Source organism: Ruegeria sp. F5 (assembly GCF_056533845.1).
Window position 1 is genome coordinate 112,023 of record NZ_JBQFOU010000009.1, and the last position, 56,306, is coordinate 168,328.

Sequence of the window (56,306 nt, forward strand, 5' to 3'; positions counted from 1 at the left end):
GTGGCTGGACAACGGTCGATGGCGAACGCATCAAGGATGACGGAGTGCTCGAGCCTTTCGGCGTGACGCTGGAAGAGGCTCAGGATCTGGTCATGACCGCACGGATCATGCTGGGCTGGGTTGATCCGGCCGAACTGGAACAGGCCGAAGACGAAGACGGCGAAACCGTGGAAGAGGAGGCCGAGGCCTGATCTCAGGCCTCGGGTGGCGCGTATGGGTCGCGGCGGCGTCCATAAGGATCGGTCCGAAGGACCAGAGCGGAAGTGCATCGCCACGGGCGAGGTGCAGCCGAAGTATGGTCTGATCCGTTTTGTCACGGGTCCGGATGGTCAGGTCTATCCGGATGTCGCGGCGAAACTGCCCGGGCGCGGGGTCTATGTGGCGGCGGACAAGGCGGCGCTGGACAAGGCGGTTGGAAAGAAGCTGTTTGCGCGCGGTTTCAAGGCGCAGGTGGCGGTGCCAAACGGTCTGGCCGAAGAGGTCGAACGCCAGGTATCGCGCCGTGTGGTCGAACTGCTCAGCCTGGCGCGCAAGTCCGGTGACGCGGTTGCGGGCTATGAAAAGGTCAAAACGTGGCTGGACCGGGAAGAGGCGCAGGTGCTGCTTCAGGCCAGCGACGGCTCGGGGCGCGGCAAGTCGAAACTCAGCACGCCGCATTTCGGAAAATATATCGGCTGGCTGACCGCGGACGAGCTGGGACAGGCATTTGGACGCCAAACGGTGATTCATGCGGCGCTGGCCTCTGGCGGACTCGCCAAACGTGTTGTAGAGGAAGCGCAGCGCCTGCGTGGCTTGCGCGAAACGGATGACGGCGGCAGGGGCCGCGCGGAAGGGTAAGAAGCTTTATGAGCGAGAATGACGGCAAAAAGACATTGGGTCTTCGTGGCGGGGCACGCCCCGGAAATGTGAAACAGAGTTTCAGCCACGGACGCACCAAGAATGTCGTGGTGGAAACCAAACGCAAACGCGTTGTGGTTCCCAAGCCGGGTGCGGCCAAGCCAAGTGGCGGGGCTGCGCCTTCGGGTGATCCGTCGCGTCGTCCTGCGGGGATCTCTGACGCGGAAATGGCGCGCCGGATGAAGGCGTTGCAGGCTGCCAAAGCGCGCGAAGCCGAAGAGGCCGCCGCGCGCGAGGCACAGGAAAAGGCGCGGGAAGAAGAACGCGCCCGCCGCCGCGCCGAGCAGGAAGCCAAGGAACGCGAGCAGCGCGAAGCCGAAGAGCGCGCCCGCGCCAAGGCCGAGGAAGAAGAACGCAAGCGTCAGGAGGCCGAAGAGGCCGCCAAGCGCGCTGCCGCCGCGCCGCCGCCGGAAGAACCCAAAGCCGCCCGTGCCCCGGCCAGCAAACCTGCGCCCGCCGCAGCGCCGCGCAAGCAGGACCGCGAACGCGAACAGCGCGGCCGTGGCAAGGGTCGTGAGGATAACCGCCGGTCCGGTAAGCTGACTCTGGGTCAGGCCACCGGTGGCGAGGGCAACCGCCAACGCTCGATGGCCGCAATGAAGCGCAAGCAGGAGCGTGCGCGCCAGAAAGCCATGGGTGCCCCGGTTGAACGGGAAAAGGTGATCCGCGACGTGCAGCTGCCCGAGGCGATCATGGTCTCGGAACTGGCCAACCGTATGGCCGAGCGCGTGGCTGACGTTGTCAAATCGCTGATGCAGATGGGCATGATGGTCACACAGAACCAGACCATCGACGCCGACACCGCCGAACTGATTATCGAAGAGTTCGGCCACAAGGTCACCCGGGTGTCCGATTCGGATGTTGAAGACGTCATCAAAGAGGTCGAAGACAGCGAAGACGAATTGCAGCCGCGTCCGCCGGTCATCACCATCATGGGTCACGTTGACCACGGCAAGACCTCGCTGCTGGATGCGATCCGCGACGCGCGCGTTGTGGCCGGTGAGGCCGGGGGCATCACCCAGCATATCGGTGCCTATCAGGTGAAAACCGATGGCGGCACCACGCTGACCTTCCTGGATACGCCGGGCCACGCGGCCTTTACCTCGATGCGCTCGCGCGGGGCTCAGGTCACGGATATCGTGGTTCTGGTGGTTGCTGCGGACGATGCGGTGATGCCGCAGACGATCGAGGCGATCAACCACGCGAAAGCGGCCGAAGTGCCGATGATCGTGGCGATCAACAAGATCGACAAGCCCGAGGCCAACCCGGACAAGGTGCGCACCGATCTGCTGCAGCATGAGGTGATCGTCGAGAAAATGTCCGGTGAGGTTCAGGATGTTGAAGTGTCCGCCGTCACCGGTCAGGGTCTGGACGAACTGCTGGAAGCCATCGCGCTGCAGGCCGAGATTCTGGAACTGAAAGCCAACCCCGACCGCGCTGCCCAGGGTGCCGTGATCGAGGCGCAGCTGGATGTAGGCCGCGGCCCCGTGGCCACCGTTCTGGTTCAGAACGGCACGCTGCGTCAGGGCGATATCTTCGTTGTGGGTGAGCAATACGGTAAGGTCCGTGCGCTGATCAACGACAAGGGCGACCGCGTCAAGGAAGCTGGCCCCTCGGTTCCGGTCGAGGTTCTGGGTCTGAACGGCACGCCCGAAGCGGGCGACGTTCTGAACGTGACCGAGACCGAAGCGCAGGCCCGCGAGATTGCCGCTTACCGTGAGCAGGCCGCCAAGGACAAACGCGCCGCCGCCGGTGCCGCGACCACCCTTGAGCAGCTGATGCAGAAGGCCAAGGAAGACGAGAACGTGGCCGAGCTGCCGATCCTCGTCAAAGCCGATGTGCAGGGCTCTGCCGAGGCCATCGTTCAGGCGATGGAAAAGATCGGCAACGACGAGGTGCGCGTGCGCGTGCTGCATTCGGGCGTGGGTGCGATCACCGAGACAGATATCGGCCTTGCCGAAGCCTCGGGCGCGCCGGTCATGGGCTTCAACGTCCGTGCCAACGCCTCGGCCCGGAACACGGCGAACCAGAAGGGTGTCGAGATCCGCTATTACTCGGTGATCTACGATCTGGTGGACGACGTGAAAGCCGCCGCCTCGGGCCTGCTGAGCGCCGAGATTCGCGAGAAGTTCATCGGGTATGCCGAGATCCGCGAAGTCTTCAAGGTCACCGGTGTCGGCAAGGTTGCCGGTTGTCTGGTCACCGAAGGCGTGGCGCGGCGTTCCGCGGGCGTCCGCCTGCTGCGCGACAACGTGGTGATCCACGAAGGCACGCTGAAGACGCTCAAACGCTTCAAGGACGAAGTGGCCGAGGTCCAGTCTGGTCAGGAATGCGGTATGGCGTTCGAAAACTACGACGATATCCGCCAGGGCGACGTGATCGAAATCTTCGAACGCGAAGAGGTCACCCGCACGCTGGACTGATCCGGTTCTGCATAGAGATTGAAAACAGCGGTTCTTCGGGGCCGCTGTTTTTTTGTGCGTTGTCGGGTGCCACATTGTCCCGGGTCCACTTGTAAGCCGGGGTGCCAGCATGCATTGCCCGACCGGCAAGGGGCGAAAAAAGCTAGGAAATATGGTAGGCTTGCACATCGTCCAGAAAGGAAAGCGGATGACGGAAGCAGACAGTTTCGCGGCGCTTGAAAAGCGCGAGTGGTCGGATGCGGATGTGGCGCACTCCTATGCGCATGTCTTTGCCGAGGCGGCCAACATGGTGGTTCCCCATCTTGTCGCGGCGGTCGCGTCCGCGCCGGGCATCAAAGCGCTGGACCTGTGCTGCGGACATGGAAATGTGACCACCGGGTTGGTCAATACCGGGGCAAACGTGACCGGCGTCGACTTCTCGCCCGCCATGCTCGAAATGGCGCGGGCAGCGGTGCCGCAGGCGTGTTTTGTCGCGGGCGACGCGGTGCAGCTGGAGTTTGCGGATGGGGAATTCGACGCCGTGACCATCGGCTTCGGAATCCCGCATGTCCCCGATCCACCGGCGGTGTTGCATGAGGCGCGTCGCGTGTTGCGCCCCGGTGGGAGACTGGCTTTTTCTGTCTGGTGCGGACCCGAGGTGGATACGGCGCTTGGGTACGTCTTCGACGCGATTGCGATGCATGGGCACCCTGAAATCACGTTGCCTCCGGGACCCGGGGCCAATGACTATGCCGATCCGGGGCTGTCCTTTCCGGTATTGGACGCCGCCGGGTTTCAGGACTGCTCTTGCACAACCGTCGCGTCGATGTGGCGTGTCGAGGATCCCGGTGCGCCGTTTGACTACTTCCGCGACGGCACAGCACGCGGTGGCGCGCTGTTGCGTCCGCAACCGGAAGAAAACGCCACGGCAATCCGCAACGCCGTTGTGGCCCGGGTGCTGGAAAAGCACGGCGCCGGGCCTGTCTGGGATGTGCCGATCCCGGCTGTGGTGACCAGCGCCGTAGCGGCTTAGGACGTCAAAGCACCTCGAAACGTTGGCGCTTCATCGGGTGCTCAACTCCTACGATACAGGCAAAAATGTCCCCGGATGCATGATGATATCGAAATGCTGCATCCCCTTTTGCAGATCGAAACTGACCGAATGCCCGCCCTTGCGCAGCCGTTCCGCATAATCCCGGCTCTGGCGGACGAACTCGGGCGTGTCGCGCTCGGCCACGGTCACGCGGTAGCGCGGGCCGGGGGCGGGCAGGTGCAGGTTGGGGGACAGGTCGTGCACCTCGACCGGGGTCAGTTGCAGCGGATCGTTGACCGGAGTCAGGCTGATCGGTTCCAGATCGTAGATCCCGCTGATCAGAATGACATCGCGCACCCGCAACCCGGCCCGCGCCAGCGCATCGGCCGAGGTTGCCATGACCATGGCCGAAAGATGCGCACCCGCGCTGTGCCCCGACAGGGTGATCCGCGAGGGGTCGAACCCCAGCGCACCGGCCTGCGAGGCCAGCCACAGCAGCGCATCGCGGCATTCTTCGACCATGTCCCCAATGCGCGCATCGGGGGCGAGCGTGTAGTTCAGCGTGGCAAAAGAGTGTTCAGCCTCAATCAGCGCCGGGGCCATCATGGCCGACTCGCGCTGGCTGAGGGCCTGCCAGTACCCGCCGTGGATAAAGACATGCAGCGGAGCGCCCGCGCCTTTTGCCGGAAAGAAATCCAGCACCTGCGCGGGGCTGTCGCCATAGGCCAGATTCTCGTGGCAGGTCATCTGCGCCCGGTGCTGCGCGCTCAGCGCGGCGTAGCTGTCGATATAGGGCGTCAGGTCGCCGCCGATCATAGACCGGGGGGAATATTCCTGATCCAGTTCGTCCTGTGAAAATCCGCGATACAGCATGGAACGCCCCCTTTTTGCGATAGGGTATTCCTTGTGCAGCCTGTGCGCGAAATCAACCGCTTTCAGGTCCAGTCCAGCACAACCTTGCCGGATTGGCCGGATTTCATCGCGGCAAAACCTTCGGCGAAGTCATCCACCTTCATCTGATGGGTGATCACCCGGCTGACATCCAGACCGTTCTGCAACATGGCGATCATCTTGTACCAGGTCTCGAACATCTCGCGCCCATAGACGCCTTTGATGGTGATGGCCTTGAACACGATGCGCGACCAGTCCACGGGAGATTTGCCGGGCGGAATCCCCAGCAAGGCGATCTTGCCGCCCATCACCAACGCCTCGACCATCTGGTCCAGCGCGATTTGCGAGCCCGACATTTCAAGCCCCACGTCAAAGCCTTGGGTCATGCCCAATTCGGTGATGACGTCCTGCAGATCCTCTTTCGAAACATCCACTGTGCGCACCGTCGGCACCACATGTTCGGCCAGTTTCAGACGGTCGGGGTTGATATCGGTGATCACCACATGCCGCGCGCCTGCGTGGCGGGCGACGGCGGCGGCCATGATGCCGATGGGGCCCGCGCCGGTGATCAGCACGTCCTCACCCAGCAGATCGAAGCTGAGCGCGGTGTGGACGGCATTGCCCAGCGGATCAAGAATAGCTCCGATCTCATCCGGAACATCATCGGGCAGGGGCACCACGTTGAAGGCGGGCAGCTTGAGGTATTGCGCAAATGCACCCTGCTCGTTCACCCCGATCCCGCGCGTGCCCGGGTCCAGATGAAATTTGCCCGCGCGGCTCTGGCGGCTATCGGTGGTGATCAGGTGCCCCTCGCCCGAGCAACGCTGCCCGATTTCGAGGCCGGTCACATTTCGCCCGATCTCGACAATCTCACCGGCAAACTCGTGTCCGGTGATCATCGGAACCGGAACCGTGGACGCGGCCCACTCATCCCAGTTCCAGATATGGATATCTGTGCCGCAGATGCCGGTCTTGTTGACGCGGATCAGAACCTCGTCCGGGCCGATCTCGGGCACCGGGGCCTGCACCATCCACAGGCCTTCCTCGGGTTTGGATTTCTCCAGCGCTTTCATGGTGTTGGGTCGCATCAGATCACCCCCAAATCCTTGCCGACCTTGCCAAAGGCCGCCAATGCGCGGTCCAGTTCATCGCGGGTCAGCGCCGCATTCATCTGCGTTCTGATCCGGGCCTGCCCGCGCGGGACCACGGGAAAGAAAAAGCCCGAGACATAGACGCCTTCGTCGAACAGCTTTGCGGCCATGTCCTGTGCCAGCGTAGCCTCGCCCAGCATGACCGGGATGATCGGATGCTCGCCCGGCAGCAGGTCAAAGCCCAGCTTTTCCAGCCCGGCGCGCCAGTATTTGGCATTGCCGAACAGTTGCGCGCGCAGCATGTCGCCTTCTTCGACCAGCCGGATCGCCTCGAGCCCGGCAGCGACGATGGAGGGTGGCAGCGAGTTTGAGAACAGATAGGGCCGCGCCCGCTGCCGCAGCAGGTCGATCACTGGCTGCGGCCCGGCGATATAACCGCCGATTGCCCCCCCAAGTGCCTTGCCCAAGGTTCCCGTCAGAATGTCCACATCGACACCGAAATGATCCGGCGTTCCGGCCCCGTTCGGTCCCATGAAGCCGGTGGCGTGGCAGTCATCGACCATGACGATGGCATCATACTTGTCGGCCAGCTCGCGGATTTTCGGCAGGTTGGCCAGATAGCCATCCATCGAGAACACGCCATCGGTGGCGATCATGATATGCCGCGCCCCATCCTCGCGCGCCTGTTTCAGCCAGGCTTCGAGGTCGTTCATGTCGTTGTTCAGATAGCGATAGCGCTTGGCTTTGCACAGCCGCACCCCGTCGATGATCGAGGCGTGGTTCAGACTGTCTGAAATGATGGCGTCCTCGGGGCCCAGAAGGGGCTCGAACAGGCCGCCATTGGCATCGAAACAGGCGGCGAACAGGATCGCATCGTCCTTGTTCAGAAACTGCGCCAGCTTCTGTTCCAGCTCGCGGTGAATGTCCTGCGTGCCGCAGATGAACCGGACCGAGGCCATGCCGAACCCCTTGGGCTCCATCGCGCCTTTGGCGGCGTCGATCAGCGCCGGGTGGTCGGCCAGACCCAGATAGTTGTTGGCGCACAGGTTGATGACCTGTTTGTCGCCCACCGTGATCTCACCGCCCTGGGGCGAGGTGATCATTCGCTCGCGCTTGTACAGACCTTCAGCTTCGATCTGGGCGAGTGTGTCCGTGATGTGGGACAGGAATGCATCGGCCATGGCGGTCTCCTTTATCTGAGTCGCATATCTAACATAACGGATGTAATTCCCAAATAGGGGAATGACAAGATTACGGAGAAATTTCCGTGAAGGCGGAAATCTGCCGAGCTCAGGCGTTTTTGACGATCAGAAACACGCGGGCCGGCCCCCCTGTGGAGCTGATCGAATGCAGGACGTCCGCCGCATACCGGGCGGTGTCGCCCTTGTTCAAATCTGTCGTGGCAGAACCCGAGGTCACGCGTACCGACCCGTCCAGCACCGTCAGCTGTTCCTGCGCCCCGCGCGCGTGGGGCTGGCTGTTCAGCGCGCCGTCCGTGTCGAAGCGGATGTCATAGACTTCGTGGCCCCCGGCCTCTTCCGGCGGGGACAGGATCTGGATGCGGCAATGCTTGCCCATATTGTCGATGCTGGGCACTTCGGATTTCCGCAACACCTCGATCTGGTCCGCCGTGTCGGTGTCTTCCAGTAATCCGGCAAAATCGACCTGCAAGGCGCGGGTCAGGTTCCACAGGGTCGAGATCGTGGGGCTGCTTTCGCCCCGCTCGATCTGGCTGACCATCGAACGGGACACGCCGCTCAGGTTGGCCACAGCTTCAAGCGACAGGCCGCGCGCGCGGCGGGCTTCTTTCAGGCGGGCGGGCAGGCGTGTCAGAATATCGTCAGTGTTTTCCGTCATGACGGAATTTCATGCGCGCTGAGCGGGCGGATGTCAATTCCGGGCGTGACAGTGAGTCCTCTGGGCAGATCATGCTGCAGGTGCATAATGCGCGCATATTCTGGAGGAGAAACAGATGACTGACGTGGTGATTCTGGACGGTGCGCGCACCGCCATCGGGACTTTTGGCGGCGCGCTGGCCTCGACCGCTCCGATTGATCTGGCGACCGTTGCCACCGAAGCGGCGCTGGAGCGGTCCGGGGTCGAAGGCGGGCAGATCGGGCATGTCGTGTTCGGCCATGTCATCAATACCGAGCCGCGCGACATGTACCTGTCGCGCGCCGCGGCCAAACAGGCCGGTATTCCGGATGAGACACCGGCGATGAACGTGAACCGGCTGTGCGGATCGGGCGCGCAGGCGATTGTGTCGGCGGCGCAGTCCCTGATGCTGGGCGACGCGGAATTTGCCGTCGCGGGCGGGGCCGAGAGCATGTCGCGCAGTCCCTATGTCGTGCCACAGGCGCGGTGGGGGGCGAAGATGGGCGACGTGACCGCGCTGGACATGATGCTTGGGGCGCTGAACTGCCCGTTCGGCACCGGGCATATGGGTGTGACCGCTGAAAACGTCGCCGACGAGCATCGGATCACCCGCGAGCAGATGGACGCCTTTGCCGTCACCAGCCAGACCCGCGCTGCCGCAGCGATTGAGGCCGGGTATTTCGACAGCCAGATCGCGCCGGTTCAGGTGAAGGTCAAGCGCGACATGGTCGATTTCAAGGTCGATGAGCATCCCAAGGCCACCACCGCCGAGGTTTTGGCCGGTCTGCGCCCGGTCTTCAAGAAAGAGGGCCGCGTGACGGCGGGCAATGCCTCGGGCATCAACGATGGCGCGGCGGCGATGGTTCTGGCGACGGCGGATGCGGCCGAGAAAGCAGGGCTCAAGCCCAAGGCGCGGATTTTGGGTTATGCGCATGCTGGCGTGCGGCCCGAGGTGATGGGAATCGGTCCGGTTCCGGCGGTGCAGAACCTGCTGGCCAAGACAGGTCTTTCGATTGCTGATTTCGACGTGATCGAAAGCAACGAGGCCTTTGCGGCGCAGGCGCTGGCCGTGAACAAGGAACTGGGTCTGGATGCGGGCAAGGTGAACCCCAATGGCGGTGCGATTGCTCTGGGTCACCCGGTTGGGGCAACCGGTGCGATCATCACGCTGAAGGCGCTTTATGAGCTGGAGCGTACCGGCGGGTCCAAAGGGCTGATCACCATGTGCATTGGTGGCGGTCAGGGGATCGCTATTGCCATCGAGCGGCTCTGATCGAAACCGTGGCAGGGGGGGCTGTCTGCCCCCCATCGCGCCGCTGGCGCGATTCCCCCCGAAGATATTTTTGGCCAGATGAAGGGGCGGACCGGGTTTAGCTGATTGCCGTCAGGATCAGAACGACCGCCGCGCCTGCGGCCGCGCCGAGGATTGCGGGCAGGGCCGAGGACCTCAGCAAGGACTGATCCGCGTCATCTTTCCGGGTCTGGGCAATCAGGGCGCTTTCCACCAATGCAGGCAGGCGCGGGCCGAAGCGGGCCAGCACCAGAGCGGTCTTGCCGAAATCGCGCAGGGCCGCGCGGGGGCCGATGGATTGCTTGATGTAGTCCTCGACCACCGGGCGGGCGACCTCCCAGATGTTGATATGCGGGTCGAGGGACCGCGCGACGCCTTCGACCACCACCATGGTCCGTTGCAGCAGGATCAGTTCGGTGCGGGTTTCCATGCCGAACCGCTCGGTGACTTCGAACAGGTAGTTCAGCAGGCGGCCCATCGAGATGTGGGTGGCGTCCATGCCGAAGATCGGCTCGCCCACCGCGCGCAGGGCGCGGGCGAATTCGTCGACATCCTGGTTGGCGGGGACGTATCCGGCCTCGAAATGCACCTCGGCCACGCGCTTGTAGTCGCGGCGGATGAAGCCGAAGAGGATCTCGGCATAGACCCGGCGGGTGTATTCGTCGATATGGCCCATGATGCCGTAGTCATAGGCGATGATATCGCCGTTGGCGGCGACCTTGAGGTTGCCCTGATGCATGTCGGCATGGAAATAGCCGTCGCGCAGGGCGTGCAGCAGGAACATGCGCAGAACCCGCTCGGCAAGGTCCCGGCGGTTGTGCCCGGCGGCGTCCAGCGCGTCATTGTCGCCCAGCGGGATACCGTCGGCCCAGCTGAGCGTCATCACCCGGCGCGCGGACAGGGACCAGACCACTGGCGGCAGCCAGAACCCGGCGTCGTCCTTGGTGTTGGCGGCGTATTCCGAAGCGGCGGCGCTTTCCAGCCGCAGATCCAGTTCACCGCGCACGACACCGTCGAAATGTTCGATCACCTCCATCGGACGCAGACGGCGCGCGCCGGGGGCGCAGAGGGCGACGATGCGGGCGGCGAAATAGAAGGCATCGACATCTTTGCGGAAGGCGCGTTCGATGCCCGGGCGTAGGACCTTGACGGCCACCTCCTCGCCGGTGCTGGTCAGCTTGGCCTTGTGGACCTGCGCGATCGAGGCGGCGGCGATGGGTTCGCTGAATTCGCTGAAAATCTCGTCAACGGGCTGGCCAAGTTCCTTTTCGACCTCGGCCATGGCCTGAACGCGGGGGAAAGGCGGCAGCTTGTCCTGCAGCACCCGAAGCTGTTCGGCCAATTCGTTTCCGACGACATCCGGGCGGGTCGAAAGCACCTGACCGAACTTGATATAGGCCGGACCCATCGCGGTAAGGGCGCGGGTTGCGGGCGGCATATCAGGGTCGCCCTTGTAGCCCAGCCATTGAAACGGCTTGCCAAGCGCATGCGCCACGATGCGCAGGGCGCGCGGGGCTTCGAATGCGTCCAGCACCACGTTCATGGCACCCGTGCGCTCGAGCGTGGCGCCTGTGCGGATCAGGCGGATGATGTTGTGAGGGCCGCGCATCTAGATTTTCCAGCCGGAATGAAGCGCTGCGATACCCATGCTCAGGTTGCGGTATTTGGCGTTTTCGAACCCGGCACTGCGGATCATGTTCAGAAATGTCTCTTGGTCGGGAAATTTGCGGATCGATTCCACAAGATACTGATAGCTGTCGTAGTCATTCGCGATCAGCTTGCCCATGCGCGGGATGACGTTGAAGCTGTAGAGATCATAGAGCTTCTGCAGCCCGTCATTGGGCAGCTGGCTGAATTCCAGCACCATCAGGCGGCCGCCGGGTTTGAGGACCCGGAACGCCTCGTTCAAAGCCTCTTGCGGGCGGGTCACGTTCCGGATGCCGAAGGAAATGGTGTAGACGTCGAAGGTGTTGTCCTCGAACGGCAGGGCCATCGCGTCGCCCACCACCCAGTTCAGGCTGTCGGCCATCTGGTCGGCTTCGGCGCGCTGGCGGCCTTCGACCAGCATCGGCTCGGTCAGGTCCAGCACGGTGGCGTGGCCATGGCCCGCGCGTTTCAGGAAGCGGAAGGAAATGTCGCCGGTGCCGCCCGCCACATCCAGCAGCCGCTGGCCGGGGCGCGGGGCGAGCCAATCCATCATCGCGTCCTTCCAGACCCGGTGGATGCCCATGGACATGACATCGTTCATCACATCGTATTTCGAGGCGACCGAGTTGAACACGCCCTGTACGCGGCCCGCCTTGTCGGCCTCGCGCACGGTTTCGAACCCGAAATGAGTGGTCTTGTCGCTGTTGTCGGACATTTGCCTTGCCGTTCGTCGAATTTCGCCTCTGTTATAGGGCCATAAGAGGCGGGCACAATGCGGCCCTTTGGAATAGGAGCCATCTAATGCCCGAATTGCCCGAGGTCGAGACAGTAAGACGCGGCCTGAGCCCTGCGATGGAGGGGGTGGTGATCGAACGGGCGGATGTGAACCGGCCCGATCTGCGCTGGCCGTTCCCGGATCGGATGGCGGAACGGCTGACCGGGCAGCGGGTGGATCGGTTGCGGCGGCGGTCGAAATACATCCTTGCCGATCTCAGCAGCGGAGAGAGCCTGCTGATCCATCTGGGGATGTCTGGGCGGATGACGGTGTCGGGGGATCCGCTGGGGCAGTTCGTTCACGATCATCCGATGCCTGAAAAACATGACCACGTGGTGTTTCACATGGCCAATGGCGCGCGCATCACCTTCAACGATCCGCGCCGGTTCGGGGCGATGGACCTGCTTCCCACGGCCACGGCGGAACAGCACAAGCTGCTGTCGGTTCTGGGGCCGGAACCGCTGGGCAATGACTTTCATGAGCAGCACCTGATCGCTGCGTTCAAAGGCAAAAACACCCCGGTCAAATCGGCGCTGCTGGATCAGGGAATCGTTGCCGGTCTGGGCAATATCTACGTCTGCGAGGCGCTTTATCGCGCCCATGTGTCGCCACGTCGCAAAGCCGGGCAGATTTCTGCGGCGCGGGTCGCAGCCCTGGTTCCGATCATCCGGCAGGTGCTGCGGGACGCCATCGAAGCAGGCGGTTCATCCCTGCGCGACTTCCGGCAAGCCGATGGAGAGCTTGGATATTTTCAGCACAGCTTCGATGTCTATGGCCGCGAAGGCGAGCCCTGCCGCACCGAAGGATGTGATGCGGTGATCAAGAGAATCACCCAGTCCGGTCGCTCATCCTTCTATTGTGCGCAATGCCAAAGATAACTTGATCCAGCGAAATCGCGTGGTAAGGAATCGTAGCTGAACTGAACAACCGGAAGCTTACACCTCATGGCTTTTGAGACGATCATCGTCGAAACCGAAGACCACGTCGCCCTTATCAAGCTGAACAGACCGGACGCTATGAATGCGCTGAACACCCAGCTGATGGCTGAGCTGTGCACGGCGCTGGAAGAGGCTGACGGAAACGACAAGGTACGGTGTATCGTCATCACCGGGTCGGACAAGGCCTTTGCCGCAGGTGCGGACATCAAGGAGATGTCCGAGATGAGCTTTGTTCAGGTCTATGGCCAGAACCTGTTCGGCGACGCAAACGACCGGATCACCGCCATCCGCAAGCCGATCATCGCGGCGGTTGCGGGCTATGCGCTGGGCGGCGGATGCGAGTTGGCCATGATGTGCGATTTCATCATCGCGGCGGATACCGCCAAGTTCGGTCAGCCCGAGATCAATCTGGGCGTCATTGCCGGTTTGGGCGGAACCCAGCGCCTGACGCGGTTCGTCGGCAAGTCCAAGGCGATGGACATGAACCTGACCGGTCGCTTCATGGACGCGGAAGAGGCCGAGCGGTCCGGGCTGGTCAGCCGTATCGTCCCCGCCAAGAAGCTGGTGGAAGAGGCCGTGGGCGCGGCGCAGAAAATCGCCGAGAAATCGCAGCTGACCGCCATGGCGGCGAAAGAGGCGGTGAACCGCAGCTATGAACTGCCGCTGAGCGAAGGGATGTTGTTCGAACGCCGGGTGTTCCATTCGATGTTCGCCACCGAAGACCAGAAAGAGGGCATGGCGGCGTTTCTGGAAAAACGTTCTGCCCAGTTCCGCGACAAGTAAAGCAGACAGGGACAGGCGGGCGCGGCCCGCCTTTTTCATGGCCGCTATGCGCTGGCCAAGAATCGGCTTGGCAAACCCCCAAAACTTGGATAGGTAGCGCCGCTATACATGCGCGTGCGGCCCGCCTGGCCCGACTCACACTCGTGATTTCTGATCCGGTGCGGATAATTCCGTGGCGCGCAACCCTAGATAACCGTACCGAACAAAAGGTCAGAGACACATGGCAAATTCGCCCCAGGCAAAGAAGCGCGCGCGTCAGAACGAAAAGCGTTTCGCCGTTAACAAAGCACGCCGTTCGCGCATCCGCACCTATCTGCGCAAAGTCGAAGAAGCAATCGCCTCGGGCGACAAGGACGCAGCGACCGCAGCCCTGCGCGCGGCTCAGCCCGAACTGATGCGCGGCGTCACCAAAGGCGTCTTCCACAAGAACACCGCTTCGCGCAAAATGTCCCGCCTGTCGGCGCGCGTCAAAGCGCTGGGCTAAGTCTTTTGATTGACCTTAGGTCACGTCAGAAAGGCTGAACCAATTTGAAAGGCGCCGCGAGTAGCGGCGCCTTTTTTCACCTGTTGCCAGAATACCGCGCCTTCACAAAACCGAGAGATTCTTTCGGGCGGAACCGCGAGTCAATATCAGAGTTTCGTTGCCGCGCCCTGTCTCGTCTTGTTACCACTATTCTAGCGATTCACTCGCTTGGGGGGACAGGCTGTTTCCGGGATCGGACTGACGGGCATCAGGATGATCGTGGAACCAAAGTCGTCATCCGGCGCAAGCCGGGGCTGCCGATCTGCTACTGGTCGCGGTGTAACCGTTGGCCTTGGCCCTGTCAAAAAATGCGATTGTGACGTGCGCCCCGGTTTACCGGGCGGCCCCTGCTATGGGTCGCTTCATGTGCCGGCAAGCACCGAACTTTACTTGGGACAGACCCGCCGAACCGTCAGGTCCGGCGCTGGGATACCTTTGCGCGTGTGAATCCATAAACCGGGCGACCGGGACATAGTCAATAAGGCCGACAGGCCAATAAAGAATGGGATGCGTGAGGCGCTGAATGACACAAGAGAAATGGGGACTACTGCGTAACAAGTTGCTCAAGGTTGTTGGTCGGAACAACTACACCACCTGGATCGAACCCCTGGAATTTAAGGAGTTGCAGGATGGTGTGGCGGTGTTCTCGGTGCCGACGAATTTCATGGGCAACTATGTCAGCCAAAATTTTGCGGACCTCATTATATACGAGCTGAACACCTCGGGTGAGGCAGTGCAGCGTCTGGATTTCCGTGTTGCCGCCAATTCACCGGCGCGGCCCTCACCCGTTGCCGATGCCGTGCCCGAGTTCAACTCTGCCGTACCGACTGCGCCGCAGACAGATGCTGGGCCGGATGCGTTCGAGTCGCTGCAGGCGGCGCCTTTGGACAAGCGGTTCACCTTTGACAGCTTCGTGGTGGGCAAGCCCAACGAACTGGCCCATGCCGCCGCGCGCCGTGTCTCCGAGGGCGGGCCGGTCACCTTCAACCCGCTGGTTCTGTATGGCGGCGTCGGATTGGGTAAGACCCACCTGATGCACGCGATTGCCTGGGAGCTGAAAACCAAGCATCCAGACCTGAACGTGCTGTACCTGTCGGCTGAACAGTTCATGTACCGCTTTGTCAAAGCCCTGCGCGAGCGCCGGATGATGGATTTCAAGCACCTGTTCCGCTCGGTCGATGTGCTGATGGTCGATGACGTGCAGTTCATCGCCGGCAAGGATTCGACGCAGGAAGAGTTCTTTCACACCTTCAACGCGCTGGTGGACCAGAACAAACAGATCATCATCTCGGCCGACCGCGCGCCCGGTGAAATCAAGGACCTTGAGGACCGGGTGAAATCGCGCCTGCAATGCGGTCTGGTGGTGGACCTGCACCCGACCGACTACGAGCTGCGTCTGGGCATCCTGCAGAACAAGGTCCAGCATTACAGCAGCACATATCCCGACCTGACCATCGCCGACGGCGTGCTGGAATTCCTGGCGCAGCGCATCTCGACCAATGTGCGGGTGCTGGAAGGGGCGCTGACCCGTCTCTTTGCCTTCGCCTCGCTGGTCGGGCGCGAGATCGATATGGATCTGACGCAGGATTGTCTGGCAGATGTGCTGCGCATGTCCGAGCGCAAGATCACCGTCGAAGAGATCCAGCGCAAGGTCTCTGAATACTACAACATCCGCCTGTCCGACATTATCGGCCCCAAGCGCCTGCGGTCCTATGCCCGCCCGCGTCAGGTGGCGATGTATCTGTGCAAGCAGCTGACCAGCCGGTCCCTGCCCGAAATTGGCCGCCGTTTTGGCGGTCGTGACCACACCACCGTGATGCATGGCGTCAAGCGGATCGAAGAGTTGAAGCTGACCGACGGCCAGATTGCCGAAGATGTCGAGATGCTGCGCCGGTCGCTGGAAGCCTGAGTCACATCCCCAAACCACTCAGTGACGCCCCGGACCATCGGCCCGGGGCGTTTTCTTGTGCGCATTTCTCCACGGTCGGGGAATGAACTGTGTCGGAACGATCACGCGACCCTTGACGGTTGCGGTATTCCGACCCAGAAATCGGTAAAAAATCCTTGTGCCTCAGGGTGGAACCGCTAACGTGCCAGTCCCGCCCATTTCGGCACGCAAGTCAGAGGAATTGAGGGTATGAAGATCAGCATCGAACGCGGCACCCTTCTCAAGGCCGTTTCGCAGGCCCAATCTGTTGTCGAACGGCGCAACACCATTCCCATACTTGCCAATGTGCTGATCGAGGCCGAGGGCGACCAGGTCCAGTTCCGCGCCACCGATCTGGACATCGAAGTGGTCGACAAGGCCCCGGCGCAGGTCGAGAAAGCGGGGGCAACCACCGTCGCCGCAACCACCCTGCACGAGATTGTACGCAAGCTGCCGGACGGGGCGCTGGTTACGCTGACCGCCGACAGCGCGGCAGGGCGTCTGACGGTTGAGGCGGGGCGGTCGAATTTCTCGCTGGCGACCTTGCCGAAAGAGGATTTTCCGGTGATGGCGTCCTCGGAATATCAGTCGAACTTCACCGCCTCGGCAGCTCTGCTGCGGCGGCTGTTCGACAAGTCGAAATTTGCGATTTCGACGGAAGAGACGCGGTATTACCTGAACGGCGTCTATATGCATGTGACCGATGGGTCCGATGGCAGCAAGGTGCTGCGCTGCGTGGCCACCGATGGCCACCGTCTGGCGCGGATCGATGCGGATTGCCCCGAGGGGGCGGCGGATATGCCCGGCGTGATCGTGCCGCGCAAGACCGTGGGGGAACTGCGCAAGCTGCTGGATGATGACGAGATGGACATCGCCGTTTCGGTCAGCGAAACCAAGGTGCGTTTTGCCACGCCGGATATCACGCTGACCTCGAAAGTGATCGACGGAACTTTCCCCGATTACACGCGGGTCATTCCGCAGGGCAACACGCGCAAGCTGGAAGTGGATGCGGCGGAGTTTGCGCAGGCAGTGGATCGGGTGGCGACGGTATCGTCCGAGCGGTCCCGCGCGGTGAAGCTGCAACTGGATGGCGACAAGCTGGTGCTGTCGGTCAATGCGCCGGATAGCGGTGCGGCTGAGGAAGAACTGGCCGTGGCCTATGGCGATGAGCGGCTGGAGATCGGGTTCAACGCCAAGTACCTGCTTGAGATTGCCTCGCAGGTGGATCGCGAGAATGCGGTGTTCCTGTTCAATTCGGCGGGGGACCCGACCCTGATGCGCGAAGGCAATGATCAGAGCGCGGTCTATGTGGTCATGCCGATGCGCGTCTGATCGCGCTGGCGCGCGATGCCTCCGGCGGGAGTATTTTTGAAAAGATGAAGGGAGGGGTCATGGGATTGGCCCTGACCGAGCTTACGGTCTCGCATTTTCGGTCTCATAAGCTGGCGCGGTTGTCGTTGGACGGGCGGCCGGTGGCGATTCACGGGCCGAACGGGGCCGGGAAGACCAATATTCTGGAAGCGGTGTCGTTGTTTTCGCCGGGGCGCGGGATGCGGCGGGCCAGCGCGGCCGAGATGACCCGGCGGCCCGAGGCGTTGGGGTGGAAGCTGTCCGGCCTGTTGCGGACGCAGGGGCAGCGGTATGAGGTCGAGACCTGGTCCGAAGGCGGCGCGGCGCGGCAGGTTCGGATTGATGAGAAAGCCGCCAGTCAGATCGATCTGGGCAAGCTGGCGCGGGTGGTCTGGCTGATCCCGTCGATGGATCGGCTTTGGATCGAAGGGGCCGAGGGGCGGCGGCGGTTTCTGGACCGGATCGCGCTGAGTTTTGATCCGTCGCATGCCGAAGCCTCGCTGACTTATGAAAAGGCGATGCGGGAACGGAACCGTTTGCTGAAAGAGCAGGTGCGGGATGCCCATTGGTATGCGGCGTTGGAGGGGCAGATGGCCGAGACGGGCCATCGTATTCATGCTGCCCGGCTGGCGGCGCTGGGGCATCTGCGGGTCGCGCAGGATCAGGCGGAAACAGCGTTTCCCTCGGCTGATCTGGAACTGGTGCAGACCGAGGGCGCGATGCCCGAAACCGCGCAGGACTTGCGCGAGGCGTTGGACGAAAGCCGGTTTCGCGATCTGGCCGCAGGACGGACCTTGGTGGGGCCGCATCGTTCGGATCTGTACGGGGTCTTTGCCGCCAAGGGCGTGCCGGCCAAGGATTGCTCGACGGGTGAGCAGAAGGCGTTGCTGGTGTCTCTGATCCTGTCGAACGCGCGCGCGTTGGCCGGGATGGTGGGGGCACCGCCGATTGTCTTGCTGGACGAGGTGGCCGCGCATCTGGATGCGGAGCGGCGCGCGGCGCTGTATGACGAGATTTGCGCGCTGGGGGCTCAGGCCTGGATGACGGGCACCGGGCCTGAGTTGTTTGCCGAATTGGGAGACCGGGCCCAGACGCTGACTGTCACCGAAGGCGATGAGGGCTCGGTCGTGACGGCTTAGGCCGGTTCGCTGATTTTGCGTTCCCACAGGAAGCCGCGCATGACCTCGTCAACCGGGGTCTGGGCCATGTGGTTGACGTAGTTCGACATGGTTTTCTGCGCAAGACCCAGAACCACGTCCAGAACCGCGCGGTGGGAATAGCCGGCGTCGAAGAAGGCTTGCAGTTGTTCTTCATTCGGGTTTCCGCGGCTTTGCATCACTTGCAGAGTGAACGTGCGAAGCGTTTCCAGTTTTGCAGTCGGCAGCGGCGTTTCGTTGCGCAGCGCTTCGGTGATCTCGTCCGAGACCTTCATCATCTTGGCGATGCCGGTATGGGCGGGCACGCAGTAATGGCATTCGTTTTCCACGTTGATCGTCTGCCAGACCACGGTTTTCTCGTCATTGTCGAAATCGGTCTGCAGGAACAAGCCGTGCAGGACCTGATAGCCCTCAAGATGCTGCGGGCTTTCCGCCATCACCTTGTGCAGGCCGGGCAGACGGCCAAAAGCGGCCTGTGACTTTTCCAGCAGCGGTTTCGACCCTTCCGGGGCGGTTTCGAGGTCATGAGAGGGGAAGTTTGCCATGTCAAAGCTCCTGTTTCTGGCGCGATGAGTCGTATTTAGGCTTTTTTGAGCGATCACTCAAGTATATATTTGAGCGAACGTTCAAGAATTGGTGAAGCCGATGCCCCGCAAGCCTTCATATGACCGCGACGCGCTGATTGCGCAGGCAAGGGATCTGTTCTGGCGGCAGGGCTGGGCCGGAACCTCACTGAAAGATCTTGAGCGCGAGTTGAACCTGAAACCCGGCAGTTTCTATGCGGCCTTCGGGTCCAAGGATGCGCTTTATGCGCTGACGCTGCAGCGATACGCGCAGGATGGCGTTGCCCGTCTGATGGCGATGGCGGATGAAATGGGGCCGTTGAGGGCGCTCAAGGCGCAGCCGCATGTGGTGATCGACGAAGGCGAGATGCCCGCGCGGGCCTGTATGCTGGCCAAGACCTATGCCGAACTGCAGGCCAAAGGGCACGAATTGGCCGACAGGGCCGGGTGCCATATGGCCGAGATGAAGGACTGTTTCGCGACGCTGTTTCGCCGCGCGCAGGAGGCTGGCGAAATCGGACCCGACCACGACCCGGACCGTCTGGCCGCGCGCTATCAGTCCGACATTCTGGGCCTGCGATTGTCGGCAGAGCGAAGCGATGTGAACGCGGCGGAAATTGCCGCTGATATCGCGGCGGATCTGGATCGGCTTTGATCTGTGCCAACCCTCAGATTCCGGCACAAAATGTTGGGGGATCGCGTGACAATCCCCACCAGAAAACGTATAAGTTACCAAAATAATATAGGTACTGACTGAATGTCCGAAGACGCACAGGCACCCCAGGAATACGGCGCGGATTCCATCAAGGTTCTCAAAGGTTTAGAAGCGGTTCGCAAACGCCCCGGGATGTATATCGGCGATACCGATGATGGCTCGGGTCTGCACCATATGGTGTACGAGGTTGTGGACAACGGAATTGATGAGGCACTGGCCGGTCATGCGGACCATGTGACCGTCAAAATCCATGCGGATTCCAGCGTTTCGGTCAGCGATAACGGGCGCGGAATTCCGGTGGATATTCACCCTGAAGAGGGGGTTTCAGCGGCCGAGGTCATCATGACCCAGCTGCATGCGGGCGGTAAGTTCGACAGCAACTCGTACAAGGTGTCGGGCGGTCTGCACGGTGTGGGTGTCTCGGTGGTGAACGCGCTGTCGGACTGGCTGGAGCTGCGCGTCTGGCGCAACGGCAAGGAACATGTGGCGCGTTTTGAGGGGGGCGAGACGGCGGAACACCTGAAGGTGGTTCAGGACTGCGTCGACCGCACCGGGACCGAGGTGCGGTTTCTGGCCTCGACCGATACGTTCTCGAACCTCGAATACTCGTTTGAGACGCTGGAAAAGCGTCTGCGCGAGCTGGCCTTCCTGAACTCGGGCGTGCGCATCATTCTGATCGACGAACGCCCCGCCGAACGGCTGGAGACCGAGCTGTTCTATGAGGGCGGCGTCAAGGAATTTGTCAAATATCTGGACCGGTCGAAAACTCCGGCGATGCCCGAACCGATCTATATCAAGGGTGAGCGGGACGATATTGGCGTCGAAATCGCGATGTGGTGGAATGACAGCTACCATGAGACGGTTCTGCCCTTTACCAACAACATCCCTCAGCGCGATGGCGGGACGCACGTGGCTGGCTTCCGGGGCGCGCTGACCCGGACGATCAACAATTACGCCCAGTCCAGCGGGATTGCGAAGAAGGAAAAGGTCAGCTTTACCGGCGATGACGCGCGCGAAGGTCTGACCTGTGTGCTGTCGGTCAAGGTGCCCGATCCGAAATTCTCGTCGCAGACCAAGGACAAGCTGGTCAGTTCCGAGGTGCGTCCGGCAGTCGAAGGTCTGATGAACGAAAAACTGGCCGAATGGTTCGAGGAAAACCCGAACGAGGCCAAGACCATCGTCGGCAAGATCATCGAGGCCGCTCTGGCCCGCGAGGCTGCCCGCAAGGCGCGCGAACTGACCCGCCGCAAGACGGCGATGGATGTGAACTATCTGGCCGGGAAGTTGAAGGATTGTTCCGAGAAAGACCCCTCGAAGACCGAAGTGTTTCTGGTCGAGGGGGACTCGGCAGGTGGATCGGCCCAAACAGGTCGCGATCGTCTGACACAGGCCGTTCTTCCCCTGCGGGGAAAGATTCTGAACGTCGAACGCGCGCGGTTTGACCGGATGCTGTCGTCTCAGGAAATCGGCAATCTGGTGATGGCCTTGGGCACCGGCATTGGCCGGGACGAGTTCAACATCGAGAAGCTGCGCTACCACAAGATCGTCATCATGACCGACGCCGACGTGGACGGTGCGCATATCCGGACGCTGCTGCTGACCTTCTTCTACCGGCAGATGCCGGAGCTGATTGAGGGCGGGTTTCTCTATATCGCGCAACCGCCGCTTTACAAGGTTTCGCGCGGCAAATCAGAGGTTTATCTGAAAGACCAGGCGGCGCTGGACGACTATCTGATCAATCAGGGCGTCGAAGGCGCGGTGCTGAAACTGGGGTCTGGCGAGGAAATCATCGGTCAGGACCTGACCCGGGTGGTTGATGAGGCGCGCCAGCTGAAACGCGTGCTGGATGCCTTCCCGACCCACTACCCGCGCCACATTCTGGAACAGGCCGCCGTGGCGGGCGCATTCGTGCCCGGTGCCGTGGATGCCGACCTGCAGGGCGTCGCCGACAAGGTTGCCGCTCGTCTGGACCTGATCGCGCTGGAATACGAACGCGGCTGGCAGGGCAGGATCACCCAGGATCACGGCATCCGACTGGCCCGCATCCTGCGCGGTGTCGAAGAGGTGCGTACCCTCGACGGTCCTATGCTGCGCTCGGGCGAGGCGCGCAAGACCGGATCGTTCACGCAAAGCCTGCAAGAGGTCTATAACACCCCCGCCACCCTGATCCGCCGGGACCGGTCACAGGTCATCCACGGCCCGCTGGACCTGCTGCGCGCGATACTGGAAGAGGGCGAAAAGGGCCTTTCGCTGCAGCGCTACAAGGGCTTGGGCGAAATGAACCCCGATCAGCTTTGGGAAACCACCCTGGACCCGGATGCGCGCACGCTGCTGCAGGTGCGCGTGGACGACATGGTCGAGGCCGACGATCTGTTCACCAAGCTCATGGGCGACGTGGTGGAACCCCGCCGCGAGTTCATCCAACAGAACGCGCTGAGTGTGGAAAACCTGGATTTCTAGCGGCTGTAGGGGCGCCCATAGTTTTGCATTTCGCCTAAAGATTTGCATCTTTGGCCCAAAGCCTTGGGCGCAATAGCCACCCACTGATTTTCGAATTCAAAGCTAATTTCGCACAGTGCAAATTTTGGTTGGCCCAATGCTATGGTCGTGGCCCCCGTGAAGCTTGAGGACTGCTGCTTCCAGCCCGAAGCAGCCATTCAAATCCGAGCCTTGCAATTCAAGGTTAGCGGACTTTGCAAACACGCGCCCCCAATGCCCATGTCATTACGGCGCCCTGTTGACGAGGTTCTCTGATCCTGACGAAGGGTCGAGGGGAAATGAGCGGCACTTCCTGCCGACCAATCAAATTGTCGAAGCAGAAAAACGAACAAGTGTTGATGAGCCGAAATGCGTTCAGGCGGGTCATCCTCGGGTTGGACCCAAATCAGTCCTGTGACTGTACAAGAAAGAATAGCGCACCATTCGGATCGTAAAAGACCCGACAGCGTGAGCGATCCGGATCATTCGTGTCGATCTTGGCCAGTTTTCCACCCAATCGTTCCACGTCATGACAGGCGGCGGTGACATCTTCAACTCTGATACTTGGAATCCAGCGAGCAACTTCTTGTTCCTGAGGCAGTCCGTGCAACTGCTCGGCAATTTCATCGCCGGACAGTAGCGAAATGGTGGTTGTTCGTTGTAGTTCGCTGTCGTACCCGGAAACCCATCCGAACAACTCCGAATAGAATTCACCAGGGAAATCTGCGGAACTCGATAGATACCCGTCTATTCCAAATTGCCGCTCCTGCACCGGATAGGAGTGTCTGGACAGGCAGATACCGACCAATGCTCCTAAAGGGTCCCTCAAAAGACAGTTGCGACCAACGCCCGGCACTTCGAATGGCGGTCTCACAACGGTTCCACCGAGTCTCTCAACTGCTGACGCGGATTGGTCCACATCCTCGACCTCCACATAGGCAATCCATCCGTCGTCGTAGTGTTGCGGTGTCTCGGCAATGCCTGCGCCAACCTCTCCGTGTGCTAAGGCGAGCACAAAGTCCTTCTCACCGCCGCCCCAGGCAAAATCCATCGCGTGCTCGGTCAAAAAGCTCCAGGAGGCAAGGTCTCGATAGAAGTCCATCGAGCGTGATCGGTCGCCTGTGAAGAGATCATGCCAAACGAATCTGCCGACCTTGTTACATGTCATGGCGGTGAGCTCCTATGATCCCCGCAATTTATACAATACTGGCCCGCGGTCGAATTGACCCAAGTCAACAGCCATGATCGCGTGTTTCTGAATCCCATGCCACCAATCCCATGCTACCAATGGTGAGCCGCCATGCACGGCGGCTTGGCTTTCTGTCGGATTTGACCCCCAACAGACCTTTGCCGCTTTTTGTGTTTTATGTTGCTCGCGACTCAATCCAATCCTTAAAATCCGTGCTCTTTTGGTTCCAGCTTTTCGGGATCAAGCTGGCTTTTGGACAACGACTGCTTAAGCTGTTCTCAAAAAGGAATGTTCGATGGAGCCGAGTCTGATATTCGCACTGGTTGGAGCTACCGTTCTCCTCGTTGCAATTCCTGGGCCGAACGTAGCGTTGATTGTTGCAAATACATTGGCTTACGGATTTCGCTTCGGCGCAACTACGGTGTTTGGCACAACTATTGGCGTGGCTTTGCAACTTTTAGTCGTCGTCCTGGGTCTGGCCGCGCTCCTCGAATTTGCAGCCTACGCTTTTCTTTGGCTGAAATGGATCGGAGTGGCTTATCTGGTCTATCTCGGCGTGACCACATGGCGTAAGGGCATCGTGGACATCGAAAAACAAAGCGCCAGCAGTGAGCCGCTGACAGCACTCTTCTGGCAGGGTCTCCTACTCGCCACGATCAATCCAAAGACCTTAATATTCAACGCGGCATTCCTGCCTCAGTTTGTGGCTATCGGATCAGGTTCTTCTGCTTTGCTTTTTGCCGCCGTGATCTATGTAGCCATCATCATGCTCGGTGATCTTGTGTGGGCCGCTTCTGCGCAGATGGCGCGACCCGCAATAGTTAAACTCGGACGATGGCGTCACAGGCTAACTGGTGTTCTTTTTGTTGGGTCGGGTATCGGTCTCGCTTTGGCCCGTGTTGATCGGTAAACGAATCTTTGGAACAGAAGTCAGTTGCTTTGCCTTGTCTAGAGATTGGCACGGGTTCAGAGGTGTCATTCTCTGCTTCGCTGGTCAGCGCTTGTTGGTGATCCGAACCGGACACTGGTCTAGCTGCCAGCATGCCTATCCGTCGCAGCAATACCAAAGCCCACCTGCGCCTCCGTGCTAAAAAAGTCCAGATTACCGCTCGATTGCGCTAACTCCTTCCTGCCTTCACTCGTCAGGAATGGCCACAGACCCTGCAAGGATACCTCCATCAATGTTAAGCTCAGCTCCGGTCATGTAAGGGGCTTCGTCGGATGCAAGCATAACAGCCAGTGCAGCTACTTCTGACGCTTCTCCAAATCGCCGCATCGGAGTATCAGCAACGATTGCTGCTTCTCGTTTTGCGCGGTCTGCACCTTCGCCTAACAGTGGCTCCCACATTGGCGTCATGATTGCCGCCGGATGGATAGAATTGCAGCGGATGGCAAGACCCTGACTTGCACAATACAGTGCGACCGATTTCGTGTGATTTCGGATAGCAGCCTTTGAAGCGGCATATGCTGCCGCCATAGGCACACCTATGATGCCAGAGCGTGAAGAGATATTGATGATAGATCCGGTTTTCGCTGGGCGCATGGCGCGAATAGCGTAACGGCATCCGAGAAACGTCCCGTCACTGTTGGTCGCATGAACCGCTCGCCAGTCTGAAAGTGTTGCGTTCTCGGGATCATGTGCAGGAGGTTGTAATGATCAAGTCGGCCATCACCACGACGTCATAAAACGTATCTCAACAAGTCCAAACGGTGAACCACAGATCGTCACCACCAATTTCGATCTTTTGTTCGAACTGGGTGGTGATTTTCCGACTTTTGCGGCTCCTGCTTTCCCTGATCTTGCGTTTGGAGGTGCTGTTGAAGGTATAACCTACCTGCACGGGCGGCTTGCAGACAAAGACGCAGATCAACATTCTTACGTCCTGAGCAGTGCGGACTTCGGTCGAGCATATCAATCAAAGCAGGTTGTCTTGGTTGCAAATGACTGATGATCTCGACGCGTTTGAAGGCACATTGCTGCACACCCCCAACGACCCAGACGGATATCAGTAAATCGGGAAGCCACCCAATTTACCATCTGGCGGCTTTGTTCGCATAGCAGTTGCTCACACCGAGTGCAGCGACTGTCTACTTCGGAGTCCACTTTGACCGATGCTGCGCGATACCCCAATTACAGCAATGCGCAGAAAGCTGACTTTGCAAAGTCGAGCGGACGGCCCTAGACATTTGGTCAAAGTGCGGCCTTGTCGAAAATACGAACGACCCAATCGAGGAAAACCCGGACGCGCGGGGAGAGCTGTCTGTTTTGTGGATAATAAGCAGCCAGCGGTGTGGGCGATGGTGGAGATTCCGGTAAAACCTCTACAAGGCGCTCATCTCTCAAGTCTTCCAGAAAACGATATTTCGGAGCTTGTCCGATCCCGAACCCGTCTCGGATCAGATGATGCACTGTGTCTGCGTCATTTGCTGTAACCAGCGCTGGCAACGAAACTTCCTTAACCTTGTCTCCGATCTTGAACTCTAACGGCAATGCGCCGCCGGTGCGCGAAGACAGGAAGCCGACCATCTGATGGCCTTTCAGATCTTCTACCGACGTGGGAGTGCCAAACTTGGCCAGATACTCTGGACTCGCACAGGTGATTTCGGAGAGATCGGTCAAGTGCCGCGTGATCATTCCACTATCATCAGAAATACCGGCACGGATGACGCAATCAACGCCCTCGCGCACCAGATCCACAAGGCGCTCTGTCTGACCGAGTTGAAGGGTGATCTTGGGGTATTTTGCGAGAAAGTCAGTCAGGTGAGGTAGAAGAAAGACCCGTGTCAGAGTTCCGGGAGCGTCAATGCGCAGAAGACCTGACGGTTCGTTCCCGCGCAATGCGCCTTCAGCTTCCTCCAGATCAGCCAAAATGGACGCGCATCTATGGTAATATGCCTGCCCATCTGGCGTTGGAGCCACGTGTCGTGTCGTGCGATCTACCAGCCGACTACCAAGGTCACGCTCCAGTCTTTGGATGGCTTCGCTTGCAGTGGACCGGGGAATGTTCAGATCCGCTGCGGCCTTTGTAAAACTCCCGCGTTCCAGCACCCGAACAAACAGTCGCATGGTTTCAAGTCTGTCGATCATTGTTCGCTTTTATCGAATTGTCATTCCAATACCAGACACATTATCTGGATTATTTCTCTGTCTATCTTCGCTTCAAACAGAAAGGGGATAGACATGGTACACGCACAACGAACCGCAATTGTAACCGGCGCCAGCAAAGGGATTGGTGCAGCCATCGCACTCCGCCTGGCTCAGGATGGCCACGCAATCATTGCCAATTATGCAAGTGATGAGGCCGGAGCGAACGAGATTGTAGACGCTATCAAAAAAGCTGGCGGCCAAGCAATCGCAGTCCAGGGTGACATTTCTGATCCATCCTGCATGCCAAGATTATTCGATGCGGCTGAACAGGGTTTCGGCTCTGTCGATGTTCTGGTTAACAACGCGGGTATTATGCACCTGAGTGCAGTTGCATCTACATCTGATGACGACTTCGAGGCTCACTGCGCCATCAACATTGGTGGTGTGTTTCGCGGCATGCGCGAGGCTGCCAACCGCATGAACAAAGGTGGCGCGATTGTCAGCCTGTCTTCCAGTGTTGTCGGGCTCTATCAGCCGACCTACGGGGTCTATGCGGCAACAAAAGCTGCGGTGGAAGCGATGACCCATGTGCTGGCCAAAGAACTGGGCTCACGTGACATCACCGTGAATACCGTCGCGCCGGGGCCGGTTGGGACCGACTTGTTCATCAATGGAAAGCCCGAAGCATTGATTGAAAACATCAAGAAGATGAACCCGTTTGGCCGGCTCGGAACGCCCGAAGACATCGCTGCTGCTGTTTCGCTTCTGACCGGGCCTGATGGTCGCTGGATTAGTGGTCAAACACTGCGGGCCAATGGTGGTATCGTCTAAGGCACCCCCTCTGGAAGCTATGCATTTCTGACCCGGTTGCGAAATTGAGAATGATAGCTTCCAGAATTACGTTCCGACAGACACCCAAGCTGACATCTCATGCCTATCTACTCTTTTCCTCCTTAGTCTTTCGATGAGCAGTAGAGTCCAGCATCAATGTCCGCAATGAGACTTGGCTCTGCTGGAGACCAGTTCAGAACCTCTTGGGTCCATGTGCTGGATGCCGGACTGTCTGAAGCAGCCATGAAACTGAACCAGTCAAAATAGGCTTGCGCATCGTCACCGGTTTTGGACGAGACTGGCAGCCCCAGATTGCGACCCAGGGCTTCGGCGATATCCTTGAAAGGCACGCCTTCTTCGGCAACGCCGTGGTAGTGAACACCGCCTTCGTTGCGCTCCAAAGCACGCCGGTAAAGACGTGCTGCATCCAGGCGATGGACGGCACACCAGCGGTTTTGTCCTTCATCAATGTAAGCGCCTTCGCCATTTTGCGTTGCGATGTCTGCCAGCATCCGGACAAAGCCATGATCACCCGCGCCATGTACAGAGGGGGCGAGGCGCACAGCAGCAATCTTCACACCTTTTTGCGCCATTTCCGCGCCAGCGTGTTCCGTCGCTACGCGGGGGTTTACCATGTCGCCCGTCGGAGCAAGGTCTGTTTCGTTGGACTCAACACCTGGCGTCAGTATCGCTGTGCCGGATGTCGCAAGGAACAGCCGGTCAGAGCCTGCCAACTCGCTTCCGATTGCACGGATCACTTCGGCATCGTGAGCACAGTTTTCTGCAAATTTCGAGAAGTCGTGGTTGAAACCAAGGTGGATCACAGCGTCCGCCTGAGCTGCGCCTGCGCGCAGGCTGTCGAGATCCTCAAGGTCTCCGTGATGTGCCTCAGCACCGACTTTTTTCAAGGTCTCGGCTGAGGATGCTGAACGAGCCAACCCGATGACCGAGTGGTCGTGATCCAATAGTTCGCGGACGACGGCAGACCCGACATAGCCGGTGGCTCCGGTTACAAAAACGCGCATTGATATCTCCTATGACGTGTTGAAACCTGCGCAGCGGTTCAGGTTTTTCGTCATAAAAAGTACAGGCAAAACTGGCGTTATCAATAAGTGAACATCTCGATAATCTTCGCAATCGTCCCAATCTCTTGGATATACGGCTTCTAGCTGATAGAGTTTTGACGCAAACCCAATCGGCAGAGATCACGTGGACCCTCTTTCTGACATCCTCTCCATCCTGAAACCTCAGAGCCATCTGGCAGGTCGTCTCGACCTTGGGCATCCCTCTGCGATTGGCTTTCCCGATCAGGCGGGTGCTCTGAAATGCAACGCCATGATTTCTGGTGATGCCTGGGTGTCTGTTGAGGGCCGCAAAGAATCCGTTCTGGTTAGGGAAGGCGACTTTTTTATCCTACCGACGGGTCGTCCTTTTGCGATCAAGACCGATCCTTCTCTTGAAGCCGAACCCGTAGAGCAGCTTCTGACAGCGCCACTTTCAATGGAGCCAGCGGTTATCAACGGCGGCGGGGGCACAATGATTGCAAGCTGCCGCTTTACCGTGTCTCAAGCTCACGCATTCAGACTCATTTCGATGCTGCCGTCGATTATGGTTATTCCGGCGCAAGAAGAGATCGCCGCCCATCTGGTTCACTCAGTTGGATTGATCCTGGAAGAGCTGGCCGATGATCGTCCAGGTAGTGCCTTGGTTGCTCATCACCTCTCGCACGTGGTCCTGATCCAGACCCTGCGTCATCATCATGCGGAGAAGGATACCCAACTGAGTTGGCTTAAGGCGCTCGCAGACACGCGCTTAGCTTTGGCGCTGACTGCAATGCACAGTGATCCCGGCAAGAAATGGACGCTGAACGAATTGGCTGAAGTTGCAAGTATGTCGAGATCAGTCTTTGCGAGGCGTTTCCAAGAAGCCGCGGGACAAAGTCCCATGGAATACCTTGCTGTTCTTCGAATGATCAAAGCGAGCGATCAGCTCCTGTCATCCCGATGCACCATCGCGACCGTCGCTGATGCCTTCGGATATAAGTCCGAAAACGCATTCAACACAGCTTTCAAAAGGGTCATGGGTCGCCCACCTCGTCAGTTTGTGAATGAGCGTTCCAAAGGTGGTTCAGACCCTGTTTTGACCGCCGAGGACTTATCCCGAAGCTTCCAGTAGATTTGCCTTTGAGTAGCGCGCGGGCGGGCATCCTACATAGCGGGAAAATGCAGTGCTGAAGGCACTGGACGACCCATAGCCTGTCTGGGCAGAGATTTCGGCAATACTGAGATCGCCTGCCCGGAGCATGTGTTTTGCCAATGTCATCCGCCAGTTCTGCAAATAGCTCATTGGGGGCATTCCCATGACGCCTTCGAACCGTGTGAAGAACGCAGATCGGGAAAGTCCAGCTTCGGTTGCAAGAGCTTGAACAGTCCAACTGTGAGCCGGGGCCGCGTGCATGGCTCGCAAACTGGGCCCAACCCGAATGTCTGCCAACCCATGCAAAAGGCCAGCAGTCGGGGCCGGGTCCGCGCCAGAGCGGAAGGCTTCGATCAGTAGGACTTGCAATAGGTTCTCGACGATCACATCTCGCGCCGGCCTGTTTGCGCGAGCCTCGTCGCGAACAAGCCCTGTAAGCGCAGCCAACCGACCCTCACAGCGGACAAAGATCAGATCAGGCAGTAGAGAGATCAATAGATCAGCGTCCGGGCTGGCAAAGGTGCAGTGTCCCACGAGCTGTTGAACTTCTGGATCCGCGTCAGATGCCCCAAGCCGGAAAATACCGTCTTCACCCTCCACCGGGTGGTTGACCAAATCAGCGGGTGGCGGAGGGTCCATGCTTGAAAAGGTGAAGGACTTAACCGCAGGTATCAGTACAAAATCACCCGCATTCAATACCAACGGTTCTTTTCCTTCGACCTCCAGGCGTGCACGTCCGGTTAGAAGTGAGCAGTAGAAGGCCTCGTTTACATCCTCGCGATGCACCCGAAATGGTCCCGATGCATGCACCAGTTTGGAATAGGACGCTTTGGGTTGAAGGAGGGTGATGATTTCAGAGAATGGATCTGCCATTTTGGACCATTGATAAAAAGAAAAGGACTATTGATTATATATAATACTGACGACGTCATCTACTTTCAAGGCATCAACGAATAGGAGATAACGTCATGAAGACCGTATTGATCACAGGATGTTCTTCGGGATTTGGACTGGAGACTTCGCGCTTCTTCCTCGAACAGGGCTGGTCGGTAATCGCGACAATGCGCAAGCCAGATGAAACACTATTGCCGGTATCAGATCGTTTGGCGATCCTGCCATTGGATATCTCGGATAGTGAGAGTATCGCAAAGGCTGTGGAAGCTGCTGGCCCCATCGACGCTTTGGTGAACAACGCAGGCGTCGGCTGGCTTTCCCCATTTGAGGGCACATCAGAGGATAACCTGCGCCGGATTTTTGAGACCAACACGTTCGGCACCATGGAAATGGTCCGTGCGATGCTGCCGCAAATGCGCGCCACGGGGTCAGGGGTGATCGTGAATGTCTCTTCCAGTGTCACACTTAAACCGCTGCCGCTGGCTTCGGTCTACACGGCAAGTAAAGCTGCGGTGAACGCCTTCACCGAATGCCTTGCCCTCGAACTGGCTCCGCTGGGTATCCGGACCCATATCGTTCTACCAGGTCAGGCCCCAACGACGAATTTTGGCAAGAACGCAATGGCAATGATGTCAGAATCCAATGACACGCCTGAAAACTACAAGCCGTTCGTCGAGCAAACCATGGCTGCCTTCATGAACACCGAAGGGAAGGAGTTCACCTTCTCCGAGGATGTCGTTCAGGCAATCTGGAGGGCCGTCACCGACAGCACATGTCCACATCGGATCCCCGCTGGAAAGGACTCAGTCGCTCTGGCGGCTTGACACCTTCAACAATCAGAAAAAGCCCTCTCGAATAACCAGCATGGCCGACCTCAATGGCTGGCCTTTTTTACCTCAAGCTAGCATTTTTCTCGAAGCGTCCCGTGTTTGGTCTGCTTAATCGCAGCAAGCCACTCAACGACAACCTTCGCGCCACCAAAAGGATAAAGGTGAACCGCAACATCAGCTAAATTGCGTCGTTGCAGCCCTTGTTCGATCAAGCAGACCAAACGGGAGAAATCAACGTTCCCGTCCACGGTGTCACTCACGTTGTTCAACCCACGAGCCGAAACCCCAAATTTGCGTGCAAACCTGAGCAGGAGATCCTTTTTGGTCGGCCCAGGTATTCCAATTTGGATCGGCTGGCCAACACCCGCGTTTCGAAGCTGGCTTATCCAGTTGAGAATTCTGTTGGGATCAAAGGCAAGTTGAGTGGTTATGCTCACCCTGCACCCGCAGGACTCCAGAAGTTTTACCTTTTCTCCTAGTAAGGCCACATCCGAACGATAACCTATGGCAGCGTTTCCCTCAGGAAAACCCGGCAAGGTGACCCTCTTGATCGCGTACTTTTCAATCCACTCGGTTCGAAGGAGATCCATCGTGTTGTTGAATGGCCCCGACGCACTTGATGGGTCACCACCAACGACCATGACTTGTCCTTGTGCGCCCGCAAACTGGAGTTTTTCGGTCAGGTCAAACAAGTGTTTCTTTGATTTAAGGCGACGAGCTGCAAATATCGGCACCGGCAATAGTCCGGCGTCGTCGATCCGGCGCACCGTTCGCAGCCTGTCGTAATCATCCTCATCATTCAGCCAGGCCACATTGACAGGGGTTCTCGCAGGAATAAGGGGTGCGGCTGTTGTGAGATCCGCAATCGTCTTTCCTGTCGCCTCAAGTGAATAGAAATTCAAATCCATCAAGGAAACCATCCTCTGAAAGGGCTGTGAATTCATTGGGAGGGCGGTTGGCTAGAACCCGTGCATTCGTTTGGCCCATTGGTATCCAACAATCAGACCCTTCATGACCGGCAGCAGTGCCAAGGCACCGACTACTGCGATGACCGACATGCTCAATGCCAAGACCCAAGGTTCTGGCCTCCATGTCACCCATGCGATGTGCAATGCGAACCCCATAAGGTGGCCTACGATCAGGATCGTAAGATAAGCCGGACCATCATCAGCCCGCTGGTGGCTCAGATCCAAACCGCAACTCGAGCACTCATCGTTCACTTTGATGTAGCTATGCAGCAGTTTTCCTTCCCCGCACTTGGGGCACCTGAGGCGCATCCCATTCATGATCGCGGGTTTGATGGGGCGCTCTTCGCTGTCGTCGTGGGCGTCAATTGCAAGTTCGGACATCTTTGATCTCCTTCGGTTGCGCCTCAGATAGTTCATCTTCAGACGCAATGCAATCAATAACCAATCAATATGATGACACATGCGACAATATGTTGAAATTCGCCTGCAATAAGGATAAGCGTGACAGGCACAATCTTATATATTGAATGGAATGATGCCTTGAAGTCATGGACGCCGAATCTGCGCGACAACGGGAAACCACTCTATGTCCAGATCGCGGAAGCGATCAGACATGATATAGAGACAGGAGTGCTTGATGCAGGTGACAGGCTTCCGCCTCAACGCAGCGTCGCAAAGCTTGTTGGCTTGGATTTCACAACTGTCTCTCGCGGGTACTCTGAGGCCGCGAAACGAGGGTATATCGACACCTTTGTCGGCCGGGGCTCGTTTATCCGGAAACCAGAAGAAACTTCAGAGAAAGCAGACCCACGCCGCGCGCTTGAAGAAGATCCGAACATGAACATGCCCCCGGAGCCAGATGATCCGGCTCTGGTGGCCCGTATGGAACAGGGCCTCACACATGTTGCTGCGAACCTCGTTCCTCTGCTTCGCTACCAATCCATTATCGGGAGCCGGCAAGACCGGGAGACCGCAGCACGCTGGATGAACATCAACGGTATCGACGTTACAGCAGACCAATTGGCAATCACGCCTGGCGCACATGCCAGTTTGCTGTCGATCCTGACATTGCTCGCCAAGCCCGGAGACACCGTGATCTGTGAGCGCGTGACGTATCCCGGTATTCGCGCCATAGGCGCTCAACTTGGCATCCGGCTTATTGGCGTGAGATCAGACGACAGCGGTATTCTTCCTGATGATCTGGATGCCGCTATCCAAGAGCACGCGCCTTCTGCTCTTTATCTGAACCCGACGCTGCAAAATCCCCTGACGCTTACAATTCCGATGGAGCGACGTCAGCAGATCGCGTCCGTTTTGGGCAAGTACGGTTTGCCTTTGATTGAAGATGACGCTTGTCGGTTTGTGTCGTCGGATGCTCCACCGCCTATCTCACAGCAGATTCCCGAATTGGGGTGGTACATCGCGGGTCTTTCGAAATGTCTGGGCGCTGGTTTGAGGCTTGCGCTTACGGTGGTTCCGTCTGGGCTGTCGAAAACCCACTTCACGCGGGCCTTGCAGGCATCGAATGTCATGGCGTCACCAATCACAACAGCTTTGATGGCGCGATGGATCGAGGATGGTACAGCCGCGGCAGTGCAAAAGTTTGTCCGCAAGGAGGCGAACCGCAGACAGAACTTGGCGGCCAAGATCATGCAGGACCAAGACTTCGTCGACTGCAACGAAGCATTCAATATCTGGCTCAAGCTGCCCGAAGGGTCGAGCAGAGCTGATGTGATGAGTCACATGGCCAATCGTCAAATCGGGATCATGCCGAGCAATGCGTTTACGGTGACAGGAGAGCCCGATGAAGCGGTTAGGGTTTGCCTTGGTGGCCCAATTTCATTCAGCCAGCTGACTGAAGATCTCGAAGCGTTGAATTATGCGATTACCCATAAAAATTGGGTTCCCTAGTCTGTTAGGCGGTGACGAATATCTGAAGCGACCTTCGCCTCAGTTCTTCAATTTGCTTTATGATTACTGTTTATTTTTATGCGCTTAGTACCAGATTGGTAAATCGTTGAATGTCTGCTGATCTGACAGGTCGATGCTGAACGATGACGTGCCAGTAGAGCGGTGCGATAAACATATCCAGGATCATTTGCCGATCTGTGTCTTTTGTCAGCTCGCCACGCTCAATGGCTCTGTCCAACATAATCATTGCTTGGGCCCGGCGATCCCGCGTCACACTCTCCAGCAATTCTGCCAATTCATCAGAACGAGCGTGCTCAGCATGTAGGTCCGGCAGAATCCGCCTCACAAGCGGATGGCGCAGAGTTGCAGCCATTCTGCGCATAAGCCTGGCAACGTCCTTCTCAAAAGATCCCGTGTCCGGAATTGGAGTGATATTCGTGGCAGCTGATTTCACCGCTTCGGTCACCAGTTCAAACTTGGATTTGCTCCTTCGATAGAGCGCCGCCTTTCCGACACCTGCGCGAGCCGCAATACGCTCCATGCGTAGAGCCGAGTAACCCGTTTCCGCCCATTCCTCAAACAAGGCGCGTTGGATTGCTTTCGTCACCGTGTCTTGCAAAACGGCAGCCCCGGCCGGCTTCCGACGCGGCCGATCAGAATATTTTACGTCGGAACTATTGCGTTCCATCGTAATTCTCCCTTATATAGGACGAAACGGTATCGTTCCGCTGTACTTTGAGGCAAACTTGTCGATACCGCAACCCGTTTTTGGCGGCTGATGAAAGGACGCAAAGATGGATCCGAAAATCGCACTTTTGTGGTTTGCGCCTCTGCTTTGCGGGGCCTTGATACCCATCCATGCCGGAATGAACTCCGAGCTCAGCCGCGCTGCCGGCCACCCACTCTGGGCAACTTTGTTGTCGTTTGGAATTTCATTCGTTTGCCTGGTGGTCGGCATCGCATGGCTTCGACCGACATTGCCAAGCTTATCATCACTGTACGCGGCTCCTCCTTGGGCATGGGTAGGAGGTGTGATCGGTGTTATTTACGTGATGGCGACCATGGTACTGATCCCACGCTTTGGGGCCGCCGCATTTATTGCCACAGTCGTTGCTGGACAAATGACGATGGCACTCATCCTGGACCAGAACGGGCTTCTTGGGAACGCTCCTCGACCAGCCGACTTCTATCGCATCACTGGTGCTGTGCTGTCGATTGCAGGTGTTCTGATCATGCAGTTTGGAAGAGCGACATAAGCCAAGTCATCACTCACAGAACAACCCTCCCGTTAAGGGAACAACAAGAGGTAAAGAAATCATGTCTGACACGAATAACATACCCAGCTTTGGCGCGATGCTGCGCGGTGCCCTCGGAAATGCAATCATCGCAGAAGCAGGCGAGAACTTCCTGGACATGTGTGACGAAGGCATCGTGTTCGAGTTCCCGTTTGCTCCAGAAGGCTCTGTGCGAGAACTCCGCGGCCGAGACACGATGGCAGCCTATCTGCCAACGGCAGGCGGCCTAATCAGCTTTGAATCCATGAGCCCGGCAGTCACCCATGTTGCCAAAGACGGTGAAACCTATGTGTTGGAATTCTCCTGCAAAGGTAAAGGCGAGGCCGGGCGCTACGATCAGAACTACATCTCGGTCATCGAGGTCCAAAACGGACGTATCACGCGCTATCGCGACTACTGGAACCCACAGGTTCTGCTGAATGCTGTCGGCGGCGTCGAAGTTCTTAAGTCCAAGCTGGGAGAGTTTATCGATGACTAATTCCATCCTTGTCACCGGCGGCACCGGCAAGACTGGCAGCCGCGTCGTCAAACAGCTACATGCAAAAGGGCTGGCCCCCCGCGTGGGAACACGCAGTCCTCGAAACAAAGATGAATTACGGTTCGATTGGAGCGATCCGCCTACGTTCACTGATGCTTTCGAAGGCGTCAGAGCGGTCTACCTCGTAGCACCCACAGACACAGTGGATTCACTGGGAGCAATGCAGCCTGGTCTTGAGGCGGCACTTGCCGCGGGCGTCCAGCGCTTCGTGCTACTCAGTGCCTCTTCTTTGGAAGAAGGCGGACCCATGATGGGCGCAGTCCACGCTTGGTTGCGCTCCAACGCTCCGGAATGGACCGTGCTGCGTCCAACCTGGTTCATGCAGAACTTCTCAGAGCTTCATCACCGAGATCCCATTCGCGATGAATCCGCCATCTACACAGCAACAGGGGACGGCCGAGTTGGCTTTATCGATGCTGGCGATATAGCAGCCTGTGCAACGACGCTGCTGGTCACTCCGTCAGTCAAAAACACTGACTACTTACTCACTGGCCCGGAAGCGATTTCTTATGATGCCGTTGCCGAAACACTGAGCAATCAATTGGGGTGGAAGATCACCCATCATCGCCTAACCGTCGATGAACTGGCAGAGCGTCATCAAAGCCTCGGATTGCGGGAAGAATACGCTAGAACGCTGGCGGCAATGGACGGTGTAATTGCTGGCGGGTCAGAGGATCGCGTCACTAACAGTGTGCTGAATCTGACCGGATCACGACCAACCTCTATCGATCAGTTCGTTCAGCAAAACACGGAAGCATGGACGCAGAGAAAAGATATCAACGTGCGAGTGGCTGAGACAGTGAATATGTGAGATGCGTGTATCCTTAGCTGACCTTCGTGTTGGCTTCGGGGACGGTAGCAATGTTGCGCATGTCGAAGATTGCTAAGCTCGGCGATGAATGTCCGGTTTGGGCTGCGAGCGCAGTCGGAGAATTGAATTTGAGGTGTCCTTGAAGTGAATTAGACTGAGAACTAACTGTTCAGAATGCTCATAAAGAGGACATCATGGCAGCTCCTTTAGTCCAAAACTGGGAACTGACCGCCGCCATCCAGGACATAGCAGATTGGCTGGTTCAACAGGGCTTAGAGAATGCGCCGGTGGAGATCTGGCTCGAAGCATTCTGCAAGCGTCTTGTTTCGGCGGGAATTCCACTTCAAAGAGCAAACATCACTGTGCGCGCACATCATCCCGAGATTGGGACAGTCGCTTTCCGCTGGCACAGGCACGGAGAAAATGAGCGAAAAGAGTTTATTCGAAGAACGGATGCACCTGAAGAATACGTTCTGAGCCCGATTTACTATCTTTTGGTAAACAACGTTGAAGAGATTAGACAAGACCTGACGGTCGACGACCCGGAGCTTAATTTTCCTTTGTTTGACGAACTTCGCGAGCGCGGTGCCACAGACTACTTCGCTGTCAAACGGTTCTTCCTTCTTCCAGATAATGCTACACCCGTTGATCCAATGCAGGCCGAGGAAGGCGCCATTATTTCATTGGCAACCGACGCGAGCGGGGGCTTCACAAGCCAGCAACTTGACGGTCTGCGTCAACTAATATCTCCACTTTGCCTGACGCTGAAATGTGGGGCAAACAGGCTGATGGCTGAAGACATAACCGCCGCTTATTTGGGAAAAGACGCCAGTAGGCGCGTTCTTTCCGGGGACATCACCCGAGGTTCATCCGAAACCATTTCAGCCGTGATTTGGTACTTTGATCTACAAGGATTTACCAAATTATCAGAGGCGCTTCCGGGACATTCAATAATAGAATTGCTCAACGATTACTTCGCGGAAGCTGTTGACGTAGTTGAACGCCATGGCGGTAATGTTCTGAAGTTCATGGGAGATGGAATGCTCGCCATCTTCGATATCAATCAAGTTCCGGACGCGCGCAGCGTCGCAATTCACGCGGCAGCGGAGTTGCGAGATACCTTTGACGAACTCAACCAACAACGACAAGCGGATGGTTTGCCAACGACCGGTTTCACTCTTGCGCTGCACGCCGGCGATGTTCTTTATGGCAACATTGGCGGTAGGTCTCGCTTGGATTTCACAGTGGTCGGCCCAGCAGTCAATACAACGTCCCGTATTCTTGGCATGTGCAACGCGCTCGATCAGAACATTGTCGTTTCCGACAAGGTGGCTGGCGACTTAGTAAACTCCATTCCAAGCCTTGTTTCCCTGGGGCAATACAGATTGCGCGGTGTTGCTGAAAGACAGGAGCTGTTTACGATAGATTAAACGCAAATCGAAAGGCGCCGCCTAACACGTATGGCAGCCGGACAGTCTTCAATCTTTAGCTTGTACTGAGTGGTGGACTTTTACGATGATCAGTCAGCCTTCGCCACAAACGCCTCGAAAGCCTCCTTATAGTCTGGATGCCATCGGCTTAATGGGGGCCGATTTTCGATGACGTCTCCCACGCTCCAGGCAATGCGTTTCTCATCGATATCACGTGAGACATCATTGTCGGGGCAGAGGATGTAAAAGTCCCCGCGGTTCACGCTGTCGACAAAGAAGTCGACCGTCTGCTCTGCGGTCCAAGCGGAGGCAGGTTTTTCAGGCAGGGAGATCATACTAGTATAAACAAAGCCAGGCACAAGGAGATGCGCTGTGATCTGATGGCCGGGGCCGTTTCTCAACTCATGTGATAGTGCCTCAGTGAATGCTTTCAGAGCCGCCTTTGAGACGTTGTAAGCAGGGTTGCCCGGTGGTGTGGTTATGCCTTGCTTGGACCCTGTATTGATTATTGCACCTGGTCTGTTTCGCGCGATCATATTTGGCGCGAATACCTGAGTGCCATGGATCGGACCCCAAAGGTTCACGCCCAGCATCTTATCCCAAGCCGTGGCGTCCCCAATGGTCGATGATTTGCCGCCGACACCAGCGTTGTTCATTAAGATGTCTGCCCCGCCGTAGCGGTCTGCTACCATCCGTTCCAACGCCTCTAGTTGCGCGCGATCACTGACATCTGTCTCAGACGTCATCACATCGGCCGCACCGGCGGCAGACACCATGTTTGCCGCGGCAGCCAGTTTCTCGGTGTCTTGATCAACAATAACAATGCGCATGCCCATCTGAGCGAACTTCACTGCTGCGGCGAGGCCAATGCCGGAAGCACCCCCAGTGATCACGGCCACAGAGTCTGAGGTAAATGCGGGGTGTGTCATCGGCTAGGCTCCTCCTATGCTCGTGTTGGATCGACAGGCCCGGAAAACCCCAGACCTGCCGTAGTTATTAGGCCGCGTTGGCAACGTTAGTTTTAAGCTTCATCATACCTTCCATACCGTAGGCGGTGAAGAGCACCTCGGTTGCCTTTTCCGCTTGCACGTTCATCGGAATGACAGGGTCTGCCATGCCGCTCTTGTCCACTTCATTGCGAAACTGCCGCTGTCCAGGCGCGGTATGAATCACCTCGAGCACCGCGTCCGACACGATCTGCGGAACCTGTAACGGGTTGTTGGCTAGGGATTCCCCCATGCTTTGCAGCATGGCCTCGGGCGCTCCGGCAAATTCGCCATAGCTTGCATCCCGGTCGCGCGAAGACGGCTGAATGAGGTTGTTGAAGAAGTTCGTGGGGAAGCCGCCGGGCTCGATGACAGCGACATCGACACCAAACTGGCTCAACTCCCAGCGATAGTTTTCGCTGAGCGCCTCCACGGCCCATTTCGCCGCGTTGTAAGGGCCAAGGAAGGGCACTGTCACGCGGCCAAGAAGGCTAGTAACGTTCAAGATCAGCCCGGATTGCCGTGCCCGCATTTTGGGTAAGACGGCGCGGATCATCCTCTGCACTCCAAAGACATTGACGTCAAAAACGCGCTGAAAATCGTCTCCAGAGAAGTTCTCTTGCAGACCGTGTGCACCCGCACCGGCGTTGTTGACCAACACATCGATCTGCCCGAGCGTGGCCTCTGCCGCGGCTACGCCGGCTTCGACGGAAGCATCGTCTGTCACGTCGATATCGACAACCTCAACGCCGAGATTGCGCAAGGTCTGCGCGGCCTCCTTGTTGCGTCCTCCGGGATCGCGCACAGTCCCGGCTACGCGATGCCCGGCCTTGATCAAATCCGCCACCATCAGATTTCCAAATCCGCTGCTGGCACCTGTAACGAGTATGTTCATTTCTTTTCTCCTGAATGTGGCCCTGCAATTGACTCTGTGATGGCTCGAATTTAGAGATTGCCAATTGAAGGCAACAGACGTATCAAATTGAACTAATGGTTGCAGATATTAGAACAATAGGCATGCCTGCCTTGATCAGCTTTCACACCGTCGCACGGCTCGGTGGGATCAGCGTTGCCGCCGATCATCTCAAAATGGCGAAATCGGGTGTTTCCAGGCACATATCGCGGCTGGAGAATCATTTTGGCGTGAAGCTAGTCGAACGGAGTGGAAGATCCGTTAAACTCACCCCTACGGGCGTCCGACTGAATCAGCGGGTCCAGTCCATTTTGGCTGACATTGATTTGCTGGGTGACATCGCCCGTGAAGAAAGCGGGGAAGTCTCAGGTCAGGTGAACTTCGCCGCAACAGCGGAATTCGGCTCGGTGATTGCCTCAGTAATCCTTCCGGCCGTCCAAGAGCGCTTCCCAGATCTCACGTTGGTCATGCACCCGGCTTATGATTTCGAGGATATGCAGGATCCCAATACGGATTTGGCATTCCGGATCGGAACTTTCGAAGATGACAGACTGGTCGCGAAGCAGCTTGGCAGCTTTCGTTGCTGGCTCGTCGCGTCACCCGAGCTTGCAACCCAGACAGCGATCAACACACCAGACGACCTGAAGGACCAACCCTGTCTCACCTTCAGAGGTGATGTTGCCAACACTACCTGGACTTTCTTTTCCCCAGACGATGTCTCAACCATCAAGGTAGGCGGACCCTTTGCCACACGGAGTTTTTCTGTCTTACTTGATCTTGCAATGGCGGGGCGAGGATATGCGTTTCTGCCGGAATTCATGCTTGATGAGGTCTTGCAAGAAGGAAGGCTTGTCCGCTGCTTGCCCAAGTACGTCTCGCGGCCATATTCGGTTTATTTGACGTTCCGTCCGGGCTCGCGGCGCATCGCACGAGTGGACGCAGTGGCCTCCCTTGCCGAGGAACTTGTCCCGAAACTCATTTCTGACAGTTCGACTTAGGATCTTCACCACAAACGTGCACAGACGCCGGACGGTTTTCTTTGCAAGAGCCTCTAACGAAGGTGAACACCAGGCTCCAAGATCAGGCAATATGGCTTGTAAGCTGCCATTGGATTGAGCGGATTGAATGGGCGCTTGGTTGCGTTTCTCGGGACTTGCAAAGTCTAGTTTCGAATGTCCGCTTCGGGCTGCCATCGGTCACAGATGAGAAGAGCTACGGACTGACACCTTTAGAATTGATATTTCGAAGTGAACCTTAGTTAGCAACGCCAAATGCGTTAATCATTCACCTTAGTTCTAGGTTTCGCCAGCCAATAAGACATTTTGCTCGGCTGTGTGTTTCAACGCAAGTTTGGGAACTTGCAGGCTTAGCAAAATGCCCAGGCACAAGTTTTGGTCACAAAAATCTATTCGTCTGTTAATTTTGGTTCAGTGGAATTGGATTAGCTAAAAGGATCACATCGACTGATGAAGCGGAAAATTGCTGCGATCCTAAGCCTCGATGTCGTCGATTATACCAAGCGCATGTCAGAGGATGCTGAGACCACGCTGAACACTCTACAACGCATTTTGGACGATGTGATCAGACCGTTGGTCCATGAAAACAAAGGACGAATATTCAAGCTGATGGGAGATGGTGCTTTGGTTGAGTTTGTTGCAGCCACAGACGCAATTAATGCTGCCAGCCAGATTTTCAATCAGATGAGAGATGAAGACGTAACACTTCGAGGAGGTCTCCACGTTGGCGACGTAATGCCAAATGGCAAAGACTTGTTCGGAGAGGCCGTGAATGTTGCGTCTCGCCTTCAGTCCAGCGCGCATATTGGAAGTTGTCTCGTCAGCAAGACAGCTGCTGAAGTTGCGGGAACTTCGCTGGCGGTTGCTTTGCGACCAGAAAGCTCGATACGGTTGAAGGGAATTCCAAATCCAGTGGAAGCCTACTCTATTGATTTAGATGGTGACAAAAGACGCGCAAGGAACAAGCTGCTGGCTAACTCTCAAGACGTCCGCTTTGCAAAATCAAAAGACGGTACAACGCTTGCCTGGACATCCACTGGAAGCGGTAGAAAGTTACTGGTCACACCAAACTGGCTCAGGCATCTGGAATACGATTGGACGATGAACACCATCGCCGGGTGGTTGCCGCTGCTTTCTGAAAATCACTGCCTTTATCGGTTTGATGGTAGAAACAATGGCTTGTCCCAGCGGGGCGTGCAGGATGTGTCTTTGAATCGAATCGTCGAAGATGTTGAGGCCGTACTGGACGCAGCCGGGATCGAAAAAGCTCCATTGTTTGGCATTTCTTTTGGGGCAACCATTGCGGCGGCCTTTGCCGCACATAATCCTGACCGTGTTTCGGGGTTGGTTCTACTCGGTGGATTTGCACAAGGACTCGCGGTGCGTTCACAGCCCGGAATTGCCGCGCTTGGGCAAGCAATGATGGATATGAGTCTTGAAGGCTGGAACGATGAATACCCTTCTGCAAGAGACTTGATGGCCCAATCATTTGCTCCAACCGCAAGTCCGCATGACCAGCGCACTTATGCAGAATTTATGAAAGTGGCAATGGATCATCAGGATTGGCTCAAGATTGGACCACTGGTCGCAGGGGTCGACGTAACCGATCTACTTCTGCGGATCACCTGTCCGGCTCTGGTTATGCACGCTAATCGAGACAGGATGCACAGTGTTGAACAAGGTAGGATATTCGCCTCCGGCATCAAGAATGCGCGCTTTATTGGCCTTGAGACAGCAAACAATACGATGCCAGAGTATGATCCTGCCTGGCCTAAAGCCCTAGTGGAAATAGAGCGTTTTTTGAACTCAATTTGAGCAGTGTACGTTGTTCATCGCCAAAACTTTATTGTTCGAAGGTAAGAGGATGCCGTGCGCCCTTCGATTTTCGATACTGGAATTTGAAAACTCTATGCTTCTCGTCATCGACCGCTTTGTCCTGATCTCGGAAATTGCAAAGTCTTGTTACGAATGTCCGGTTTGGGCTGCGATCAGCTAATTGTGTAAGACGCATCCAGCAGAGTCGTGGCTCTTAAAACTACATTCCACCACTGGGTAAACCCGACACCGACTGACAGCTATTTTTAATCCAAGTATTCAACAACCATCCTGTTGTTCTTGTCTTTGTGCATATCCCAATAACTCTTGGTAATCTGACTTGTGATTTGGCCGGGAGAACCAGTGCCAATGCTTTGGCCATTCACTTTGGTCACCGGCATGATCCCTCCGGCGGTTGAAGATATAAACACCTCATCTGCACCGAGAAGTTGGTCTTGGGGTATGTCGACGGCTGAGCAGTCGATACCCAGGTTCGTGCAAATGTCGAAGACCGTCTGACGAGTGACCCCGAGAAGCACGCCGAACTTCGGAGTTAGAACTTTTCCGTCGATGACGGCAAAAATATTGAATCCGGGCCCTTCAGATACGTTACCATTTGTATCGACAAGGATCGCAGTATCAGCACCGCGGTCGTAAGCCTCGTAGAGGCCTTTGACCAGATCCAACCAATGATAGTTCTTCACAGTCGGATCAACTGACTGCGGAGAAATGCGGACCAAGGATGATATTGCTGCATTTAATCCATGTTTCATCTGCTCTGGATTGGCCACCGATCCAAACGGTATTGCGAATGCGATGAACTGGTTGACCGCATCACGTGGATCCCGACTGAGTGTCGGAGACATATCGCGTGTACAAATGAACTCGACGTAGGAGTTCTTTAACCCTGACAGTGCGACGCAGTTGTGCAGTATCTCGATGACCTGTTCTCGGTCATACTCAATTGACATATGCAGCTTTTCCAAACCTGCAAAGAACCGATCAAGGTGATTTTCGAGTCGAAAGAAGGCTCCGTTCCAAACATGGACGACATCATACGTCGCGTCGGAATGAAGTAGCCCATAGTCCAGCACCGAAATCTTGGCTTCCGAAATCGGCAAATACTGCCCGTCCATGAAAGCCACGCCGGGAGGATATGTTTTTGGGTCAGAGTAATGCTCGGAGAAATTGGGTAATACAGTCATGAATAGAAGCTACCGGAGTGCGGACAGAAATCGCAATGTCCGTTTTGGGCTGCGAGCGCTAAAACATCTATCTGCAATGGAAAGCTCTCAAACTGGGCTTTAGGGCAATTTAGGTTGACAATTCATCTGTGAAATCGCCGGATTTCTTGGGTAACAGTCTTGGAGGTGGTGAACGCTCGCCGCTCAGGTCTGCGGCTGACACCAAATTAGGAGATACGCAATTTCTATCGACAGTTTTGCGGAAACCGAGATTGGAACACACCTCGCCGACGCTGCACGTCGTTGCCGCATGGTTTTCTTCACTGGATTACCGGCGTCTGGAAAGTCATTTCTGTTGCGCCAGCAAATATCCATTTCGGTCTCCTTGGGACGTCGCGTACATATCATGCGGTGGGATAAAGGACTCGCGGCGTTTCAGACCGAAGACATACTAGCAAAGTATCCAGATGTTTCAGATGGAACTCATCCGTTGATCCGCAAGGCAGCCGGATTGTGGGGCCGGAGAGCCCTGGCGCGATGGCTGACAGAGACTACCGATCCCACAGACATGATTGTCGGTGAAGTCCCTATCATCGGAAACAGGTTTTCCGAGTTCATCCAGGCGCAGCCGGATCAGGTTGAACCAGCCTTAGCATCCGAGGAAACCACATTCATCTATCCTGTTCCTACAAAGAACTTGCGTGCCAAACTCGAAGCTATCCGAAGGTCTACATTTGCGAACCCCAGACATACTGATGAGGCCAGAGATGCGCCTCCATCGACAATGGAACTGGCTTGGCGTTTGACGTGTGCCAAGGCCGCAGAGTTAGGTTTTGTCTCTGAAGCGGACAGTCATTCTCCGTACGAGGAGATCATTTATGTGCGGTTATTTGAGCACCTACTGCAACATCGAAACGCCATCAGAATTGGGGTCGATACGATTTATTCAAATGCCGGGTCAGCCCATGATCTGGGGGTAAGTATTTTAGAACTCAATGCAAGCCCGGATGAAGTACGGTGTGTAGTCGCAGAGGTAGAGGCTGCATTTACAGTCGAGGAAGCTATCCGAGACGTTGAAAACTGGTATCGGGTGTAGCCTCGTGCAAAAGTTCGCTCTTTGGCATTTTGGAAACTGCAAAGTCTAATTTTGCATGTCCGCTTTGGGTTCGCGCTGCCGAAAAACAGGGCGCAGAGAAACGCATAATTGAGGCCGCGCCGGTTGGGCAAAAGAGTTAATGTCGGCGTCAGCCGGTCAAACTTGCCGCCCGTAACCCATTGGCAAGACGTTCAAAATCATCCGGTCGTCGCCACATAGACCGAAACCCGCGGGCAAGACTATCTATTGTGTCATCCTCATCCACAATACCTCGGCTTGTGAACTCATCGTGACGTTCGGTGACGAATTCTCGCAATGCGTCGGAGGCGTCTCGCTCTCGTCCGAGCTGCGCGTAAGACGCGGCAACAAATGCAGTGGCCAACGAGTTAAGCCGCGCTGCTCCCATTAGAAAACCAAGCACTGCTTCATAGTTACCGTTGAAAAATTCGACCTGCCCCATAATCCAGTCGATGGCAGGCGGATGTAGCGGGTCCAGCGCCATAGCTTCCGAAACTACGTCGCGTGCCTTTTCGTGCTGGCCGAGCAGTAGGAAAGCATAGCCACACCAAGCCATCGACTCCGCCTCGCTTTCTATCATGGAAAGTGTCTTGTTGAATTGCGCTTCGGCCTCGCTCCACAGCCCGGCACAGAGATAAGCAAACCCAAGCTGGGCTTGAATGTAGACGTCCCGGTTATCCAGTGCCACGCCCTTTCGGGCGATCTTCAACGTGTGGGCCGGTGCGTCAGCGTCTGCCAGACCAAGCCACAAGTCTATGACATATGTGTCCGAAAGATACATGTAAGATCGCGCGATGGTCGGATCGAGCGCGACCGCTCGTTCCAACAACGCTCTCGCCTTGGCCGTATCTCGTGCGTTCAAGCCGTCGCGTAGTGCCTTGCCCCTGAGCATCAGCTCATAGGCCTTCATCTGATCCGTTGGTTTCTGTGTCGAACGGTCGACGACATCGTGCTGGACCCTGCTTGGCAACACTGCGACGATATTTCGGGCCACCTCGTCTTGTACCGCCAGAACGTCCTCCAGTTCGTGGTCGTATCGATCCGACCAAAGTTGAGTACCTGTACGGGCGTCAGCGAGTTGTACCGAGATCCTCACGCGGCTGCCAGCCTTCCGCACGCTGCCTTCAACCAGGTAATCTGCGCCGAGAGCCTCCGCGATTTTGGCTGGATCTGTGTCCTGTATCCGGAACCTGAAAGACGCATTTCTGGAAACAACCTTGAGCGTCCGAAAACGCGATAAGCCCACAATAATGTCTTCCGCAATCCCGTCGCTAAAAAAGGCCTGCTCGGGGTCATCGCTCATGTTGTGTAGAGGCAAGACAGTAATAGTGGCTTTTCCTGATGATTCAGGCTGAGGCGGTTCAGCGCGTACTGCGCTTGACCCCCCAATGCGCCAAGCATGTACCGGTTCGGCAACGTTCTTAACCGTGTGCTGACCAGTATCCTCCCAGGCGACCGGTATACGGTTCCCGACCACACGATAAACAGCGTCCGACACCAACACACCGCCGGGTGGGGCAAGCTGCTCCAACCTCGACGCAAGGTTCACACCGGACCCAAAAACATCTCCATCGCGCATGATGATGTCGCCAAGAGTGACGCCGATGCGAAAGCGAAGCGGGTCGGAGCCCACCACCGGCGAATTTTGCCATTCAACCGCGCAGGAAACGGCATCGACAGCGCTGTCGAAACTGGCGAGCAGACCGTCACCCATTTGTTTGACGATGCGACCGTGATGCCGACCGAAAAGCGGTGCAGCAATATCTTCAATGTGCGCTGAGAGGACTTCGAGCGTGCCTACTTCGTCCCACTCCATCCGGGCGGTGAAGCCGACTAGATCTGCAATCAGGATGGCCGCCAGCTTTCGCTCCACGTGTTCTCCTCCTTTCTGTTACATACTGGTCGCTATGTGTTTAGACCATGCGAAAGTGAACAGGGGCGGTGTCTGATCTTGTTTGAAGTCTGTTTCGGCGTTCCAGAACTATGCCAATAGTCTGTGCTTAAAGCTTAAAGCCCAAGTAGAAATAGAGCGTTTTTTGAGTTCAATTTGAACAGTGTACGTTGTTCTTCGCCGAGCCTATATTGGTTGAAGGAAAGAGGGAAAGGTCGGTCTGGGTGTCGACTATGTCAAAAATTTCATTCGGTCGCAGTTCATGAGCAATGTTTCTTATGATTTTTCGGGACGCGTGGCGGTTGTCACGGGCGGATCAAACGGCATTGGAGCAGAGATTGCCCGCCACTATCACGCCGCTGGCGCGCAGGTTGCAATCTGGGACCTGGCACTGCCAGAAAACGTAAATATCCCGCATCAGTTTTGTCAGGTAGATGTGAGCGAACTGAAGCAGATCAGAAGCGCTGTTGCGGACACCGTGCAACAACTTGGAGGCATCGACTTTCTTTCACACAACGCCGGGTTTGCAGGGTCGACAATTCCTGTCACAGAATATGACCCAGATGAATGGCAAAAGATCATTGACGTAAATCTGACTGGAACCTTTCGGCTGTGCCACGCTGTGGTTCCTGTCATGCGCCGGGCCGGGTTCGGGCGAATTACAAATATGGCATCCCTTGCTGGCAAAGAAGGGACCCCAAACGCATCTGCATATAGCGCGGCAAAGGCGGGAGTTATTGGCTTCACCAAATCTTTGGCCAAGGAACTGGCGGAAACAAATATTCGTGTGAATTGCGTCGCGCCTGCTGCCGTTAAAACCGCAATCCTCGAACAGATGACTCCAAAGTTTGTTCAGATCATGATCGACAAATCGCCAATGAAGCGCCTAGGAGAAATCGAAGAAGTCGCCGAACTGGTAATGTGGCTCAGTTCGACCGCGTGCACGTTCAACACTGGCGCCGTTTTTGATCTCTCTGGTGGCAGAGCGACTTATTAATCCTACTCACCCGTGCGAGCTTAGTAGCAAAGGTCGGTTGCGTCTGGTTCCGGAGCAACGAGGACCAGACTTTGGTACGAGTGCTGCAAAAGCTCGCTTTGTCCGCATCTCAGAGATTGCTAAGCCTAGTGATGAAGGCCCGCTTCGGGCTGCCACTCGTCATTAGAGCGAACAGTGGTGAACGCGGCTTCGAGCTTAACGCCGCTAATTCACTGGAGCGGCAAACTCTCTATTCCGAAGTTGTATTGGGCCGCAGCCAGCGTTGATACCGCCACGGCCCGCGTAGTATTGTGTCAATTCGTTGGGGTCACATCGACCAAAGTGGGTTCGCGATCACCGCTGGTTTCAAAGACGATCATCTCGTCTCCCATTGCTCCGAAGTCAATCTGCTTCATATCGACCATGTGCACCGTTCGGTCGTACATCGTGTGATAGTAGTAGACGAGGTTTAGGGAATCCGCAGCGGTCGTGATCTGCGTTGCGCTGTAAAGCAGGTCGTCCGACTGCAAATCGTCTTGAGCGCCCTCCGCTGCATCGGCCGGAATGTTGAAATTATCCAGAATGCGAAACGCCTCGCGCACGGTGTCATAGCCACCTTGCGTCTCCCGCGCTGTCTGGGAAAAGGCGACTGCGCGGACAAACCGGGATGGGGGTGTGAAGTCGCCTGGCAGCCCTATCATTCCACTCCCAGCGCCAAGGGGCGCGAAAGTAACGCCACTTGCCTCAACTTCCGGAAGCCCAAGGGCCGACAGGTTTACGTAGTTGTTTAGGTTCGTCATGTGCCAATCGTAGTTTGGCGAATTGGTGATGACGCCAAGCGGGGCATCGAAAATCGTCAGCTCGCCATCAATGTACTCAACCACGATCTTTCCGCTGAACCGGTCAGCAACCAACATGTGAAATGGGAAGGGAAATCCGAGAGTCTCATCCACGACCCCAACGACACGGACATCCGCCAACCCGGTGGCAGCCTCTTCAACCGTCTCAAACTGGGAAAGAACATAGCTGGCTAGCAAATCGCCCGGGATCGTGTTGTCAGCAAGGTCAGGATCGTACTCCTGATACTCGGTAAATCCGGGCAGATAAAACAATCCGGCGGTCAATCCAGCTTCGTTGATCCCATCTGCGGGAGCCCCATGATCCAACATGCTGATACCGACCATTCCAAATCGGCCGGCCCAGTTTGCTCCGTCTTGCCCATCTGGCATTTCACCTGCGGAATACGTGAAACCTCGCGGAATAATGTTGATCTTTGTCTCAAGATCGAACGGCCCCCATTCGGCGGTCCTTGCGCGAACGATGCTTCCATCCTGTCCTGTCAACATGATGCCAGTGCATCCCCAAGCCATCGATACAGACGCTACAAAGGCCATGGCTGCTTTTGGCAGTGTCCGAAACATATCAATATGACGCATGGTCGTTCTCCAATTGGACTGATCTCATGAACTCACTCGACCAAGCTACCACACCGGTTCTCAAGTTGAATGATGTTTGCATGATCTCTAAATAGGCGAAAAAGCCCGCCTATTCCTTCCTTCGGACTTTGCAAAGTCCGTCTCTGAATGTCTGCTTCGGGCTGCTTACAGCCAATTATGCGAGAGGTAGCGAAGGTCGACTACGTGTCCATTTTGCCCGACGCTGCGGCGCGCATCAAATTTTGCATTGGGCATTCTTTAAACTAATTCGCGTTGACTACCTTCAGCACAGAGACGCGGAGTGCATCGAGCAGTTGCACTAAGTGCTTTCTGTTTTTCGCCGTGTATTTTGCCGCCGTCGCAGTGCGTTGGATAAAGTCTGCATATTGGGCCACCGACAAATCCGCAGCCCTAAGGTCATCCGAGAAAGGCTCTAAAATTCGGGCAATAATCTCAGTGTTCCGTTGAGCACCTGCTTCAAGCTCCTCCTGCGAAGAAGCGGTTACGCCCGCAATGATGTCTTCGGCATTCGGCGAGGATTGAAGGACATCGTAGTGCTCAATCACGGTGTGCTGGAAGATCACATCCAATTGCGCACTGAGTCCCGTTGCATTCATTAGCCCGGCCTCAATGTCTGCGACAACCTTGTCCGCCATTGATCGGATCGTGGCCTGTAAAACTGCGTCTTTATTGGCGAATGCCTTGTAGAGCGTCTGTCGCGATAACCCTGCTTCTTCCGCAATGTCGTTCATGCTTGTCCGTTTAACCCCGAAACGAAGAAAGAGTCGGACTGCTGCGTCGAGGATGTGGGCGTCGCGATTTTTCATAAAGGGCATATTGACATTGCGTGGATGACTGTCAATATTTACAATCAGACATCAAATGTAAACTTTGTGGAGCCATTCATGACCACCACTTCCCAAAAAATTGCCATTGTCACCGGAGCCAACAATGGCATCGGATTTGAAACAACAATCGGCATGGCCCAGGCCGGGTTCCATGTAGTGATGGCCTGCCGCAATCTCGAAAAGGCAAAAACCGCTCGGGACGACGTGCTGGCACGCGTGCCGTCAGCGTCGCTTGATGTGATGCCGCTAAACCTAGGCGATTTTGCCTCCGTCAGAAGCTTTGCCGAGGCGTTCCGCGCGCGCTATGCGAAGCTCGACGTGCTGATCAACAATGCGGGCATCCTGCTTTACACCGCTGAGACGAATGGCGATGGGATCGAACTGCAATTCGCGACCAATCACCTCGGTCATTTTCTTTTGACGGCGTTACTGATCGACCTCGTGCCAGACGATCCGGCATCCCGGATCGTGGCGCTTTCAAGCCTCGGGCACAAGGGTGCCACCATCGAGTTTGATGATCTGACCTGTGGCCAGGATGGCGGCATTGCTTATGGTCAATCGAAACTCGCGAACCTTTTGTTTGGGGACGAGCTAAACCGTCGCCTACGGGCTTCTGGGCGTAGGCTAAAAGCACTGTCCGTCCATCCCGGCGGTTCTGAGTCCGGTCTGTTCCATAACGTTGCCGCGGATCAGCTCGCGCAGATGAAGGCACAAGTTAAACAGTTCCTACATTCTCCAGAAGAAGCCGCGAAACCCACCCTGTACGCCGCCCTGTCCACGGATGTCCAAGGAGGCGATTACTACGGCCCCACCGGCCCCCAGGAAATGAGTGGGGAGGTCGGAGTGGCCACCCGCGATCCGATTACCGTGAATATCGAGATTGCTACCCGGCTATGGGCCCTGTCCGAAGAGCTCACCGGCCGATCCTTCAAAATCTGACCCCGCCATCCATTCCAGAAGCGACAGTGCTGACCTCCCAAAAGGAAAGATCATGCAAGATTTCAAGAGCAAGACCGTTGTCATCACCGGCTCCGCGACGGGGATCGGTAAAGAGCTCGCCCTCCAGACGGGGTTGGAAGGCGCAAAAGTCATCATCTGCGGTCGCCGTATGGATCGCGTTCAAGAGACAGTGGCGGAACTGAAAGCCAAAGGGATCAAAGTGGCGGGAACCGCCTGCGATGTCGCGGATCGCGAACAAGTGGAAGCGCTGGCAGACTATGCCGAGGCAGAGTTTGGTCTGGTTGATGTGCTCATCAACAACGCTGGCATCGGCCAAGATCCCACGCCGCTGATCGACATGGATCTGGATGTGTTCCGGTGTGTCTATGAGATCAACATATTCGGAACGCTCAATGGAATTCAGGTCTTTGGGCGCAGAATGCTCGACCGCGGAACACCATGCGCGATCTACAATCTTGGCTCCGAAAACAGTGTCTTCACGGCCGTACCTTCCTCACATGCCTATGTTTCGTCCAAACATGCCCTTTTAGCCATCACGGAACTTCTGGCTGAAGAGACGCCGGACTTCATGGACGTGGCCCTGATCATGCCCGGCTTGGTAGTTTCCGAGATGAGCCAGGGCCTTGGCATGCCGACGGACCAGTTTGTAAAGCGGGTGCTTAATCAGCTGAAAGCCCGCGAATTTTTCGCGGTTAGTCATGCCTACAACAAGGTTCGCATTGATGATCGCTATGGAAAACTCGCGCGCGCCTATGACACCTACGCCCCGCGATACGAAGGCGACATCGAATACGATATCCGCAATTTTCTAGAGACGTCGGCGGTCGGGGCTTAGGCCCTGCCAGGTAACCTTCCAATTCACATCAATCATTTGGGAGCCGAGTCTCCGGGACGGTAGATCATGCAAAAAACACTTTCACGCATCTTCAGTTTGTTGTTGATCCTCGCTGCTCTGATCATGCTCAGCTGGGGTCTCTTAGGCTTTCTGGAGCACTTCGCAGGATTTGCCCCGCTGATGCCCCTACAAAACGAGACATTCCCAATTGGCATGCAGACCCTACATTGGGTTTTGATCACTGTGTCGGGGGCCACGTTCCTTGCCGGTTACACTTTGCGCTGGCGCTACACGCCCATCGCAATGCTTGTGATGTTTACAGCACTTGCCACGATGTGCGCGGTCCAAACCTTCGACATGCTGCAAAACCCAGATCGCTACCGCAACTTCGTGGTGGAGTGCATCAACTACACTCTCATTTCTATCTACCTCTTCCGGTCGCAGCGCATGCGTGGCCGGTTCGGGCGGATCACCGTTGAGACGGCGCTCCGCGCCGCGCCTCTAGAGGCTTGAACCGATCAAAAAAAGGAAGATCATGGAAACTGGTAGAACTGAGAAGGTCAGCTTCTCTCATCACAAAATCCACACCGACATCATCATCAACACGGTGCCCGAAGCCGTTTGGGCGGTTCTAACCGATACTGCCAACTACAGCTCCTGGGCTGCGTTCCTTGTGGGAATCGAAGGCCAGATCGCGGACGGTGAAAGCATCAATGTTGCCTTCCAGCTGGATCCCAACAAGGACAAGCTCACACGGATTGATCACACGATCACTATGGTAGACGGCCACGAGTTCTACTGGGCTGAAAGAGGACCCGGCGGCATCCGCGATAACCACCATTTCAAGGTTGAGGCCGCCGCAGATGGAAAGACCCGGTTCGTGCAATCGGACGAGATCATCGGCGGCATGACTTTCCTGATGGGTGGACGGTTGGCGAAATTGTACCTGGAGGGCTACCAGGCATTTAATCGCGGCCTGAAGGCGGAAGCGGAGCGACGCGACAATGTCGGATGATCCCACCGTAAGAGCCCTCGGGCGCGTTCTGCTTACAGGGGCAACCGGCATGGTCGGGTCATCTGTTCTGACTGCATTGCTGGAGGAGGAGAGCGTAACAGAGGTTGTTTCTCTTGGGCGGAGATCTTCGGGTCGCAATCACGCCAAGCTGACCGACGTCAGCTTTACGGATTTCGGGAACTCAGACTCATATACCCAGTATCTGACCAGTATCGACACGGTGTTTCATTGTCTGGCAACCTACTCAGCCCGCGTCAGTAGGGAGGCTTATTCCGAGATCACCGTCGATTGGCTGATCAACCTTGTACGGGCTTGTGAGGAAACAACGCCGGAAGCAACATTCTGCCTGCTCTCTGCCCAAGGTGCGCGAGCCGACGGGGGTGGCATGTCGTTTGCTTTGAAAGTCAAAGGTGAAGCTGAGACTGTTTTTTTCGCCTCCCATATCAAACGCAAGTTTGCCTTTCGCCCCGGCTACATCGCCCCATCGGAACGAAGAAGATGGAAACCGGTAGACTATCTGTTTGCACCGCTTCAAAGCCTAGCTCCGTCTATCGGCGTGACATCCGATGAACTAGCACAAGCTATGGTCAGAACGGCCATCAACAACGCTAGGTCTTCCGCTCTCCTGGAAAACAGTGAAATGCGAGCTTTATTGGGGTGAATAGCGAATTTCTGGACCTTGAGAGATATCGGCCGCAGGCAAAGCGGTCATTGGTCAATTTGGAGCAACGTCCGCAATGTCCCCTATCGGTAGCTGCAAAGTTTAGTTGGGAATGTCCGGTTTGGGCTGCGACCAGTCGCTAAGGCAACTAGAAGCTTGACCAAAGGATCAAATAACTCTCGACGTAGAACACGAAGTTCGCTGAGGGTCCTATTTTCATCTGCCTTCATCTGGCCTGAGTAGTTTACTACATCAGCAGAGAGTACTGCGGAAAGTCTGCGGTCTCCATTCATGTCTATTGGTAGCGCAAATTACGTTGATTGGAAAAGACAACATGATCTCCCGGACGTCGCGCATTACCTAGCCAACGGCTTGGTGCACTACTGAAAAGCCTGACTGTGAGTGTCTGCTTCGGCCTGGATCTGTCGCTGACGTCGTCTTGCTCGTAAGTTACTGCACTGATACCCTGTTAATGCGCTTGGCGCGGAAGCTAGGCGATGGAGATTTTATGTTTACGATTGCGGGAAACCGCTAAGTCCTGAACGGCAGGACGACCAAGCTAAATAGAGCCTGCGTAAAAGCGGCAGGCTTTCCTTTTTGCATGGCTCGTGAACAATCAAACTAACATCACCGATGCATGAGCTTTGCGCCCGTCACATCAAGCATCTTTGCTTGTTTGACGGCACGAAGAAAGACGAAAGACCAATGAAAATACGACTGACAAAGCAAGACGATATCGCTGCCTTGCAGGAGGTGCTTAACGGCACGGAGCTTTTCCCTAGTGAAATGCTTCCTGACATGGTGGATGGCTTCCTATCCGACGGTGAAAGCTCTGATATTTGGCTGACATGCAAAGCAAACGGTAAGGCCGTGGGCTTCTGCTACGCAGCCCCAGAGGAACTTGCCGAAGGTGCATGGAACATGTTTGCCATCGCAATTCTGCCAACCGAGCAGGGTAAAGGTTTTGGCGGTGCCATCGCTAGGCATCTTGAGGTCGAACTCAAGAAGCGTGGACAGCGCATCTTGATAGCTGACACTTCAAGTACAGATGAGTTCGCACAGACACGCGAGTTCTATCGCAAGAACGGCTACAGCGAGGAAGCTCGTATCAGGGATTTCTGGGCGGTGGGGGATGACAAAGTCGTCTTCTGGAAGTCACTAAGTTAACCCCAAGGAGCCGGTGCTGGCCTGTCTTCGGGCAGGTCAGTTTCATTTGTTCGCTCGATTTGGCAACGGCAGCTTTGTTGCGAAGGCAGACTTGGACGTGACGTTCGCTGCACGATGTGTGATTTTGATGGGCAATAGGGGCTATCCCGCGCGGGAAAGGACACGCTATGAAACTGAATAGTAAGTCCCGCCGTAACCTTCTAGGCGGCATTGCAGGATTAATGGGCGTCGGTTCGCTGGGGGCGAGAGCCGCTGCGGCTGTACTCACACCAGACGCCGCAGAAGGGCCGTATTATCCAACGCCGGCCATGCGGAGGCCTGATATAGATAATGACCTCGTTAAGATCAAAGGACGTGTTGAAGACGCTGGCGGCGAAGTCTTTACACTGCGTGGAACGATTACAGCCGCCAATGGACAACCCCTTGCAAAGCATCGCATCGAAATCTGGCAATGCGACATGGACGGCAACTATATGCACCCTCGCGACCGCCGCAGTGTTAATTTTGATCAGGCTTTCCAAGGCTTTGGCCATGACGTAACTGACAACGGCGGGAACTATGTGTTCCGCACAATTAAACCTACGATCTACCCAGGGCGTACTCCACATATTCATGTAAAATTGCTTGATGGAAATCGCGAACTGTTGACGACGCAGTTTTACATTAAAGGCCATCCGAACAATTCCCGCGATGGGCTGTTCAACCGTATGTCCAAGGCAGAGGCAAGTGCAGTGTCTATGGTTTTTGTACAGGGTGCGAATGGACTTGTAGCGACCATCAATGTTGTCGTCTAGAGAGCAAGCCTCAGTTCGCAAAGTTTGAGTTGCAAAGCTTGATCTTAGATGTCAGGTTTGGGCTGCTACTGCCTTCCCTAAGCGCCAGAAAACTAGGTTAACCGGTGCACTTGAAATCAAACGCGGCAGCGCGCTTGTCGTCTTTTTTGAAGAACTTCACCTGACCACTCGCTCCTTGGAACACTCCAGTGCCGCCGACAACTGCTAATTGAGTTTCGAAATGGGGCACAGTGTCGGGACTGCTCGGGGCTGGGTAGGAGCCAGAGTAGATCAGTTGGTTGCTGTCGATTGTTAGGTAAGCGTTAACGATAAGCTGGGTTTTGCCTTCACCTGCGCCAGGCGCTATCAGCGTCGTGACATTCTGCATACCAACAACCT

The 56,306-nt window shown here is 56.6% G+C and carries 55 protein-coding genes and 1 pseudogene (2 of these 56 cut by a window edge); 33 read left to right on the forward strand and 23 right to left on the reverse strand.

Features of this window, described 5'->3' with window-relative positions; translation table 11 throughout:
* From nusA to ACR0K1_RS15140, 4 genes are all read left to right on the forward strand, one after another.
* Positions 1-191, forward strand: partial view of a transcription termination factor NusA gene (gene nusA, locus ACR0K1_RS15125; protein WP_480615030.1) — the final stretch only. 1,426 nt of this gene lie to the left of the window's left edge; only the last 191 of its 1,617 coding nucleotides appear in the window; the start codon falls outside the window, past its left edge; it ends in the stop codon at positions 189-191.
* Positions 192-213: 22 nt separating this feature from the next.
* Entirely contained in the window at positions 214-837 is a 624-nt protein-coding gene (locus ACR0K1_RS15130) for an RNA-binding protein (RefSeq protein WP_480615241.1), read from the forward strand.
* Positions 838-845: 8 nt separating this feature from the next.
* Entirely contained in the window at positions 846-3,320 is a 2,475-nt protein-coding gene (gene infB, locus ACR0K1_RS15135; protein ID WP_480615028.1) for a translation initiation factor IF-2, read from the forward strand.
* A 187-nt stretch (positions 3,321-3,507) separates the two neighbouring features.
* Positions 3,508-4,332, forward strand: coding sequence for a methyltransferase domain-containing protein (locus tag ACR0K1_RS15140; protein ID WP_480851176.1), 825 nt, complete (start codon positions 3,508-3,510; stop codon positions 4,330-4,332).
* Positions 4,333-4,380: 48 nt separating this feature from the next.
* On the opposite strand, the gene ACR0K1_RS15145 is transcribed toward ACR0K1_RS15140, so the two are convergent.
* From ACR0K1_RS15145 to ACR0K1_RS15160, 4 genes are all read right to left on the reverse strand, one after another.
* On the reverse strand, positions 4,381-5,205 hold the full coding sequence (locus tag ACR0K1_RS15145) for an alpha/beta hydrolase (protein WP_480615024.1): 825 nt from the start codon (positions 5,203-5,205) through the stop codon (positions 4,381-4,383).
* A gap of 62 nt (positions 5,206-5,267) precedes the next feature.
* Entirely contained in the window at positions 5,268-6,296 is a 1,029-nt protein-coding gene (gene tdh / locus ACR0K1_RS15150) for an L-threonine 3-dehydrogenase (RefSeq protein WP_480615239.1), read from the reverse strand.
* A gap of 14 nt (positions 6,297-6,310) precedes the next feature.
* Positions 6,311-7,495, reverse strand: a complete 1,185-nt coding sequence (locus ACR0K1_RS15155; protein ID WP_480615022.1) for a glycine C-acetyltransferase — start codon at positions 7,493-7,495, stop codon at positions 6,311-6,313.
* 109 nt (positions 7,496-7,604) lie between these two features.
* Positions 7,605-8,171, reverse strand: a complete 567-nt coding sequence (locus tag ACR0K1_RS15160; RefSeq protein WP_480851177.1) for a helix-turn-helix domain-containing protein — start codon at positions 8,169-8,171, stop codon at positions 7,605-7,607.
* A 115-nt stretch (positions 8,172-8,286) separates the two neighbouring features.
* On the opposite strand from ACR0K1_RS15160, the gene ACR0K1_RS15165 reads away from it, so the two are divergent.
* On the forward strand, positions 8,287-9,462 hold the full coding sequence (locus ACR0K1_RS15165) for an acetyl-CoA C-acyltransferase family protein (RefSeq protein WP_480615018.1): 1,176 nt from the start codon (positions 8,287-8,289) through the stop codon (positions 9,460-9,462).
* Positions 9,463-9,559: 97 nt separating this feature from the next.
* Here the strand turns inward: ACR0K1_RS15165 and ubiB are convergent, their stop codons facing one another.
* Together ubiB and ubiE are read right to left on the reverse strand one after the other, a co-directional pair.
* A complete protein-coding gene (gene ubiB, locus ACR0K1_RS15170) occupies positions 9,560-11,089 on the reverse strand; it encodes a 2-polyprenylphenol 6-hydroxylase (RefSeq protein ID WP_480615016.1) in 1,530 nt (509 codons plus the stop codon).
* The gene (gene ubiE, locus ACR0K1_RS15175) at positions 11,090-11,842 is read right to left on the reverse strand and encodes a bifunctional demethylmenaquinone methyltransferase/2-methoxy-6-polyprenyl-1,4-benzoquinol methylase UbiE (RefSeq protein WP_480851178.1); all 753 of its coding nucleotides are present in this window, start codon (positions 11,840-11,842) and stop codon (positions 11,090-11,092) included.
* A gap of 86 nt (positions 11,843-11,928) precedes the next feature.
* Between ubiE and mutM the strand changes: the two genes are divergently transcribed.
* The 6 genes from mutM (at position 11,929) to recF (ending at position 18,562) form a co-directional block, all read left to right on the forward strand.
* A complete protein-coding gene (gene mutM / locus ACR0K1_RS15180; protein ID WP_480615012.1) occupies positions 11,929-12,780 on the forward strand; it encodes a bifunctional DNA-formamidopyrimidine glycosylase/DNA-(apurinic or apyrimidinic site) lyase in 852 nt (283 codons plus the stop codon).
* Positions 12,781-12,846: 66 nt separating this feature from the next.
* On the forward strand, positions 12,847-13,623 hold the full coding sequence (locus tag ACR0K1_RS15185; RefSeq protein ID WP_480615010.1) for an enoyl-CoA hydratase: 777 nt from the start codon (positions 12,847-12,849) through the stop codon (positions 13,621-13,623).
* A 220-nt stretch (positions 13,624-13,843) separates the two neighbouring features.
* Complete coding sequence (gene rpsT, locus ACR0K1_RS15190) at positions 13,844-14,107, forward strand: 30S ribosomal protein S20 (RefSeq protein WP_142638226.1); 264 nt, start codon at positions 13,844-13,846, stop codon at positions 14,105-14,107.
* Positions 14,108-14,669: 562 nt separating this feature from the next.
* The gene (gene dnaA, locus ACR0K1_RS15195; protein ID WP_480615008.1) at positions 14,670-16,055 is read left to right on the forward strand and encodes a chromosomal replication initiator protein DnaA; all 1,386 of its coding nucleotides are present in this window, start codon (positions 14,670-14,672) and stop codon (positions 16,053-16,055) included.
* A 228-nt stretch (positions 16,056-16,283) separates the two neighbouring features.
* A complete protein-coding gene (dnaN, locus tag ACR0K1_RS15200; protein ID WP_480615006.1) occupies positions 16,284-17,405 on the forward strand; it encodes a DNA polymerase III subunit beta in 1,122 nt (373 codons plus the stop codon).
* A gap of 59 nt (positions 17,406-17,464) precedes the next feature.
* On the forward strand, positions 17,465-18,562 hold the full coding sequence (gene recF, locus ACR0K1_RS15205; protein WP_480615237.1) for a DNA replication/repair protein RecF: 1,098 nt from the start codon (positions 17,465-17,467) through the stop codon (positions 18,560-18,562).
* Here recF and ACR0K1_RS15210 read toward each other — a convergent pair.
* Positions 18,559-19,125, reverse strand: coding sequence for a carboxymuconolactone decarboxylase family protein (locus tag ACR0K1_RS15210; RefSeq protein ID WP_480615004.1), 567 nt, complete (start codon positions 19,123-19,125; stop codon positions 18,559-18,561). The genes recF and ACR0K1_RS15210 overlap by 4 nt on opposite strands.
* A 100-nt stretch (positions 19,126-19,225) precedes the next feature.
* Between ACR0K1_RS15210 and ACR0K1_RS15215 the strand changes: the two genes are divergently transcribed.
* Both ACR0K1_RS15215 and gyrB read left to right on the forward strand, forming a co-directional pair.
* Complete coding sequence (locus tag ACR0K1_RS15215) at positions 19,226-19,798, forward strand: TetR/AcrR family transcriptional regulator (RefSeq protein WP_480615002.1); 573 nt, start codon at positions 19,226-19,228, stop codon at positions 19,796-19,798.
* A gap of 102 nt (positions 19,799-19,900) precedes the next feature.
* Entirely contained in the window at positions 19,901-22,318 is a 2,418-nt protein-coding gene (gene gyrB / locus ACR0K1_RS15220; RefSeq protein ID WP_480851179.1) for a DNA topoisomerase (ATP-hydrolyzing) subunit B, read from the forward strand.
* A 424-nt stretch (positions 22,319-22,742) separates the two neighbouring features.
* Here gyrB and ACR0K1_RS15225 read toward each other — a convergent pair whose 3' ends face one another.
* Entirely contained in the window at positions 22,743-23,504 is a 762-nt protein-coding gene (locus tag ACR0K1_RS15225) for a VOC family protein (protein WP_480851180.1), read from the reverse strand.
* A gap of 316 nt (positions 23,505-23,820) precedes the next feature.
* Here ACR0K1_RS15225 and ACR0K1_RS15230 point away from each other — a divergent pair, with 316 nt between their 5' ends.
* Positions 23,821-24,435 carry a LysE family translocator gene (locus ACR0K1_RS15230; protein WP_480851181.1) on the forward strand — a complete coding sequence of 205 codons (615 nt, stop codon included), beginning with the start codon at positions 23,821-23,823 and terminating at the stop codon, positions 24,433-24,435.
* Between the two features lie 225 nt (positions 24,436-24,660).
* On the opposite strand, the pseudogene ACR0K1_RS15235 reads toward ACR0K1_RS15230, so the two are convergent.
* From ACR0K1_RS15235 to ACR0K1_RS15245, 3 genes and pseudogenes are all read right to left on the reverse strand, one after another.
* A pseudogene (locus tag ACR0K1_RS15235) lies at positions 24,661-25,143 on the reverse strand (SDR family oxidoreductase); the annotation flags it as partial.
* 76 nt (positions 25,144-25,219) lie between these two features.
* Entirely contained in the window at positions 25,220-25,399 is a 180-nt protein-coding gene (locus tag ACR0K1_RS15240) for a hypothetical protein (protein ID WP_480851182.1), read from the reverse strand.
* Between the two features lie 317 nt (positions 25,400-25,716).
* Positions 25,717-26,613 carry a LysR family transcriptional regulator gene (locus ACR0K1_RS15245; protein WP_480851183.1) on the reverse strand — a complete coding sequence of 299 codons (897 nt, stop codon included), beginning with the start codon at positions 26,611-26,613 and terminating at the stop codon, positions 25,717-25,719.
* Positions 26,614-26,706: 93 nt separating this feature from the next.
* On the opposite strand from ACR0K1_RS15245, the gene ACR0K1_RS15250 reads away from it, so the two are divergent.
* On the forward strand, positions 26,707-27,444 hold the full coding sequence (locus tag ACR0K1_RS15250; protein WP_480851184.1) for an SDR family oxidoreductase: 738 nt from the start codon (positions 26,707-26,709) through the stop codon (positions 27,442-27,444).
* A 122-nt stretch (positions 27,445-27,566) separates the two neighbouring features.
* On the opposite strand, the gene ACR0K1_RS15255 is transcribed toward ACR0K1_RS15250, so the two are convergent.
* Positions 27,567-28,469 (reverse strand): SDR family oxidoreductase, encoded by a 903-nt coding sequence (locus ACR0K1_RS15255; RefSeq protein WP_480851185.1) that lies wholly within the window; start codon positions 28,467-28,469, stop codon positions 27,567-27,569.
* A 184-nt stretch (positions 28,470-28,653) separates the two neighbouring features.
* Between ACR0K1_RS15255 and ACR0K1_RS15260 the strand changes: the two genes are divergently transcribed.
* Positions 28,654-29,619 (forward strand): AraC family transcriptional regulator, encoded by a 966-nt coding sequence (locus ACR0K1_RS15260; protein WP_480851186.1) that lies wholly within the window; start codon positions 28,654-28,656, stop codon positions 29,617-29,619.
* Here ACR0K1_RS15260 and ACR0K1_RS15265 read toward each other — a convergent pair.
* Positions 29,599-30,513, reverse strand: coding sequence for an AraC family transcriptional regulator (locus ACR0K1_RS15265; protein WP_480851187.1), 915 nt, complete (start codon positions 30,511-30,513; stop codon positions 29,599-29,601). The two genes, ACR0K1_RS15260 and ACR0K1_RS15265, sit on opposite strands and share 21 nt — an antisense overlap.
* A 95-nt stretch (positions 30,514-30,608) precedes the next feature.
* Here ACR0K1_RS15265 and ACR0K1_RS15270 point away from each other — a divergent pair, with 95 nt between their 5' ends.
* On the forward strand, positions 30,609-31,358 hold the full coding sequence (locus tag ACR0K1_RS15270) for an SDR family oxidoreductase (protein ID WP_480851188.1): 750 nt from the start codon (positions 30,609-30,611) through the stop codon (positions 31,356-31,358).
* Between the two features lie 77 nt (positions 31,359-31,435).
* Here the strand turns inward: ACR0K1_RS15270 and ACR0K1_RS15275 are convergent, their stop codons facing one another.
* Together ACR0K1_RS15275 and ACR0K1_RS15280 are read right to left on the reverse strand one after the other, a co-directional pair.
* Positions 31,436-32,272 (reverse strand): methylenetetrahydrofolate reductase, encoded by an 837-nt coding sequence (locus ACR0K1_RS15275; RefSeq protein WP_480851189.1) that lies wholly within the window; start codon positions 32,270-32,272, stop codon positions 31,436-31,438.
* 51 nt (positions 32,273-32,323) lie between these two features.
* Complete coding sequence (locus ACR0K1_RS15280) at positions 32,324-32,713, reverse strand: DUF983 domain-containing protein (RefSeq protein WP_170337086.1); 390 nt, start codon at positions 32,711-32,713, stop codon at positions 32,324-32,326.
* A 120-nt stretch (positions 32,714-32,833) separates the two neighbouring features.
* On the opposite strand from ACR0K1_RS15280, the gene ACR0K1_RS15285 reads away from it, so the two are divergent.
* The gene (locus ACR0K1_RS15285) at positions 32,834-34,243 is read left to right on the forward strand and encodes an aminotransferase-like domain-containing protein (protein WP_480851190.1); all 1,410 of its coding nucleotides are present in this window, start codon (positions 32,834-32,836) and stop codon (positions 34,241-34,243) included.
* Between the two features lie 76 nt (positions 34,244-34,319).
* On the opposite strand, the gene ACR0K1_RS15290 is transcribed toward ACR0K1_RS15285, so the two are convergent.
* Positions 34,320-34,931: a TetR/AcrR family transcriptional regulator gene (locus ACR0K1_RS15290; RefSeq protein ID WP_480851191.1), complete on the reverse strand. Its 612-nt coding sequence runs from the start codon at positions 34,929-34,931 to the stop codon at positions 34,320-34,322.
* A 106-nt stretch (positions 34,932-35,037) separates the two neighbouring features.
* Here ACR0K1_RS15290 and ACR0K1_RS15295 point away from each other — a divergent pair, with 106 nt between their 5' ends.
* The 4 genes from ACR0K1_RS15295 to ACR0K1_RS15310 all read left to right on the forward strand — a co-directional run bounded on the left by ACR0K1_RS15295 (position 35,038) and on the right by ACR0K1_RS15310 (position 38,317).
* Positions 35,038-35,499 (forward strand): DMT family transporter, encoded by a 462-nt coding sequence (locus tag ACR0K1_RS15295; RefSeq protein ID WP_480851192.1) that lies wholly within the window; start codon positions 35,038-35,040, stop codon positions 35,497-35,499.
* Positions 35,500-35,560: 61 nt separating this feature from the next.
* Positions 35,561-36,016, forward strand: a complete 456-nt coding sequence (locus ACR0K1_RS15300; RefSeq protein ID WP_480851193.1) for a nuclear transport factor 2 family protein — start codon at positions 35,561-35,563, stop codon at positions 36,014-36,016.
* Positions 36,009-36,887 (forward strand): ergot alkaloid biosynthesis protein, encoded by an 879-nt coding sequence (locus ACR0K1_RS15305; protein ID WP_480851194.1) that lies wholly within the window; start codon positions 36,009-36,011, stop codon positions 36,885-36,887. Before ACR0K1_RS15300 ends, ACR0K1_RS15305 begins: the two co-directional genes overlap by 8 nt.
* A gap of 194 nt (positions 36,888-37,081) precedes the next feature.
* The gene (locus ACR0K1_RS15310) at positions 37,082-38,317 is read left to right on the forward strand and encodes an adenylate/guanylate cyclase domain-containing protein (RefSeq protein WP_480851195.1); all 1,236 of its coding nucleotides are present in this window, start codon (positions 37,082-37,084) and stop codon (positions 38,315-38,317) included.
* An 89-nt stretch (positions 38,318-38,406) separates the two neighbouring features.
* Here ACR0K1_RS15310 and ACR0K1_RS15315 read toward each other — a convergent pair whose 3' ends face one another.
* Both ACR0K1_RS15315 and ACR0K1_RS15320 read right to left on the reverse strand, forming a co-directional pair.
* The gene (locus ACR0K1_RS15315) at positions 38,407-39,246 is read right to left on the reverse strand and encodes an SDR family NAD(P)-dependent oxidoreductase (protein ID WP_480851196.1); all 840 of its coding nucleotides are present in this window, start codon (positions 39,244-39,246) and stop codon (positions 38,407-38,409) included.
* Positions 39,247-39,313: 67 nt separating this feature from the next.
* Positions 39,314-40,198 carry an SDR family oxidoreductase gene (locus tag ACR0K1_RS15320; RefSeq protein ID WP_480851197.1) on the reverse strand — a complete coding sequence of 295 codons (885 nt, stop codon included), beginning with the start codon at positions 40,196-40,198 and terminating at the stop codon, positions 39,314-39,316.
* 122 nt (positions 40,199-40,320) lie between these two features.
* Between ACR0K1_RS15320 and ACR0K1_RS15325 the strand changes: the two genes are divergently transcribed.
* Positions 40,321-41,214, forward strand: a complete 894-nt coding sequence (locus ACR0K1_RS15325; protein ID WP_480851198.1) for a LysR family transcriptional regulator — start codon at positions 40,321-40,323, stop codon at positions 41,212-41,214.
* Between the two features lie 468 nt (positions 41,215-41,682).
* Positions 41,683-43,047 carry an alpha/beta fold hydrolase gene (locus ACR0K1_RS15330; RefSeq protein ID WP_480851199.1) on the forward strand — a complete coding sequence of 455 codons (1,365 nt, stop codon included), beginning with the start codon at positions 41,683-41,685 and terminating at the stop codon, positions 43,045-43,047.
* Between the two features lie 266 nt (positions 43,048-43,313).
* Here ACR0K1_RS15330 and ACR0K1_RS15335 read toward each other — a convergent pair whose 3' ends face one another.
* A complete protein-coding gene (locus ACR0K1_RS15335) occupies positions 43,314-44,252 on the reverse strand; it encodes an aminotransferase class IV (protein WP_480851200.1) in 939 nt (312 codons plus the stop codon).
* A gap of 289 nt (positions 44,253-44,541) precedes the next feature.
* Between ACR0K1_RS15335 and ACR0K1_RS15340 the strand changes: the two genes are divergently transcribed.
* Entirely contained in the window at positions 44,542-45,327 is a 786-nt protein-coding gene (locus tag ACR0K1_RS15340) for a hypothetical protein (protein WP_480851201.1), read from the forward strand.
* 148 nt (positions 45,328-45,475) lie between these two features.
* On the opposite strand, the gene ACR0K1_RS15345 is transcribed toward ACR0K1_RS15340, so the two are convergent.
* The gene (locus ACR0K1_RS15345; RefSeq protein ID WP_480851202.1) at positions 45,476-47,218 is read right to left on the reverse strand and encodes an adenylate/guanylate cyclase domain-containing protein; all 1,743 of its coding nucleotides are present in this window, start codon (positions 47,216-47,218) and stop codon (positions 45,476-45,478) included.
* A 280-nt stretch (positions 47,219-47,498) separates the two neighbouring features.
* Between ACR0K1_RS15345 and ACR0K1_RS15350 the strand changes: the two genes are divergently transcribed.
* Positions 47,499-48,233, forward strand: coding sequence for an SDR family NAD(P)-dependent oxidoreductase (locus ACR0K1_RS15350; protein ID WP_480851203.1), 735 nt, complete (start codon positions 47,499-47,501; stop codon positions 48,231-48,233).
* A gap of 293 nt (positions 48,234-48,526) precedes the next feature.
* Here the strand turns inward: ACR0K1_RS15350 and ACR0K1_RS15355 are convergent, their stop codons facing one another.
* Together ACR0K1_RS15355 and ACR0K1_RS15360 are read right to left on the reverse strand one after the other, a co-directional pair.
* Complete coding sequence (locus ACR0K1_RS15355; RefSeq protein WP_480851204.1) at positions 48,527-49,648, reverse strand: linear amide C-N hydrolase; 1,122 nt, start codon at positions 49,646-49,648, stop codon at positions 48,527-48,529.
* Positions 49,649-49,911: 263 nt separating this feature from the next.
* Complete coding sequence (locus tag ACR0K1_RS15360) at positions 49,912-50,475, reverse strand: TetR/AcrR family transcriptional regulator (protein WP_480851205.1); 564 nt, start codon at positions 50,473-50,475, stop codon at positions 49,912-49,914.
* Between the two features lie 78 nt (positions 50,476-50,553).
* Between ACR0K1_RS15360 and ACR0K1_RS15365 the strand changes: the two genes are divergently transcribed.
* From ACR0K1_RS15365 to ACR0K1_RS15395, 7 genes are all read left to right on the forward strand, one after another.
* A complete protein-coding gene (locus tag ACR0K1_RS15365; protein ID WP_480851206.1) occupies positions 50,554-51,435 on the forward strand; it encodes an oxidoreductase in 882 nt (293 codons plus the stop codon).
* Positions 51,436-51,487: 52 nt separating this feature from the next.
* Complete coding sequence (locus ACR0K1_RS15370) at positions 51,488-52,291, forward strand: SDR family NAD(P)-dependent oxidoreductase (protein WP_480851207.1); 804 nt, start codon at positions 51,488-51,490, stop codon at positions 52,289-52,291.
* A 66-nt stretch (positions 52,292-52,357) separates the two neighbouring features.
* Positions 52,358-52,804 (forward strand): hypothetical protein, encoded by a 447-nt coding sequence (locus ACR0K1_RS15375; protein WP_480616816.1) that lies wholly within the window; start codon positions 52,358-52,360, stop codon positions 52,802-52,804.
* 22 nt (positions 52,805-52,826) lie between these two features.
* Positions 52,827-53,306: an SRPBCC family protein gene (locus ACR0K1_RS15380; protein WP_480616814.1), complete on the forward strand. Its 480-nt coding sequence runs from the start codon at positions 52,827-52,829 to the stop codon at positions 53,304-53,306.
* Positions 53,296-53,967, forward strand: coding sequence for an NAD-dependent epimerase/dehydratase family protein (locus ACR0K1_RS15385; RefSeq protein ID WP_480616812.1), 672 nt, complete (start codon positions 53,296-53,298; stop codon positions 53,965-53,967). The genes ACR0K1_RS15380 and ACR0K1_RS15385 overlap by 11 nt, the downstream gene beginning before the upstream one ends.
* Positions 53,968-54,600: 633 nt before the next feature.
* Entirely contained in the window at positions 54,601-55,134 is a 534-nt protein-coding gene (locus ACR0K1_RS15390) for an N-acetyltransferase family protein (protein WP_480851208.1), read from the forward strand.
* A gap of 167 nt (positions 55,135-55,301) precedes the next feature.
* Positions 55,302-55,928, forward strand: coding sequence for a dioxygenase family protein (locus ACR0K1_RS15395; protein ID WP_480616808.1), 627 nt, complete (start codon positions 55,302-55,304; stop codon positions 55,926-55,928).
* A 97-nt stretch (positions 55,929-56,025) separates the two neighbouring features.
* On the opposite strand, the gene ACR0K1_RS15400 is transcribed toward ACR0K1_RS15395, so the two are convergent.
* Positions 56,026-56,306 carry the 3' portion of a hypothetical protein gene (locus ACR0K1_RS15400; RefSeq protein ID WP_480616806.1) on the reverse strand. The gene runs 175 nt beyond the window's last position, so the window shows 281 of its 456 coding nt (coding positions 176-456); its start codon lies off the right edge, out of view; the stop codon is at positions 56,026-56,028.

Bases quoted from the DNA above. Each gene is read 5' to 3' on its own strand.
- ACR0K1_RS15265 (WP_480851187.1), bottom strand. From the start codon at position 30,513: ATGGCAGATCCATTCTCTGAAATCATCACCCTCCTTCAACCCAAAGCG.
- ACR0K1_RS15365 (WP_480851206.1), top strand. From the start codon at position 50,554: ATGACCACCACTTCCCAAAAAATTGCCATTGTCACCGGAGCCAACAAT.
- ACR0K1_RS15340 (WP_480851201.1), top strand. From the start codon at position 44,542: ATGGTTTTCTTCACTGGATTACCGGCGTCTGGAAAGTCATTTCTGTTG.
- tdh (WP_480615239.1), bottom strand. From the start codon at position 6,296: ATGAAAGCGCTGGAGAAATCCAAACCCGAGGAAGGCCTGTGGATGGTG.
- ACR0K1_RS15380 (WP_480616814.1), top strand. From the start codon at position 52,827: ATGGAAACTGGTAGAACTGAGAAGGTCAGCTTCTCTCATCACAAAATC.
- ACR0K1_RS15250 (WP_480851184.1), top strand. From the start codon at position 26,707: ATGGTACACGCACAACGAACCGCAATTGTAACCGGCGCCAGCAAAGGG.
- rpsT (WP_142638226.1), top strand. From the start codon at position 13,844: ATGGCAAATTCGCCCCAGGCAAAGAAGCGCGCGCGTCAGAACGAAAAG.
- ACR0K1_RS15335 (WP_480851200.1), bottom strand. From the start codon at position 44,252: ATGACTGTATTACCCAATTTCTCCGAGCATTACTCTGACCCAAAAACA.
- ACR0K1_RS15350 (WP_480851203.1), top strand. From the start codon at position 47,499: ATGAGCAATGTTTCTTATGATTTTTCGGGACGCGTGGCGGTTGTCACG.
- ACR0K1_RS15305 (WP_480851194.1), top strand. From the start codon at position 36,009: ATGACTAATTCCATCCTTGTCACCGGCGGCACCGGCAAGACTGGCAGC.
- ACR0K1_RS15140 (WP_480851176.1), top strand. From the start codon at position 3,508: ATGACGGAAGCAGACAGTTTCGCGGCGCTTGAAAAGCGCGAGTGGTCG.
- dnaN (WP_480615006.1), top strand. From the start codon at position 16,284: ATGAAGATCAGCATCGAACGCGGCACCCTTCTCAAGGCCGTTTCGCAG.
- ACR0K1_RS15275 (WP_480851189.1), bottom strand. From the start codon at position 32,272: ATGGATTTGAATTTCTATTCACTTGAGGCGACAGGAAAGACGATTGCG.
- ACR0K1_RS15210 (WP_480615004.1), bottom strand. From the start codon at position 19,125: ATGGCAAACTTCCCCTCTCATGACCTCGAAACCGCCCCGGAAGGGTCG.
- ACR0K1_RS15355 (WP_480851204.1), bottom strand. From the start codon at position 49,648: ATGCGTCATATTGATATGTTTCGGACACTGCCAAAAGCAGCCATGGCC.
- ACR0K1_RS15360 (WP_480851205.1), bottom strand. From the start codon at position 50,475: ATGAAAAATCGCGACGCCCACATCCTCGACGCAGCAGTCCGACTCTTT.
- ACR0K1_RS15270 (WP_480851188.1), top strand. From the start codon at position 30,609: ATGAAGACCGTATTGATCACAGGATGTTCTTCGGGATTTGGACTGGAG.
- ACR0K1_RS15315 (WP_480851196.1), bottom strand. From the start codon at position 39,246: ATGACACACCCCGCATTTACCTCAGACTCTGTGGCCGTGATCACTGGG.
- ACR0K1_RS15390 (WP_480851208.1), top strand. From the start codon at position 54,601: ATGCATGAGCTTTGCGCCCGTCACATCAAGCATCTTTGCTTGTTTGAC.
- ACR0K1_RS15310 (WP_480851195.1), top strand. From the start codon at position 37,082: ATGGCAGCTCCTTTAGTCCAAAACTGGGAACTGACCGCCGCCATCCAG.
- gyrB (WP_480851179.1), top strand. From the start codon at position 19,901: ATGTCCGAAGACGCACAGGCACCCCAGGAATACGGCGCGGATTCCATC.
- ACR0K1_RS15160 (WP_480851177.1), bottom strand. From the start codon at position 8,171: ATGACGGAAAACACTGACGATATTCTGACACGCCTGCCCGCCCGCCTG.
- ACR0K1_RS15395 (WP_480616808.1), top strand. From the start codon at position 55,302: ATGAAACTGAATAGTAAGTCCCGCCGTAACCTTCTAGGCGGCATTGCA.
- ACR0K1_RS15320 (WP_480851197.1), bottom strand. From the start codon at position 40,198: ATGAACATACTCGTTACAGGTGCCAGCAGCGGATTTGGAAATCTGATG.
- ACR0K1_RS15185 (WP_480615010.1), top strand. From the start codon at position 12,847: ATGGCTTTTGAGACGATCATCGTCGAAACCGAAGACCACGTCGCCCTT.
- ACR0K1_RS15225 (WP_480851180.1), bottom strand. From the start codon at position 23,504: ATGACATGTAACAAGGTCGGCAGATTCGTTTGGCATGATCTCTTCACA.
- ACR0K1_RS15370 (WP_480851207.1), top strand. From the start codon at position 51,488: ATGCAAGATTTCAAGAGCAAGACCGTTGTCATCACCGGCTCCGCGACG.
- ACR0K1_RS15230 (WP_480851181.1), top strand. From the start codon at position 23,821: ATGGAGCCGAGTCTGATATTCGCACTGGTTGGAGCTACCGTTCTCCTC.
- ACR0K1_RS15295 (WP_480851192.1), top strand. From the start codon at position 35,038: ATGGATCCGAAAATCGCACTTTTGTGGTTTGCGCCTCTGCTTTGCGGG.
- ACR0K1_RS15215 (WP_480615002.1), top strand. From the start codon at position 19,226: ATGCCCCGCAAGCCTTCATATGACCGCGACGCGCTGATTGCGCAGGCA.
- ACR0K1_RS15385 (WP_480616812.1), top strand. From the start codon at position 53,296: ATGTCGGATGATCCCACCGTAAGAGCCCTCGGGCGCGTTCTGCTTACA.
- ACR0K1_RS15240 (WP_480851182.1), bottom strand. From the start codon at position 25,399: ATGTTGATCTGCGTCTTTGTCTGCAAGCCGCCCGTGCAGGTAGGTTAT.
- dnaA (WP_480615008.1), top strand. From the start codon at position 14,670: ATGACACAAGAGAAATGGGGACTACTGCGTAACAAGTTGCTCAAGGTT.
- ACR0K1_RS15280 (WP_170337086.1), bottom strand. From the start codon at position 32,713: ATGTCCGAACTTGCAATTGACGCCCACGACGACAGCGAAGAGCGCCCC.
- ACR0K1_RS15290 (WP_480851191.1), bottom strand. From the start codon at position 34,931: ATGGAACGCAATAGTTCCGACGTAAAATATTCTGATCGGCCGCGTCGG.
- ACR0K1_RS15255 (WP_480851185.1), bottom strand. From the start codon at position 28,469: ATGCGCGTTTTTGTAACCGGAGCCACCGGCTATGTCGGGTCTGCCGTC.
- ACR0K1_RS15155 (WP_480615022.1), bottom strand. From the start codon at position 7,495: ATGGCCGATGCATTCCTGTCCCACATCACGGACACACTCGCCCAGATC.
- ACR0K1_RS15375 (WP_480616816.1), top strand. From the start codon at position 52,358: ATGCAAAAAACACTTTCACGCATCTTCAGTTTGTTGTTGATCCTCGCT.
- ACR0K1_RS15325 (WP_480851198.1), top strand. From the start codon at position 40,321: ATGCCTGCCTTGATCAGCTTTCACACCGTCGCACGGCTCGGTGGGATC.
- mutM (WP_480615012.1), top strand. From the start codon at position 11,929: ATGCCCGAATTGCCCGAGGTCGAGACAGTAAGACGCGGCCTGAGCCCT.
- ubiE (WP_480851178.1), bottom strand. From the start codon at position 11,842: ATGTCCGACAACAGCGACAAGACCACTCATTTCGGGTTCGAAACCGTG.
- ACR0K1_RS15330 (WP_480851199.1), top strand. From the start codon at position 41,683: ATGAAGCGGAAAATTGCTGCGATCCTAAGCCTCGATGTCGTCGATTAT.
- recF (WP_480615237.1), top strand. From the start codon at position 17,465: ATGGGATTGGCCCTGACCGAGCTTACGGTCTCGCATTTTCGGTCTCAT.
- ACR0K1_RS15245 (WP_480851183.1), bottom strand. From the start codon at position 26,613: ATGATCGACAGACTTGAAACCATGCGACTGTTTGTTCGGGTGCTGGAA.
- ACR0K1_RS15130 (WP_480615241.1), top strand. From the start codon at position 214: ATGGGTCGCGGCGGCGTCCATAAGGATCGGTCCGAAGGACCAGAGCGG.
- ACR0K1_RS15145 (WP_480615024.1), bottom strand. From the start codon at position 5,205: ATGCTGTATCGCGGATTTTCACAGGACGAACTGGATCAGGAATATTCC.
- ACR0K1_RS15165 (WP_480615018.1), top strand. From the start codon at position 8,287: ATGACTGACGTGGTGATTCTGGACGGTGCGCGCACCGCCATCGGGACT.
- infB (WP_480615028.1), top strand. From the start codon at position 846: ATGAGCGAGAATGACGGCAAAAAGACATTGGGTCTTCGTGGCGGGGCA.
- ubiB (WP_480615016.1), bottom strand. From the start codon at position 11,089: ATGCGCGGCCCTCACAACATCATCCGCCTGATCCGCACAGGCGCCACG.
- ACR0K1_RS15300 (WP_480851193.1), top strand. From the start codon at position 35,561: ATGTCTGACACGAATAACATACCCAGCTTTGGCGCGATGCTGCGCGGT.